Origin of the sequence: Nitrogeniibacter aestuarii, assembly GCF_017309585.1 — a bacterium.
Taxonomy (GTDB): domain Bacteria; phylum Pseudomonadota; class Gammaproteobacteria; order Burkholderiales; family Rhodocyclaceae; genus Nitrogeniibacter; species Nitrogeniibacter aestuarii.
Map to the genome: position 1 here is coordinate 3740001 of NZ_CP071321.1, position 57671 is coordinate 3797671.

At 62.0% G+C, this 57671-nt stretch carries 48 protein-coding genes and 1 tRNA gene (2 of these 49 cut by a window edge); 31 read left to right on the top strand and 18 right to left on the bottom strand.

All coding sequences use genetic code 11. The annotated features are described in order from the left end of the window. Window positions 1–472: the beginning of a hypothetical protein gene (locus tag J0W34_RS17360; protein ID WP_230969614.1), read on the bottom strand. It extends 890 nt beyond the left edge of the window; only the first 472 of its 1362 coding nucleotides appear in the window; the start codon lies at window positions 470–472; its stop codon lies off the left edge, out of view. Between the two features lie 264 nt (window positions 473–736). Between J0W34_RS17360 and J0W34_RS17365 the strand changes: the two genes are divergently transcribed. Beyond that, window positions 737–1531, top strand: a complete 795-nt coding sequence (locus J0W34_RS17365) for a thymidylate synthase (RefSeq protein ID WP_227816516.1) — start codon at window positions 737–739, stop codon at window positions 1529–1531. After that, complete coding sequence (locus J0W34_RS17370) at window positions 1528–2028, top strand: dihydrofolate reductase (RefSeq protein ID WP_230969615.1); 501 nt, start codon at window positions 1528–1530, stop codon at window positions 2026–2028. The genes J0W34_RS17365 and J0W34_RS17370 overlap by 4 nt, the downstream gene beginning before the upstream one ends. A 21-nt stretch (window positions 2029–2049) precedes the next feature. Here J0W34_RS17370 and J0W34_RS17375 read toward each other — a convergent pair whose 3' ends face one another. The 3 genes from J0W34_RS17375 to apbC form a co-directional block, all read right to left on the bottom strand. After that, window positions 2050–4302 carry an arginine/lysine/ornithine decarboxylase gene (locus J0W34_RS17375; RefSeq protein ID WP_227816518.1) on the bottom strand — a complete coding sequence of 751 codons (2253 nt, stop codon included), beginning with the start codon at window positions 4300–4302 and terminating at the stop codon, window positions 2050–2052. 115 nt (window positions 4303–4417) lie between these two features. Further along, window positions 4418–4984: a dCTP deaminase gene (dcd, locus tag J0W34_RS17380; protein ID WP_227816519.1), complete on the bottom strand. Its 567-nt coding sequence runs from the start codon at window positions 4982–4984 to the stop codon at window positions 4418–4420. 165 nt (window positions 4985–5149) lie between these two features. Beyond that, window positions 5150–6241 carry an iron-sulfur cluster carrier protein ApbC gene (gene apbC, locus J0W34_RS17385; RefSeq protein WP_227816520.1) on the bottom strand — a complete coding sequence of 364 codons (1092 nt, stop codon included), beginning with the start codon at window positions 6239–6241 and terminating at the stop codon, window positions 5150–5152. A gap of 123 nt (window positions 6242–6364) precedes the next feature. Here apbC and J0W34_RS17390 point away from each other — a divergent pair, with 123 nt between their 5' ends. From J0W34_RS17390 to J0W34_RS17415, 6 genes are all read left to right on the top strand, one after another. Further along, complete coding sequence (locus tag J0W34_RS17390; protein ID WP_230969616.1) at window positions 6365–6916, top strand: OmpA family protein; 552 nt, start codon at window positions 6365–6367, stop codon at window positions 6914–6916. A gap of 68 nt (window positions 6917–6984) precedes the next feature. Then, on the top strand, window positions 6985–9105 hold the full coding sequence (gene metG / locus J0W34_RS17395; protein WP_230969617.1) for a methionine--tRNA ligase: 2121 nt from the start codon (window positions 6985–6987) through the stop codon (window positions 9103–9105). 2 nt (window positions 9106–9107) lie between these two features. After that, on the top strand, window positions 9108–9359 hold the full coding sequence (locus tag J0W34_RS17400; RefSeq protein ID WP_227816523.1) for a hypothetical protein: 252 nt from the start codon (window positions 9108–9110) through the stop codon (window positions 9357–9359). After that, window positions 9356–9643, top strand: a complete 288-nt coding sequence (locus tag J0W34_RS17405; protein WP_230969618.1) for an acylphosphatase — start codon at window positions 9356–9358, stop codon at window positions 9641–9643. The genes J0W34_RS17400 and J0W34_RS17405 overlap by 4 nt, the downstream gene beginning before the upstream one ends. Further along, window positions 9640–11325 carry a SulP family inorganic anion transporter gene (locus J0W34_RS17410; RefSeq protein ID WP_230969619.1) on the top strand — a complete coding sequence of 562 codons (1686 nt, stop codon included), beginning with the start codon at window positions 9640–9642 and terminating at the stop codon, window positions 11323–11325. Before J0W34_RS17405 ends, J0W34_RS17410 begins: the two co-directional genes overlap by 4 nt. A 183-nt stretch (window positions 11326–11508) precedes the next feature. After that, window positions 11509–14544, top strand: a complete 3036-nt coding sequence (locus J0W34_RS17415) for a sensor domain-containing protein (RefSeq protein WP_230969620.1) — start codon at window positions 11509–11511, stop codon at window positions 14542–14544. Window positions 14545–14553: 9 nt separating this feature from the next. On the opposite strand, the gene dnaE is transcribed toward J0W34_RS17415, so the two are convergent. From dnaE to J0W34_RS17430, 3 genes are all read right to left on the bottom strand, one after another. After that, window positions 14554–18036, bottom strand: a complete 3483-nt coding sequence (dnaE, locus tag J0W34_RS17420; protein ID WP_230969621.1) for a DNA polymerase III subunit alpha — start codon at window positions 18034–18036, stop codon at window positions 14554–14556. A gap of 73 nt (window positions 18037–18109) precedes the next feature. Next, window positions 18110–19060: an AEC family transporter gene (locus J0W34_RS17425; protein ID WP_230969622.1), complete on the bottom strand. Its 951-nt coding sequence runs from the start codon at window positions 19058–19060 to the stop codon at window positions 18110–18112. A gap of 89 nt (window positions 19061–19149) precedes the next feature. Beyond that, window positions 19150–20280 carry a rhomboid family intramembrane serine protease gene (locus J0W34_RS17430; protein WP_230969623.1) on the bottom strand — a complete coding sequence of 377 codons (1131 nt, stop codon included), beginning with the start codon at window positions 20278–20280 and terminating at the stop codon, window positions 19150–19152. 280 nt (window positions 20281–20560) lie between these two features. Between J0W34_RS17430 and J0W34_RS17435 the strand changes: the two genes are divergently transcribed. Continuing rightward, a complete protein-coding gene (locus J0W34_RS17435; protein WP_230969624.1) occupies window positions 20561–21736 on the top strand; it encodes a GGDEF domain-containing protein in 1176 nt (391 codons plus the stop codon). A gap of 27 nt (window positions 21737–21763) precedes the next feature. Here J0W34_RS17435 and J0W34_RS17440 read toward each other — a convergent pair whose 3' ends face one another. The 4 genes from J0W34_RS17440 to J0W34_RS17455 form a co-directional block, all read right to left on the bottom strand. Then, entirely contained in the window at window positions 21764–22111 is a 348-nt protein-coding gene (locus J0W34_RS17440; protein WP_227816531.1) for a hypothetical protein, read from the bottom strand. Next, a complete protein-coding gene (locus J0W34_RS17445) occupies window positions 22108–23085 on the bottom strand; it encodes a quinone oxidoreductase family protein (protein ID WP_230969625.1) in 978 nt (325 codons plus the stop codon). The genes J0W34_RS17440 and J0W34_RS17445 overlap by 4 nt, the downstream gene beginning before the upstream one ends. An 18-nt stretch (window positions 23086–23103) precedes the next feature. Beyond that, window positions 23104–24237: a phospholipase A gene (locus J0W34_RS17450; protein ID WP_230969626.1), complete on the bottom strand. Its 1134-nt coding sequence runs from the start codon at window positions 24235–24237 to the stop codon at window positions 23104–23106. A 101-nt stretch (window positions 24238–24338) separates the two neighbouring features. Next, a complete protein-coding gene (locus tag J0W34_RS17455) occupies window positions 24339–26627 on the bottom strand; it encodes an NADP-dependent malic enzyme (RefSeq protein WP_230969627.1) in 2289 nt (762 codons plus the stop codon). A 301-nt stretch (window positions 26628–26928) separates the two neighbouring features. On the opposite strand from J0W34_RS17455, the gene J0W34_RS17460 reads away from it, so the two are divergent. Both J0W34_RS17460 and J0W34_RS17465 read left to right on the top strand, forming a co-directional pair. Beyond that, a complete protein-coding gene (locus J0W34_RS17460) occupies window positions 26929–27708 on the top strand; it encodes a ParA family protein (RefSeq protein ID WP_230969628.1) in 780 nt (259 codons plus the stop codon). Between the two features lie 79 nt (window positions 27709–27787). Next, a complete protein-coding gene (locus J0W34_RS17465; RefSeq protein ID WP_230969629.1) occupies window positions 27788–28489 on the top strand; it encodes a cytochrome b/b6 domain-containing protein in 702 nt (233 codons plus the stop codon). A 70-nt stretch (window positions 28490–28559) separates the two neighbouring features. On the opposite strand, the gene J0W34_RS17470 is transcribed toward J0W34_RS17465, so the two are convergent. Next, window positions 28560–29033 (bottom strand): c-type cytochrome, encoded by a 474-nt coding sequence (locus tag J0W34_RS17470; protein WP_227816537.1) that lies wholly within the window; start codon window positions 29031–29033, stop codon window positions 28560–28562. 217 nt (window positions 29034–29250) lie between these two features. On the opposite strand from J0W34_RS17470, the gene J0W34_RS17475 reads away from it, so the two are divergent. Beyond that, window positions 29251–30042: a response regulator transcription factor gene (locus J0W34_RS17475; protein ID WP_227816538.1), complete on the top strand. Its 792-nt coding sequence runs from the start codon at window positions 29251–29253 to the stop codon at window positions 30040–30042. A gap of 15 nt (window positions 30043–30057) precedes the next feature. On the opposite strand, the gene J0W34_RS17480 is transcribed toward J0W34_RS17475, so the two are convergent. Further along, window positions 30058–32253 (bottom strand): UvrD-helicase domain-containing protein, encoded by a 2196-nt coding sequence (locus tag J0W34_RS17480; RefSeq protein ID WP_230969630.1) that lies wholly within the window; start codon window positions 32251–32253, stop codon window positions 30058–30060. Between the two features lie 262 nt (window positions 32254–32515). Between J0W34_RS17480 and J0W34_RS17485 the strand changes: the two genes are divergently transcribed. From J0W34_RS17485 to J0W34_RS17530, 10 genes are all read left to right on the top strand, one after another. Beyond that, entirely contained in the window at window positions 32516–32842 is a 327-nt protein-coding gene (locus J0W34_RS17485) for a hypothetical protein (RefSeq protein ID WP_230969631.1), read from the top strand. Between the two features lie 182 nt (window positions 32843–33024). Further along, entirely contained in the window at window positions 33025–35736 is a 2712-nt protein-coding gene (gene leuS / locus J0W34_RS17490; RefSeq protein WP_230969632.1) for a leucine--tRNA ligase, read from the top strand. A 36-nt stretch (window positions 35737–35772) separates the two neighbouring features. Further along, a complete protein-coding gene (locus J0W34_RS17495) occupies window positions 35773–36279 on the top strand; it encodes an LPS-assembly lipoprotein LptE (protein WP_227816541.1) in 507 nt (168 codons plus the stop codon). After that, window positions 36276–37298, top strand: a complete 1023-nt coding sequence (holA, locus tag J0W34_RS17500) for a DNA polymerase III subunit delta (RefSeq protein ID WP_230969633.1) — start codon at window positions 36276–36278, stop codon at window positions 37296–37298. The genes J0W34_RS17495 and holA overlap by 4 nt, the downstream gene beginning before the upstream one ends. A gap of 73 nt (window positions 37299–37371) precedes the next feature. After that, window positions 37372–38649 (top strand): glutamate-5-semialdehyde dehydrogenase, encoded by a 1278-nt coding sequence (locus J0W34_RS17505; RefSeq protein ID WP_230969634.1) that lies wholly within the window; start codon window positions 37372–37374, stop codon window positions 38647–38649. A gap of 83 nt (window positions 38650–38732) precedes the next feature. Further along, on the top strand, window positions 38733–39302 hold the full coding sequence (locus tag J0W34_RS17510) for a chalcone isomerase family protein (protein WP_230969635.1): 570 nt from the start codon (window positions 38733–38735) through the stop codon (window positions 39300–39302). Between the two features lie 169 nt (window positions 39303–39471). Beyond that, a complete protein-coding gene (locus J0W34_RS17515; protein ID WP_230969636.1) occupies window positions 39472–39945 on the top strand; it encodes a methylated-DNA--[protein]-cysteine S-methyltransferase in 474 nt (157 codons plus the stop codon). Beyond that, on the top strand, window positions 39906–40841 hold the full coding sequence (gene xerD / locus J0W34_RS17520; protein WP_230969637.1) for a site-specific tyrosine recombinase XerD: 936 nt from the start codon (window positions 39906–39908) through the stop codon (window positions 40839–40841). The genes J0W34_RS17515 and xerD overlap by 40 nt, the downstream gene beginning before the upstream one ends. A gap of 11 nt (window positions 40842–40852) precedes the next feature. Further along, entirely contained in the window at window positions 40853–41344 is a 492-nt protein-coding gene (locus tag J0W34_RS17525) for an aminoacyl-tRNA deacylase (protein ID WP_230969638.1), read from the top strand. A 201-nt stretch (window positions 41345–41545) separates the two neighbouring features. Then, entirely contained in the window at window positions 41546–41902 is a 357-nt protein-coding gene (locus tag J0W34_RS17530) for an H-NS histone family protein (RefSeq protein ID WP_265332749.1), read from the top strand. A gap of 71 nt (window positions 41903–41973) precedes the next feature. On the opposite strand, the gene J0W34_RS17535 is transcribed toward J0W34_RS17530, so the two are convergent. After that, on the bottom strand, window positions 41974–42348 hold the full coding sequence (locus tag J0W34_RS17535; protein WP_230969639.1) for a dihydroneopterin aldolase: 375 nt from the start codon (window positions 42346–42348) through the stop codon (window positions 41974–41976). Window positions 42349–42418: 70 nt separating this feature from the next. On the opposite strand from J0W34_RS17535, the gene plsY reads away from it, so the two are divergent. Next, window positions 42419–43015 carry a glycerol-3-phosphate 1-O-acyltransferase PlsY gene (gene plsY / locus J0W34_RS17540; protein WP_230969640.1) on the top strand — a complete coding sequence of 199 codons (597 nt, stop codon included), beginning with the start codon at window positions 42419–42421 and terminating at the stop codon, window positions 43013–43015. 12 nt (window positions 43016–43027) lie between these two features. Here plsY and tsaD read toward each other — a convergent pair whose 3' ends face one another. Continuing rightward, a complete protein-coding gene (gene tsaD / locus J0W34_RS17545; RefSeq protein WP_230969641.1) occupies window positions 43028–44044 on the bottom strand; it encodes a tRNA (adenosine(37)-N6)-threonylcarbamoyltransferase complex transferase subunit TsaD in 1017 nt (338 codons plus the stop codon). A gap of 140 nt (window positions 44045–44184) precedes the next feature. Here tsaD and rpsU point away from each other — a divergent pair, with 140 nt between their 5' ends. The 8 genes from rpsU (at window position 44185) to J0W34_RS17585 (ending at window position 56112) form a co-directional block, all read left to right on the top strand. Further along, window positions 44185–44397 carry a 30S ribosomal protein S21 gene (gene rpsU / locus J0W34_RS17550; protein ID WP_173767094.1) on the top strand — a complete coding sequence of 71 codons (213 nt, stop codon included), beginning with the start codon at window positions 44185–44187 and terminating at the stop codon, window positions 44395–44397. 90 nt (window positions 44398–44487) lie between these two features. Next, window positions 44488–44934 (top strand): GatB/YqeY domain-containing protein, encoded by a 447-nt coding sequence (locus J0W34_RS17555; protein WP_230969642.1) that lies wholly within the window; start codon window positions 44488–44490, stop codon window positions 44932–44934. Window positions 44935–44950: 16 nt separating this feature from the next. Continuing rightward, complete coding sequence (gene dnaG, locus J0W34_RS17560; protein WP_230969643.1) at window positions 44951–46735, top strand: DNA primase; 1785 nt, start codon at window positions 44951–44953, stop codon at window positions 46733–46735. A gap of 48 nt (window positions 46736–46783) precedes the next feature. Continuing rightward, window positions 46784–48802 (top strand): RNA polymerase sigma factor RpoD, encoded by a 2019-nt coding sequence (gene rpoD / locus J0W34_RS17565; RefSeq protein WP_227816553.1) that lies wholly within the window; start codon window positions 46784–46786, stop codon window positions 48800–48802. Between the two features lie 38 nt (window positions 48803–48840). Further along, window positions 48841–48917, top strand: a tRNA-Ile gene (locus tag J0W34_RS17570). A 197-nt stretch (window positions 48918–49114) separates the two neighbouring features. Next, window positions 49115–51508 (top strand): putative bifunctional diguanylate cyclase/phosphodiesterase, encoded by a 2394-nt coding sequence (locus J0W34_RS17575; protein WP_230969644.1) that lies wholly within the window; start codon window positions 49115–49117, stop codon window positions 51506–51508. A gap of 95 nt (window positions 51509–51603) precedes the next feature. Beyond that, window positions 51604–52647, top strand: coding sequence for an HD domain-containing phosphohydrolase (locus J0W34_RS17580; protein ID WP_227816555.1), 1044 nt, complete (start codon window positions 51604–51606; stop codon window positions 52645–52647). 3 nt (window positions 52648–52650) lie between these two features. Further along, entirely contained in the window at window positions 52651–56112 is a 3462-nt protein-coding gene (locus J0W34_RS17585; protein ID WP_230969645.1) for a PAS domain S-box protein, read from the top strand. 7 nt (window positions 56113–56119) lie between these two features. On the opposite strand, the gene gloA is transcribed toward J0W34_RS17585, so the two are convergent. The 3 genes in view from gloA to J0W34_RS17600 are tightly spaced (at most 24 nt apart) and all read right to left on the bottom strand, a layout consistent with a single transcriptional unit that may run on beyond the window. Beyond that, window positions 56120–56503, bottom strand: coding sequence for a lactoylglutathione lyase (gloA, locus tag J0W34_RS17590; RefSeq protein WP_230969646.1), 384 nt, complete (start codon window positions 56501–56503; stop codon window positions 56120–56122). 24 nt (window positions 56504–56527) lie between these two features. Continuing rightward, a complete protein-coding gene (locus tag J0W34_RS17595; RefSeq protein WP_230969647.1) occupies window positions 56528–57265 on the bottom strand; it encodes a M48 family metallopeptidase in 738 nt (245 codons plus the stop codon). After that, a protein-coding gene (locus tag J0W34_RS17600) for a competence/damage-inducible protein A (RefSeq protein WP_227816559.1) crosses the window boundary here: on the bottom strand, window positions 57265–57671 show its 3' portion. 340 nt of this gene lie beyond the right edge of the window; the window shows 407 of its 747 coding nt (coding positions 341–747); its start codon lies off the right edge, out of view; its stop codon occupies window positions 57265–57267. The genes J0W34_RS17595 and J0W34_RS17600 overlap by 1 nt, the downstream gene beginning before the upstream one ends.

Genomic DNA, 57671 nt, shown 5'->3' on the forward strand with positions numbered 1-57671 from the left:
CCTTGACGACCGAGGTCGCGGTTTCCCGCCCGAAGCGCAGGGTCACGGGGACCTGATACCGGGCCTCCTCGACACTCTCCAGAAAAACGCGGCCGGTGCGCAACCAAAGGCCTTCGTCAAACGGCCCGTAAACCATATGCTGCCATTTCAGCCGGTTCGTTTCCGCCCGGATGAGTCGAGCCGCGATCTCCGCCAACGTTTCCGGCTGGCTTTTCATCGCATATCGGCCACGATCCAGCACCAGTTGGCAGGCAGATGAGATTTCGGAGAAGTGGCCGGTGGCCGCAGTACGCAGCACATCTCCGCGGGGCGAACGCAAGGCGACTGCCTGCAAGAACCCTTTGAAGATTCCGCGCAAAGGCGCCTGGGCAGCTTCGTCGAGTTCAGCCACCGCGCGCGCCTGAGTCTGCAAAGCCATATCCTTGGCCAGCACGATGGCATCGAGTGCTTCACGCACTGCGGACAGCGCCATGAGCGGATCATTGGCCGGAACGCCTTTGAGGTGCTCTCGCATTTCGCGAAGCACCGCGGGCAGGTTGCCAGCGTTCTCGGTTGAAGTCAGCAGCATGGGCGAACCGTCGACAAACTCGTTCCTGTCCATTTTGTTTCTGGATTATTCCATACAATCGGGCGAACACGAATCGCCGCCGCCAGAGGCGCCGCCGCCAGAGGTGCCGCCGCCTGACGTGCCGGGTACAATCGCCTCATCCATTCTTTCAATCATGCGAACTTGATCATGCATCAGTATCTCGACCTCATGCGCCATGTGCTTGAGCACGGAAACGTCAAATCCGACCGCACCGGCACGGGAACCCGTTCCGTGTTCGGTCATCAGATGCGCTTCAATCTCGCAGACGGTTTCCCGCTGGTCACCACCAAGAAGCTTCATACCCGCTCCATCATCCATGAGTTGCTGTGGTTCATCTCCGGCGACACGAACATTCGTTACCTGCAGGAAAACGGCGTTTCGATCTGGAATGAGTGGGCGGACGAGAACGGTAACCTCGGCCCGGTTTATGGGCACCAGTGGCGGCACTGGCCGGCTCGAGACGGTGCGGAGATCGATCAGATCAAACAGCTGGTCGCGGGACTGAAGAGCAATCCGGATTCACGACGACATCTGGTGTCGGCCTGGAACCCGACAGACGTTGATCGCATGGCGCTGCCACCGTGCCACGCCCTGTTCCAGTTCTACGTCGCCGACAACAAGCTGTCTTGCCAGCTCTACCAACGCAGTGCCGATATTTTCCTCGGCGTACCTTTCAACATCGCCTCGTACGCCCTGTTCACCATGATGGTCGCCCAGGTGTGCGGCTACGAACCGGGCGACTTCGTGTGGACCGGCGGTGACTGCCACCTGTATTCAAACCATCTCGATCAGACGCGAGAGCAGCTCAGTCGCGCGCCTCGGCCCCTGCCCACAATGAAGCTAAATCCGGACGTGAAGGATCTATTTGCGTTCCGTTTCGAGGATTTCACGCTGGAAGGCTACGACCCGCACCCTCACATCTCGGCGCCGGTGGCGGTATGAGCCGCCCCGAACTGATCCTGATCGCCGCTGTGGCGAAAAACGGAGTGATTGGTCGTGAAAACACCCTACCCTGGCGATTGAAGGGCGACCTTCAGCACTTCAAACGGACAACGCTCGGGTGCCCGGTGATCATGGGGCGCAAAACCTGGGAGTCACTGGGCCGCCCGCTGCCGGGGCGACAAAACATTGTCATTACCCGCAATGCTGAATATCAAGCAGAAGGCGCCACCGTGGTCGACGGCATTGCCAGCGCAATGACCGCAGCGGGAAACGCAGACAAAGTCTTTCTGATTGGCGGCGCGCAGCTCTATGAACAGGCCATCAATGCCGCCGATCGCCTCATCCTCACCGAGGTCCAGGCGGAGGTGGACGGCGATGCCTGGTTTCCGCCCGTGGACGCTGCCTTGTTCAGGGAAGTCAGCCGTGAACATGCGCCGGCGGATGAAGATAACGATCACCCGGTCGACTTCGTCGAGTACAGGCGCGCCGGCACCTGAATGGCGCCGGCGACTTTTTCATCACCCCTGTTTCACGCAGTCCACGTGATAAACGGCGCTGCCGTCTACATCCTGTTTCACGAGACCGTGGATATCGGTCTCGAACCCCGGAAATGCCGCGTTGAACTCGCGCGCGAATCGTAGATAGCGCACGATGGTCTTGTTGAAACGCTCACCCGGGATCAGGAGCGGAATCCCCGGAGGGTAGGGCGTGAGCAACACGCTGGTCACACGCCCTTCGAGTTCATCGATGGGCACGCGCTCGATCTCGCGGTGCGCCATCTTGGCGAAGGCATCTGCGGGACGCATCGCCGGCACCATGTCCGACAGGTACATTTCCGTGGTCAGGCGCGCGACATCGTATTCACGATAGAAGTCGTGGATACGCGAACACAGATCCTTGAGCCCAACACGCTCATAGCGCGGAAACTTGGCCACGAATTCCGGCATGACTCGCCACAACGGGCGGTTGCGATCGAAGTCGTCCTTGAACTGCTGGAGTTCGGTCACCAGCGTATTCCAGCGGCCCTTGGTGATGCCGATGGTGAACATGATGAAGAAGGAATACAGACCGGTCTTCTCCACCACGATGCCGTGCTCGGCCAGATAACGCGTCAGCACGCCCGCCGGGATACCCCAGTCGGAGAACTCGCCCTCGACATCCAGCCCCGGCGTGATCACCGTTGCCTTGATGGGATCGAGCATGTTGAAGTTTTCAGCCAGATCCCCGAAGCCATGCCAACGCTCGCCAGCCTTGAGCATCCAGTCGTCACGCTCGGCAATGCCGTCGTCTGACAGGTAATCCGGCCCCCAGACCTTGAACCACCATTCGTCGCTCCCGAATTCCTCATCGACCTTGCGCATGGCCCGACGAAAATCGAGCGCTTCGGCAATCGACTCTTCGACCAGCGCCGTTCCGCCCGGCGGCTCCATCATGGCGGCTGCCACGTCGCAAGACGCGATGATGGAGTACTGCGGCGAGGTCGAGGTGTGCATCAGGTAGGCCTCATTGAAGATATCCCGATCCAGCTTGCGGGTCTGGGAATCCTGAACAAGGATCTGCGAGGCTTGTGAAAGCCCGGCCAGCAACTTGTGCGTCGACTGGGTCGAGAACACCATGGACGATTCGCAACGCGGACGCTCGTCGCCGATGGCGTGGTAGTCGCCATAAAAATCATGGAATGCCGCATGGGGCAGCCAGGCTTCGTCGAAATGCAGGGTGTCGATCTCGCCGTCCAGCATCTCCTTGATGGCTTCCACGTTGTAGAGCACGCCATCATAGGTGGACTGGGTAATGGTCAGGATGCGCGGTTTCTTGCCCTTGCCATCCTTGGCAAACGGGTTGGCCTCGATCTTTTTGCGGATGTTCTCGATCTTGAACTCTTCGAGCGGAATCGGCCCGATGATGCCGTAGTGATTGCGCGTGGGCGTCAGAAAGACGGGCACGGCCCCAGTCATGATGATCGAGTGCAGTATCGATTTGTGGCAGTTGCGATCTACCACCACGACATCGCCGGGCGCCACCGTGGTATGCCACACCATCTTGTTGGAAGTGGACGTACCGTTGGTAACGAAATACAGGTGGTCGCAGTGAAAGATACGTGCTGCATTGCGCTCGGACGCCGCAACCGGCCCCGTATGATCGAGCAGCTGACCGAGTTCCTCGACGGCATTGCACACATCGGCACGGAGCATGTTCTCGCCGAAGAACTGATGGAACATCTGGCCGACCGGGCTCTTCAGGAACGCGACGCCCCCGGAGTGCCCCGGGCAATGCCAGGAAAACGATCCATCGGCCGCGTAGTGCGTCAAGGCGCGGAAGAACGGTGGGGCCAGGCTTTCGAGATAGACCCGCGCTTCGCGGACGACGTAACGCGCGATGAACTCCGGCGTGTCTTCAAACATGTGAATGAAGCCGTGCATCTCGCGCAGGACATCGTTCGGCACATGGCGCGAGGTGCGCGTCTCGCCATACAGAAAGATGGGGATGTCGGCATTCCGATTTCGAATCTCGGCCACGAAGGCGCGCAGGTCGTTGATGACCTTGGTCGCCGCCTCGGGCGAATCGAACTCTTCATCGTCGATCGACACGATGAAGGTGGACGCCCGACTCTGCTGCTGCGCGAACGAAGACAGGTCACCATAACTGGTAACCCCCAACACTTCCATGTTCTCGCCCTCGATGGCCTTGGCGAGCGCCCGGATACCAAAGCCGCTGGTATTCTCGGAACGGAAGTCTTCGTCGATGATGATGATCGGAAACTGGAAACGCATGTCGTATCCTGGAAATCAAAAAGCCCGCAGGGCGAAGCGCCCCCGGGCATCAGCGTAACGCGGCTGCGTTACGATTGTTGCGCGTGATCCGCAGACAGCGGCCCGCGAATTGCGTTCAGATCTTGGGCAGCGTGACGCCACGTTGTCCCTGGTATTTTCCACCGCGATCTCCGTATGAGGTCTCACAGATCTCGTCCGACTCGAAGAACAGCATCTGCGCGACGCCTTCGTTGGCATAAATACGTGCCGGCAGCGGCGTGGTGTTGGAAAACTCCAGCGTCACATGCCCTTCCCACTCGGGTTCAAGCGGGGTCACGTTCACGATGATGCCGCAACGCGCATAGGTGCTCTTGCCCAGGCAGACGGTCAGCACACTACGCGGAATACGGAAGTATTCGACCGTGCGTGCCAGTGCAAAGCTGTTCGGCGGGATGATGCAGACGTCACCGACAAAGTCGACAAAATTACCCGAATCAAATTCCTTCGGATCAACGATCGTCGAGTTGATGTTGGTGAAGATCTTGAATTCGTTGGCGCAACGCACGTCGTAGCCATAGCTCGAGGTGCCATAGGAAACGATCTTACCGCTATCGTTCTCGCGCACCAGCTCGGGCGCGAAGGGCTCGATCATGCCTTCGTTTTCCGCCATGCGGCGAATCCATTTGTCCGCTTTGATGGACATCCTCACACTCCGTTCGGGCCGGCAACGCCAGCGCCTGCGCTATAAAATCCGCCCATTCTAGCGAGGAACCCGCGCAATTGAAACGCGCCAGGGCCCCCGCCTGCACTCGCACCGCCCGCCCCACGAAAGCCTGGCGAGCGCGACGAGTGCCGGCACATCAAATCATCAGGTGTTCTGCACCACAATGCTCGGGAACTTGTGGCTCATGTCCTTGGCGCGACTGGCCACCTTGCCTGCCACTTTCATGGCGATATCCATGTACAGCGCGGCCTCCTTGCTTTCCGGATCGGCCACGACGGTCGGCCGGCCGGCATCGGCCTCCTCACGGATGCGCAACTCAAGCGGCAGGGCCCCGAGGTACTCCACGCCGAAGTCTTGACACATTTTCTGGCCGCCACCGGCGCCAAAGATGTGGGACTCATGGCCGCAGTTCGGACAGACGTGGATGCTCATGTTCTCCACCACGCCGAGGATGGGCACCCCCACCTTCTCGAACATCTTCACGCCCTTGCGCGCGTCGAGCAACGCGATGTCCTGGGGGGTGGTGACGATCACCGAACCGGTGAGCGGCACAGTCTGCGACAGGGTCAGCTGGATGTCGCCGGTACCCGGCGGCATATCGATCAACAAGTAATCGAGCTCGGCCCAGTTGGTTTCGGTCAGCAGCTGCTTGAGCGCCTGCGTCGCCATCGGACCACGCCACACCATCGGGGTGTCGGCATCGATCATGAAACCGATGGACATCACCTGAATGCCGAAGGACTCCAGCGGGTCCATGGTCTTGCCGTCGGGAGAGGTCGGATTGCGACCTTCCAGACCCAGCATCTGCGGTTGGGACGGGCCGTAGATATCGGCGTCGAGCACGCCCACCTTGGCACCGGCAGCAGCCAGCGCGAGTGCCAGATTGGCCGTCGTCGTGCTCTTGCCGACACCGCCTTTGCCCGAGGCCACGGCAATGATGTTCTTCACCCCTTCGAGCAACTTGACACCCTGCTGCACGGCATGCGCCACCACCCGGCCGGACACGGCAACGCTCACCGAACCGACACCCGCCACTTTGGATACGGCATCGGCCACCTGGGTGCGCAGGGCGGCCTCACAGGTATTGACGGGGTAACCGACTTCGATCGCCACCGCCACCTTGTCGCCATCGATTTCAATCTTCTTGATACAGCGCGCGCTGACGAAGTCCTTGCCCGTCAACGGGTCGACGACATCCTTGAGTGCGGCCTGAATCTGTTCCTGAGCAAGTTCCATCCTGACTCCAAATAAGACAATCGGCACGAGCAGGTCGTGCCACCGGGCCAAATCATACCGAAGCCCGGCCCGGGATTCTCCCCTCACGAGATGAGGGTCAATCATTCACTGTAAAATGCTTCGATGCAAAAAACACTCCAGTTTGCCACCTGCATGATCGCCGTGCTCGTACTGAGCGCGTGCGCAGTCACGCCCAAGACTGAACAGGTCCCGACACCGAAACCAGTGGCTGAAGCCCCGCAAGGGCCTGACTGGCAAGCGATCGCGCGCGATTTCCAGCAACCGGGCAACACCCGCATCACTGTGGAAACCCTGCCCGGGGGCGGGCTCAAGCTGGTCATACCGGCCGCCGACGGCTTCGACACCGCCCAGGCAGATCTTCAACCGGACCTGCAACGCAGCCTCGACGCACTGGTCGCGCCGATCAACGCGCACCCGGAGTTACTGGCGCACGTGCTTGGCCACACCGACAGCATCGGTCGGGAAGGCTACAACATGGTGCTTTCCCGTCAGCGTGCCCGCGCGGTTCAAGACTACCTGATGGCTGCCGGTGTGGCGCCGTTGCGCCTGAGTTCGGAAGGACGAGGCGAAATGGAGCCGGTTGCCGACAACGACACGCCCGAAGGTCGAAGCCAGAACCGGCGGGTCGAAATCCTGCTTCACCTCGCCAAGTAATCGCAAAGGCTGCCGCGGCGCGCGGGGCCTTTGATAAACTTGCCTTTTTGCCTGTCCGCGGAACCCCCATGTCGCGCAAGATTCTCGTTACCAACGCCCTGCCCTACGCCAATGGCGATATTCACCTCGGCCATCTGGTCGGCTACATCCAGGCCGATGTCTGGGTCCGCTACCAGCGCATGCAGGGCCACGAAGTCCACTACGTCTGCGCCGACGACACCCACGGCACGCCGGTCATGCTGCGGGCAGAGAAAGAGGGCGTCACGCCCGAGCAACTCATCGGCCGGGTCCACGGCGAGCACCTGCGTGACTTCACCGACTTTTCGGTGGCTTTCGACAACTATCACTCCACGCACTCGGACGAAAACCGCTGGTTCGCCGAAGACATCTACGGCAAGCTCAAGGCCGCCGGTCTGATCGAGACCCGCTCCATTGAGCAGTTCTACGATCCGGTCAAGAACATGTTCCTGCCGGACCGCTTCATCAAGGGCGAATGCCCGAAGTGCGGCGCGGCAGATCAGTATGGCGACAACTGCGAAGTGTGCGGCGCCGCCTACGCCCCCACCGATCTCAAGAATCCGTTCTCGGCGGTCTCCGGTGCCAAACCGGAGATGCGCTCGTCCGAACACTACTTCTTCAAGCTCTCCGACCCGCGCGCGGTCGAGTTCCTGCGCGAATGGACCCAGGGCAGTAATGCCAACGGCGCACGACGCCTGCAGGCCGAGGCGGCCAACAAGATGAAGGAGTGGCTGGGCGAACCGGGCGAGAACAAGCTCTCCGACTGGGACATCTCCCGTGACGCGCCCTATTTCGGCTTCGAGATCCCGGGGGCGCCAGGCAAGTATTTCTACGTGTGGCTGGACGCGCCGATCGGCTATTTCGCCAGCTTCAAGAATCTCGCCAGCAAGGTTGGCAACATCGATGTGGATGGTTTCATCGACGGCGCCAAAGCCGGCGACACGGAAATGGTTCACTTCATCGGCAAGGACATCCTCTATTTCCACGCCCTGTTCTGGCCCGCCATGCTCAACTTCGCGGGCTACCGCACCCCGACGCAGCTGGCCGTCAACGGCTTCCTGACGGTCGATGGCGCCAAGATGTCGAAGAGCCGCGGCACCTTCATCACCGCCCGCTCCTACACCGAGCAGAAACTCAATCCGGAATGGCTACGCTACTACTTTGCTGCCAAGTCCAACGGCACCATGGAAGACGTGGACCTGTCGCTCGACGACATGATTGCGAAGGTCAATTCCGACCTGGTGGGCAAGTTCATCAACATTGCCAGCCGTTGCGCCGGGTTCATCACCAAGCGCTTTGACGGCAAGCTGGGCGAGCCGGATCTGGAGGCGCTCGCGCCCTACCGCGCCAGCCTGGAGGCCGGCGAGGTCGCCAAGGCCTACGACAACCGCGACTTCAGCCGCGCCCTGCGCGAGATCATGCGCCTGGCGGATGTGGCCAACGCGTATGTGAATGACAACAAGCCTTGGGAGCTGGCCAAGCAGGAAGGGCAGGACGCACTGATGCTCACCGTGTGCTCGACAGCCATCAACCAGTTCCGCATCCTGGCCGGCCTGCTCAAGCCGATCCTGCCGACCGTGGCGGCACAGGTGGAAGACTTCCTCAACATTGCACCGCTGACATGGGGTCAGCTGACCGATACGCTGCCGGCCGGTCACGCCATCAACAAGTACCAGCACATGATGACCCGCATCGAGCGCGCCCAGATCGACAAGCTGATCGAAGCCAACAAGGCCTCCCTCGCCCCGGCAGCGCCCGCCGCCGAGGCCAGCAGCCAGCAACGTCATGCCGAAAGTCAGCAGAAAGCGGCCGAGGCCCAGAGCACGGCTGACGACTTCATCAAGATCGACGACTTCACCAAGGTGGATCTGCGCATCGCGAAAATCATCTCCGCCGAGCATGTGGAAGGCGCCGACAAGCTGCTGCGCCTGCAACTGGACATCGGTGAAGAGCAACCCCGGCAGGTCTTCGCCGGTATCAAGTCCGCCTACGATCCGGCCACGCTGGTGGGCCGCATGACGGTCATGGTGGCCAACCTCGCCCCGCGCAAGATGAAGTTCGGCATGAGCGAGGGCATGGTGCTGGCCGCCTCCGACGAAGACGGCAAGACCCCCGGCCTGTTCATCCTTTCCCCCGACGCCGGCGCCACGCCGGGCATGCGAGTGAAGTAATCATGAGTGAAGAGATCGAAACCCTGGCCAACCAGGCCATCGGCAAGTGGGTTGTCGTGCACATCATCGGCTCGATCATCGCCGTGCTCGGTGCGCTCTACCTGCTCACCGGCATGCAGTTGCTGCCCAACACCCCGGCCTCGACCTTCCAGGCTGCACTCATGCTCGGCGGTGGCCTCATCATGGATTTCTTCGGCGTCATCAAGCTCACCAAGGTCCTGCGCGCACGCAAGGCCGCCAAGAAACAACCATGAGCATGCGCGCCAAACGATTGCGTATTACCGGCACGGTGCAAGGTGTGTGGTACCGCGCCTCGACGGTCGAACAGGCTCTGTCCCTCGGTCTGTCGGGGTGGGCGCGCAACTGCGCCGACGGGTCGGTCGAGGTGCTGGCCGTGGGCGATGCGGCCGCCATTGAGGCCCTGATCGAATGGGCGCACAAGGGCCCGCCCAAGGCCGTGGTCGATGCGGTGGTTGCCACCGAGATCCCACTCCCGAATCCGGCCCCCATCGACTTCACCGTCGAAGCCGACGCATGATGCGCTTTCGCCCGCGCCTGCTGGACTCGCTTTCAGGCTACGACCGCGCTCAGTTTGCCCACGATGCGGGCGCAGGTGTCACCGTAGGCGTTCTGGCACTTCCCTTGGCCATGGCCTTCGCCATCGCCTCGGGTATGTCACCCACTGCAGGCATCTGGACCGCCATCGTCGCCGGTCTGCTCATATCGCTGCTGGGTGGCTCGCGGGTTCAGATCGGGGGGCCGACCGGCGCATTCATCCCGATCATTTTCGGCATCGTTGCCGACTATGGTGTCGCCAACCTGCTGGTGGCCACCCTGCTCGCGGGCATCATGCTGTTCGCCATGGGTGCGCTGCGCTTGGGCGGCATGATCCGCTTCATCCCGGTATCGGTCGTGACCGGCTTCACCAATGGCATTGCCGTGGTGATCTTCATCTCGCAGATCAAGGACTTTCTCGGGCTCACCATCGATCAACTGCCGGGTGATTTTTTCGGCAAGATGGGCACGCTCTTCAATCATCTGCATACGATTCACCTACCCACTGTAGCGGTGGCGGTGGCCTCGCTGGTGGTGCTGGTGCTGTGGAACATGCTGGCGCGACGCGTGAAGGTGATGGCGCGGCTGCCCGGCCCGCTGGCAGTGCTGATCATTGCCACGGCGGTCAACCTCGTCATCGGCCTGCCCGTCGAGACCATCGGTTCACGCTTTGGCGGCATCCCCCAGGCGGTGCCGGATCTGGGCCTGCCGGCCTTCGATCTGACCACGCTGGGCAAGCTGATCGCACCAGCCCTGACCATCGCCATGCTCGGGGCCATCGAATCGCTGCTATCGGCACGCGTTGCGGACAACCAGATCGACGACCGTCATGACCCCAATCAGGAGCTGATGGCCCAGGGCATTGCCAACATGGTCGCCCCGATCTTCGGCGGTTTTGCCGCCACCGGCGCCATCGCCCGCACCGCCACCAACATCCGCAGTGGCGGCCGCACGCCCGTGGCCGGCATCATTCACGCGCTCGTCCTGTTGGCGGTCGTGCTGGCGCTGGCCCCCCTGGCCGGCGACATTCCGCTCGCCACCCTGTCGGCCATCGTGGTCATGGTGTCGATTCACATGGGTGAATGGGAAGCCTTTGCCCATCTCAAACGTTTCTCGCTGGCCTATCGCACGACCCTGGTCGGCACCTTCCTCATCACGGTGGTGTTCGACCTCACCCTGGCGGTCGAAATCGGCATGGTCATGGCCAGCCTGTTCTTCATCCGCCGCGTCTCGGACCTGACCCGGATCGAGCCCATCGCGATCGAGGGCGACATGTGCGGCGGACAGCCAGACCGCATCCTCGCCTTCCGGCTCTTCGGCAGCCTGTTCTTCGGGGCCGCCAACAAGCTCGAATATCTGCTCACCGAGGTCGATCGCGACCCGCACGTACTGATTCTGGCCATGGACAAGGTGATCAGCATCGACACCAGTGGCCTCGATATCCTGCGCACCCTCAGGCGCAACATGGCCAAGCGTGGCGCCACCCTGATCGTGTGCGAGCTCAATCCTCAACCGCGCTCGATACTGGTACGATCCGGCTTCGTTGACGAAATCGGTGCCCAGAACCTCACCGACACCTTGCCTCAAGCGCTGGCACGCGGTCACAAACTGTGTGCAGCCTCCAACGAGGCCGTGGAGGCGCCAGCACCGCAACTCGGCCGCTGACCCCGTCAGCAATCCAGACACACGAATCACACATAACGATAATGAGACCCCCGTGCGCTCCACCGGAGCGTGCGGCATCCACACCGCCCCCTGCGCGCCCGCGGCATCGCGAAAAATTGAGTATTCGCAATGTTTCAGGCACGGCCACGATCCAGAATAGGATCGGGAGGGTGGAGTCTAACGATGCAGAGAAACAGAGACATCCACACATCGAACACCGCCTGCGTTGCAGGGGGTCTGCTTGCCGGCGCTGCGAGTGCGCTTGGCGCTCAATCACTGATTGCCAGTGCCATGGGTTGGCCACAATGGTCGCACCCGCTTGCCTTGACCGGCGGCGGGGTGGCCGGCCTTGCCGTGGCCGCGAGCCTGACCCTTTGCCTGCGCCGCCTGATGCGCCGCACCGACCGTCTCATCGCAGAACAACGTGCCTACCAGACGGTCACCAGCGCGACGCTCGCAGGCGCGCATGCGGTGGCCTGGGGCCGGGTTGTCGGCGCCCACCAGGTCAGCGAGATTTCGCCCAGTGTCGAGCAACTGCTGGGGTATCCCAGCGAGGCCTGGCTTGCCCCCGGTGCATGGCATCGCTTCGTCCTGCCCGAGGACGCCCAGAGCGCCCGACAGGCCTACCGCGACGGCACGCGAGGCGAGCGTCCGTTCGAAGTCACCTACCGGATGCGTCATCAGCAAGGCCATGTCGTTCACGTCCGTGATCGTGCTGCCGTCGTCAATACAGCGGATGGCCGGCGCGAGCTCCGTGGCTTGCTCCAAGACATCACCCAAGAAAATGAAGCGCTGGCCCGTGTGCGCTCCAGCGAAACCAATTTTCGCGGCATTTTCGAACAGGCCGCGATCGGTATTGCCTTGTGCGACGCGGAGGGACGCATCGAGCGAGCCAACGAGCGCCTTGCCGACATCGTCGGCATCGACAAGGCAGACTTGCCGGGGCGGGCCTTCGACGCGTTGCTCGCCCCGATGAAGAAAGTACCGCGCAGCGCCAGCGCCGTTGCCGGTGAAACGCGCCGATGCACCCGCCCGGACGGTCGTGAGCTCTGGGTTCACGTGGCCCGGTCGAGCCGCTCGGGACAGCCCGGCGCTCAAGGCACGTCGATCGTTACCGTACAGGACATGACCGCCACGGTACTCACCGCGCGGGCGCTCGAGTCCGAGGAGCAACGCCTGCGTACCGTGTTGTCCACCCTCGGCGAAGGCGTCATCATGCGCGGCGCCGACGGCCAGATGCTCATGCACAACACGGCGGCAGCGCAGATCCTCGGGCTCAGCGACGAACAGATGCGGGGTTTTCACCCGGGCTCGCAGATGGTGCATTTTCTGCGCGAAGACGGTGAAGCCTACGACACCGGTGACCTGCCGCCCATGCAGAGCCTGACCGACGGCGAGGGGCACAGTGGCCTGATTGGCATTCAACGCCCCGATGGCCGCACACGCTGGCTGTGGGCCCATTCGAAAGCCATCGCCAACGATGAGGGCACCCCCACGGCCGTCGTCACCTCCATGGCCGACATCACCCGTTTGCGCGAGGCCGAAACCCGGCTGCGCCTGGCCGACCGGGCCATTGATCACAGTGCCGACGCGATCATGATCACCTCCGCCGAGGGGCTCATCCTGCGCGTCAATCCGGCATTCACCCGGGTCACTGGCTACACCTCGGACGAAGTCATCGGTCACACCCCGGCCCTGCTGCGTTCGGGTCGCCACGACGCCGCCTTCTACGCCACCATGTGGGAAAGCATCCGACGCACCGGCAGCTGGCAAGGCGACATCTGGAACCGTCACAAGGACGGCAGCCTGTTTGCCGAGCGCCTCTCAATCAGCGCCGTGCGCGACGGGTCCGGCCGCCTGTCGCATTACGTCGCCGTGTTCTCGGACGTCACCGAGGCGCGCGAGAAGGAACAGCGCTTTGCACACATGGCGCAGCATGACGCGCTGACCGGACTCCCCAACCGCAGCCTCATGGCTGACCGGCTGGAGCGCGCACTGAGCCGGGCCGCGCGCGACGAACGCGCCGTGGCCCTGATGTATCTTGACCTGGATGGTTTCAAGGCCATCAACGACGCCATGGGGCATGCGGTGGGTGACCAGTTGCTGCAACAGGTCGCCAAACGCCTGCGTCAATGTGTACGCGATTCCGATAGCGTCGGCCGGCAGGCCGGAGACGAATTCCTGGTCGTGATACCGGATCTGGAAGATGGTCGTCAGGCCAGTCAGGTAGCGCACAAGATCATCCAGACCCTGGCGTCGCCCCTCAAGCTTGGCGAGCGCCATGTCGAAACATCAGCCAGCATCGGCATTGCGATCTACCCGACCGACGCCGACAACGCCGAGACGCTCCTTAACCGGGCAGACACGGCGCTGTACCATGCCAAGGATGCAGGCAAGAACACCTTCCGCTATTTCACCGAATCCATGAATGCCGAATCGGAGCAGCGTATGCGTGTAGAACATCTGGTGCGTCGGGCATTGCAGACCGACGCCCTGTCGATCCGATTTCAGCCCAGACAGCATCTGGTCAGCGGCGACATTTCGGCGATGCAGGCCAGCTGCCTGTGGCACGACACCTTGCTGGGCGATATCGAGCCGGCCCGCTTCATCGGGTCGACGGGTGATCTGGAGCTGATTCGCGCTGTCGATGAATGGACGCTCGACCGGGCATGCGAACAGGCGGCCCAGTGGCGGGCGGCGGGCGCTCAATGCCCGGTCGCCGTGCGCATCGGCAATCGCCACTTCCGGCTGGAGTCGTTCGCCCCCGCCGTGGCCGACACCCTGAGTCGCCACGGACTGCCGGGTGCGCTGCTGGAGATCGAATTCCCCGAACGCGTTCTGCACGATACCGACACGGTGGTGACCGCAGCGCTGTCGCGCTTCACGGAGCTGGGTATCCGCCTCGCCGTCGCCGAGTTCGGGACTGGCTACAACACGCTGACCCGCCTCAAACAGTTCGGCATTCAGCGACTGAAGATGGACCGGTCACTCCTGACCGCCCTGAACGAGTCAGACGACCAGATGGCCATCCTGCGCGCCATCATCGATGTCGGCCGGCACCTGAAGATCGATGTCATGGCCGAAGGGCTGGAATCCGATGCCCAGCGGGAGCGGCTGGTCGCGGCCGGCTGCACCCATGGACAGGGCGGTCTGCTGGGGCCGCCGATGGCCGCCGACCAAGCGCGCGCGCTGCTGGAAGGGCGGTCGGTATCGGACTGACCCCGTCGCTCAGCGGTAGATGATATTGACTGATTCGTCCTCTGGCAGCCACTCGCGCAGGCCTTCGATCAGCGCATCATCGAGACGCACGCGCCACTGGTCACCCAGCGGAAATTCGCCCTCGGCATTGCCATTACGGTAACGCACCCGGACCGGGCAGCCCTCAGCCCGGAAGGGCGATAGCAGATCCTGCAGGCGCTGGGCAGCGGCAGAGGCCCCACCCGCTTCAGCCACCTCTCCGTTGAGCCGAATCTCCAGGGCTCGCGCATTCCTGACCCTGGCATCGGCCAGGGTGTGGAGCTTGTCGGCCACGATGCGCAGGCCGCCGGAGAAATCGTCGTTGCTGACTTTTCCTTCAATGACCAGCACCTCGTCCACCACGATCTTGTTGCGGTTGGCGTCAAAGACCTCCGAATAGGCGGTCACCTCGCGTACCGCCGTACCGTCATCGAGCACGATGATGGCCATCTTGCCGCGTGCCGTCATCTTGGTCCGCACCTCCATGACGACCCCCGCCATCTGGGTCAGATCCCGTGACGGTTCGACCTGCGACAGGGGGCGGCGGACGAAACGGCGCACCTCGGCCTTGAAGCTGTTGAACGGGTGGCCGGAGAGGAAAAAGCCGATGGCCGTCTTCTCTTCCTTGAGCAACTCACGTTCGGTCCACGGACGTACCTTGGCGTATTCGACCATCGGGCCCACATCTGGCAGCGCATCGAACAGTCCGCCCTGCAAGGCATTGGCGGCAATCTGCTCGGCTGCTTCCATGGCCGAAGGCACGGTGGCGATGAGTTTGGCGCGGTCGTTGTCGAGGGTGTCGAAGGCGCCGGCACGGATCAAGGCCTCGACCACACGGCGATTGACCGCGCGGCGGTCCACACGCTCACAGAAATCGAACAGATCCTTGAAGGGACCACTCTCGCGACATTTCAGGATCGCCCGCACCGCCGGCTCGCCCACGCCCTTGACCGCGCCCAGCCCGTAGCGGATCGTCTTGCGGTCGGTGGGCACGAAGCGGTAGTCGGAAGCGTTCACGTCCGGCGGCAAGACCGTGAGGCCATTGACCGGCGAGATCGCGTCCTCGTAGAAGATCTTGATGGTGTCGGTGTTGTCCAGGTCGGACGACATGGTGGCAGCCATGAAGGCCGCGCAGTGATGCGCCTTGAGCCACGCCGTATGGTAGGTGACCACCGCGTAGGCAGCGGTGTGCGACTTGTTGAAGCCATACTCCGCAAACTTGGTCATCAGGTCGAAGAGCTGCTCGGCCAGCGCCGGGTCGTAGCCCTGCTTCTTGGCACCGTCGGCAATCGTCGAGCGGTGCTTGGCCATCTCCTCGGCCTTTTTCTTGCCCATCGCCCGGCGCAGCATGTCGGCGCCACCGAGCGTGTAGCCACCGATGATCTGCGAGATCTGCATCACCTGTTCCTGATACACGATCACGCCGTAGGTCGGCTCGAGACAGGCTTTGAGGTCCGGGTGGAAGTAATCGATCTCCTGCTTGCCGGCCTTACGCAGGATGAAGTCATCCACCATGCCCGAACCCAGCGGACCCGGTCGGTAGAGGGCCAGCACAGCAATGATGTCTTCGAAACGGTCGGGGCCGAGCTTCTTGAGCAGCTTCTTCATCCCGTCCGATTCCACCTGGAAGATGGCCGTGGTGTTGGCCTCTTTCAGGATCTGGTAGGCGGCGGGGTCATCGAAGGTGAGCGCAGCCAGATCAGGCGGCGTGCCTTCGAGGCGGCCGACATAGTCGACGGCCAGATCGATAATGGTGAGGTTTCGCAGGCCCAGAAAATCGAACTTCACCAGGCCGACGGCTTCGACGTCGTCCTTGTCGAACTGGGAGACCGGCGTCGCGTCGTCGCCATCGGCAATGTACAGCGGACAGAAGTCGGTGAGCTTGCCCGGGGCGATCAGCACGCCCCCGGCGTGCATGCCCACGTTCCGTGACAGGCCTTCGAGCGGCTCGGCCAGGCTCCACAGTTCCTGGATGGATTCACCATCGCCAGGATCGGACATCATCTCGTCGATCTGGGGTTCCTGGTCGCGCGCATCATTGAGCGACAGGGGCTTGTTCTGCACCACCGGGATCAGTTTCGACAGGCGGTCACACAGGCCATAGGGCAGATCGAGCACACGGCCCACGTCGCGCACCACGGCCTTGGAGGCCATCGTACCGAAGGTGGCGATCTGGCTCACAGCATCGGCGCCGTAACGCTCGCGCACGTATTCGATGACGCGGTAGCGGTTGTCCTGACAGAAGTCGATATCGAAGTCGGGCATGGAGACCCGCTCGGGGTTGAGGAAGCGCTCGAACAGCAGCGCATATTCGAGTGGGTCCAGATCGGTAATGCGCAGCGAATAGGCCACCAGCGAACCGGCACCCGAACCCCGGCCCGGCCCCACCGGCACGCCGTTTTCCTTGGCCCAGTTGATGAAGTCTGCCACGATCAGGAAGTAGCCCGGAAAGCCCATCTGCACGATGGTGTCGGTCTCGATCTTGAGGCGGGCCTCGTACTCGGGCCGCTTCTGCTCGCGTTCGACTTCGTTCGGATACAGCTCCTTGAGGCGCACTTCGAGGCCATCCTTGGCCTCCTGCACCAGGAAATCATCCAGCGTCATGCCGTCGGGCGTCGGGAACAGGGGCAGGAAGTTCTTGCCCAGCTGCACCGTCAGCGAGCAGCGCCGGGCAATCTCCACCGAGTTTTCCAGCGCCTCGGGCAAATCCTCGAACAGGGCAATCATCTCGTCCTGGGACTTCATGTACTGCTCTTCGGTGAAGTCCTTCGGGCGGCGCTTGTCGGCCAGCACATAGCCCTGGGCGATACACACCCGGGCCTCGTGGGCCTTGAAGTCGTCCTTGTTGAGGAATTGCACCGGATGGGTCGCCACTACCGGCAGTTCCAGATCGCTGGCCAGCTGGACGGCCGCACGGATGTAGGCCTCCGTGCCGGCATGGCCTGCCCGCTGCACTTCGATGTAGAAGTTGCCGGGAAAACGCTTCATCCACTGTCGGGCCAGGGCCTCGGCCAGCGCCGTGTTGCCATTCATGATCGCCTGTCCCACGTCGCCGCTCATGGCGCCGGACAGGCAGATCAGGTCACTCGCGGCACCATCGTCGAACCATTCGGCGCGCATCTCGGCACGGCCACGGTATTTGTTTGACAGATAGGCCTGCGTCAACAACTCGCACAACTGACCGTAGCCCTTGCGGTTCTTGCACACCAGCATCACCCGCGAGGGCTTGTCGCGATCGCCGTCGTTGGTGATCCACGCATCGACCGACACGATGGGCTTGATGCCCTTGCCCCGGCAGCCCTTGTAGAACTTGACCATCCCGAACAGGTTGGCCAGATCGGAAATACCGAGCGCCGGCATGTTGTCAGCGGCAGCACGGGAAATGGCCTGCCCCACCTTCACGATCCCGTCGGAGATCGAATATTCGGTGTGCAGCCTGAGATGAATGAAGCGGGGGTCGGTGGCAGTCGTCATGGGGCGAAATTCTACCCCGTCAGCGCCGCTCGACGAACCCTTGACACACCCTGATGCGACACACGGAGATGACTTACATCAGCCCCGCAGCACGCAAGGCCATGATGCCCAGGCTGGTGGTGAAAATGGAGGCCACCGTCGTCAAGGCGATGATGTTGGCCGCCAGCACGGCATTGCCGCCCATGGCGCGCACCATCACATAGCTGGCCGCGGCCGTCGGGGTCGAGGACAGCAGCAGGAGCACCCCCAGGTCGATGTCCCGAAACCCCGCCAGATAACCCCCGAGCACGAACACCAGCGGCACGAAAACGAGCTTGGCGATACTGGCCAGCAAGGTGCTGTGGCGCTCGAGTTTGAGTCGCGCGAAATTGAGCGAGGCACCGGTGCACAACAGCGCCAGCGGCAACGTGAGATTGGCGAAATACTGGCCCGACTGAATCACCAGCGCCGGCAATTGCCACTCCATGGCCGACACGGGCAGTGCAGCGACAATACCGATGATCAGCGGATTGGTCACGATCCCCTTGAGCAGCCCCTTCATGCTGCGGTCGGTGTGCAGCGAGCGGCTGAGGGTAATCACCGCCAGAATGTTGAAGAGAATGGTGATCAGCCCCAGGTACAGTGACGCCGCCACCAGCCCTTTTTCGCCGTAGGCATTGATGCAATAGGCCAGCCCGACGATGCCCATGTTGGAGCGAAAGCCCCCTTGCACAACCACCCCCCGATCAGAAGCCTCGTCCACCCAGCGCGAGGCAATCCATTCGAGAATCAGAAAGGTGAACAGGGTGGCCACGGCACCGAAAGCCACCAGCGAAAAATTCGCCGCCGCCTCGAAATGCGTCTTGCTGATGCTGATGAACAGCAGCGCCGGCAGCGCGACATTGAACACCAGACGCGAACCGGCCTCCACGAAGGCATCGGTGAGCATGCCTCGGCGGCGCAACCACACCCCGAGCACGAGGATCACGAAGATCGGCCCGGTCACGGAGAAGGAAAACTCAAGGATGCGCAGAAACTCGGTCATGGCCACTGGCACAAAGGGGGAAACGCTGACCCTACGCGCCGGTACGGCGGCGCACCATACGCACTTTCCGCGATGCCTCCACAGGATTGTCAGGGGCTGGCCGGCGCGCCTTCGTCCACCAGCATGCGGTATTCGAGCAGGAACTCGTCTGCTTTTGCCTGCAGCGCGTTGGCGAGGTTCAGCCAACGCACTTCGTGCGTGCGCAAGGCAATGACCAGCACCTGAAGTGCGTCGCGGCGTTTGGCCAGATACCTGAGCAAGGAGGCGGTGCGCCAGTCCCCCTGCCCCGCCGCCGCCACCTCATTCTCGAGCTGCTTCCATGCCGGGATCAATTCCTGTTCGATCAACTCGATGGCCTTGTTGTCGGTCATTCGCCCATGGCGCAGCGCATCCATCAGCAGGTTGTAACGCTGCACCAGCGCTTCTTCCTGCTGCGCCAATCCGGCAGTCATCGCGTCAACAGCCGGATGCTGGGCGCGATGGACGAGCGGCACCGGCGCCGGCACCGACAGCCACAATCCGCCCGCCAGCACCAGACTTGCCGCCAGACCGGCCACGATCCGGCCCACCGCCACGCTTTCTCGCCCCGGCGGGAAGGCCAGCGCCGCCCCCAGCACCATACCTGCGACCAGTCCGCCCACGTGCGCGGCATTATCGACACCCGGGATCAGAAACCCGGCCGCCAGCGAGTAGCCGATGAACATCAGCAGGGCTCGACGCAGCCGCCGATACAGGTTCTCTGGGAGCACGTGGCGCGTGACCAGCACCGAGGTCAGCAAACCCCCGAAAACGCCGAAGATCGCACCCGATGCACCGACACTCAAGCCGTTTGGTTGCCACCACACGCTGGCCACACTCGCCACCAGCCCGGCAAGAAAATACAGGAGGATGAAACGCCGCAGACCGAACAGCCGCTCGGCCAGCGCACCCGCCTGGTACAGGGCCAGCATGTTCAGGGTAATGTGAAGAATGCCGCCATGCAGAAACAGGGAGGTCAACAGGCGCCAGTACTCGCCGTGGCGTGTCTGCACCGCATAGTTGCCGCCGAAATCGGCGAGTGTGGCCCCCGGAATGCGCCAGATCGCACCCGAGTGCCAGGCCATGAAGATGAAAACCAGCACGTTGACGAACACGAGCGCCTGAGTGAATCTCACTTCAGGCACCCGGGCATAAAGCAAATCAAGGAAAGCTTCGGTCGAAGGGTCACGCTGGTCGGCCATGCGCCTGTTATACACGAGGCATGCGTCGCGCGCTTACTCGTACAGTGCCGCCCCAATGAACCGCCACAGCGGCCGCATGGCCGCCCAAATCGCGGCGCAATGCTGCGTCGCCACACGACAGCGCGGCCGCCTCATGCGTCGATGCCATCGGCCCCGACCGGATGTCGCTCTCGGCACCTGTCAGATTCGACCTGACGCGCCGGTCATCGGTACCATCGAACGATCCGGGTGCAGAAAAGAGGCGGACTACCCTTCTGCGACAGGCCTTGCGACGTCCCTCATGACACGCCCTGTTACGCGCCACGAAGGGCGTAAACCGCCTCAGGGGCGCCCCAGTGCATTTCAGGACGGGCGAAAACAACCGTATAATCCTCAGGAAATCACGCTGGAGAGCCTGCGCGACAAGATGGTCCACCTCCTCAAGCACGTCGAAACGATCACTCAGCATCGCGACCGCACCTTGCTCGAGGTGGGGGTTGCGACAGCGCTTTTCGAAATCCTCAAACCCGAAGCCGTCAACATCTTCAAGGTTCAGGACTCGGGCCACCAGACCCTGCTCCATCGACTCGCCCACGCCGGTAGCGATGGCGTCAGCTACTGCGATACCGACTTCGAAAGCTCCGACGTGGTCATTGCCCTCAACTCCCGGGAAGACTTCCGCACCTGCGTCAGTGAAGAGCGCAACGTCGCCGATGACGTCGATGGCGCTGACCGGTTCAACTATTGTCTGCCGGTGGCCTACGACGGCAAGATCGGCGGCATTGTCGAGCTGCGGGGCGCTGCACCGATGACCGACGAGCGCTGGGAGCTGGCACTGGGTTTCGTCAGCCTCTACCGCAATTACCTGAGCCTGCTGGATTACAGCGAGCGCGACACGCTGACCGGGCTGCTGAACCGGCGTACGTTCGACGAGAATCTGAGCAAGATCCTCGGCTCGATTCGCCCGATGCATGTCGATGAATCATTGATGCCGGGCGATGATCGGCGCCATCGTCGCAACCTGGAGCATCCGCACTGGCTGGCGGTGATGGACGCGGACCACTTCAAGCGCATCAATGACCAGTTCGGTCATCTGTACGGTGACGAGGTGCTGATCCTGCTGTCGAACCTCATGCGCGAGAGCTTCCGCTTCGAAGACAAACTGTTCCGGTTCGGGGGCGAAGAGTTCGTGGCCGTGTTGCGGCCGACCGAGGCGGCCGATGTGGCCATGGTGCTCGACCGCTTTCGCGAGAAGGTCGAAAAGCACCACTTTCCGCAGGTCGGCCAGGTCACCATCAGCATCGGCTATGTGGCCCTGCGTGCCGGAGATACCGCCGCCGTGGCCCTGGGCGCTGCCGACGAGGCGCTTTACTACGCGAAGAATCACGGCCGGAACCAGGTGTGCTCGTATCAGCAACTGCTGGACGAAGGCAAGATCCAGCCGCGCGCGTACAAGGACGATCTGGAGCTTTTCTGAGCGCGCAGAGCGGCGCACCCGAGAGCACTACCGGCGCTCGGCCTCCTCGCGCGCTCGGCTGATGGCGGACTTGCGTTCGTCATCCGCAACCTGAATCTGTTCGCGCTGTGCGTCGCTCAAGGCCTTCCCCGTATGCTGCTCGATGGCCTGAATCACCCGGCGGCCGGTGTCGGTAATGCGTGGACCTTGCGGCATGCCCTTGTGAACTACTGATTCCGGCACCCCGGCCACCTGTGCGGCACGGGTCGCGAACTGGCGGTCAATGCGGTTCTGCTCGGCTTTCATGTAGGCAATCCCGGCCGGCGACAACAATGGCGCAGCCGCCGCGGAGAAGACCGTCAGGCACAGCGCCAAGCCCATCATCAATGCCTTCATGACACCACCAGCACGGTCGAACCGGTCGTGTTGCGGGCTTCCAGATCGCGATGCGCCTGCGCTGCGTCTACCAGCGGGTAGCGTTGATTGATCTGCACCTTGACCGCGCCCTTGGCGATCACGTTGAACAGATCTGCCGCCATGGCGTCCAGTCGCTCACGATCAGCGATGTAGCTGAACAACGTCGGGCGGGTCAGGAACAGGGAGCCCATCTTGGCCAGAATACCGATGTCGATCGGCGGCACGGCGCCAGAGGCATTGCCGAAAGAGACCATCGTGCCCATGGGTTGCAGGCAGGCGAGCGAATCCATGAACGTGTCCTTGCCGACGGCGTCGTACACGACCGGCACACCTTCCCCGCCCGTGATGTCCTTGACGGCGTCCAGGAAAGAATCCTGCCGATAGAGAATCGTGTGGTCGCACCCGTTGGCTTTGGCCAGCGCCGCCTTTTCGGGCGACCCGACGGTGCCGATCACGGTCACGCCGAGGTGTTTTGCCCACTGGCACATCAACAGTCCCACGCCGCCCGCGGCCGCATGAACCAGAATGGTTTCACCCGCTTCCACCGGATAGGTCTGGCGCAGCAGATACTGCGCGGTCAGCCCCTGCAGCATGACGGCTGCGGCAACTTCGTCGGATATGGCATCCGGCAGACGGACGAGGACACTGGCCGGGAGGGTACGCGCTTCAGCGTACGCACCCAGCGGCCCGCTGGCATAGGCCACCCGGTCCCCCACGGAAAAACCGTCCACGCCATCACCCAAGGCGGTGATCACGCCCGCAGCCTCGCAACCGAGACCGGACGGCATCGGGACCGGATACAGACCGCTCCGATGGTAGGTGTCGATGTAATTGAGCCCCACCGCGGTATGCGTCAGGCTGACCTCCCCCGGCCCCGGCGGCGGCACCTCGAGCGGCACCCACTGGAGGACGTCCGGTCCGCCCGTCTGATCGAAACGGATGGCGTGGCTCATGCGATTTCTCCTGTCACCTCAACGAACGATGGAAACACCAATGCGGAACTGCGGCGACCGCGACTGGTTGTATTCGAGCAGTGTATCGCCTTCGCCATCGAAATACTGCATATGGAAGTACCCGCCGCCAGCCATGGAGAAGACCCCCTTGAGCGGATACGACACATCGACCTGGGTGGCGCCGTTGCCGGCTTTCCCGCGGCGCATGAGGACTGCGGCTTTCCAGTCTCCGTGCCACCAGCTCGTCTCCAGCTGCGCGTAGCCTCGGTAGTCGTTGATGTCAGGGTTGTCACCCTTCTCGATGTAGTACCAGACCTTGGGCTTGAGGCCGAGCGTGTCGTCCTCGGTGAGGCGATACCGCCAATCGAGCTGCGCGAAGGCGATGTTCATGCTGCGCGACAACTTGCCGTCGCGACCGTTGGATTCATGTTCGAAGCCACCACGCAGGACCGCTTCCTGCCGGCTCTCGCGCCCGAAGGTCAGGGGCCAGTCGTAGAACAGGGACGGACGGTAGCTGGTATCACGGAACGGTGCCGACGGCTCGCCCAGATCCCAGATCGAGGTCTGGGTGTAGCCGAAATGGAGCCCCCCGAGAATCGGGATCAGACTGCCGAAACCGCTGTCACGCTCAAACAGCCGGTACTTGAAACTGAGCTGAAAGCGCGCCGACAGATCGGAATCCGGGCTGACCAGAAAATACATGGGCTCATTGGTCGTCAGCGCCGGCGTATCGGACTGACGCACCACATCGTCCGCGGCCGCCGTCACGGGCTCGGCGACCTTGGCGGTTTCGGTCCCCAGCGTACCCGCGCCCTTGACCTGAACCAGCACTTCATTGCGCGCAACGTCCCGCAGGCCCACCCGGGCGAAACCGCTGAGGGTCTCCGGCCAGACGAATACGTACCGGCGGCTCGGCCCCTCCTGAGCGCCGTCCGCCTTGAGCGTCACCGGCACCAGCGTTTCTTCGATCTGGGCCGTGGCCAGCAACTCATCCGGCAGACGGGCGTCCAGGAGCGTATCGACCACGGTCGCACGCCCGCTGCGTCCCGGCTCCACCAGGGTTTCATCGAGCACCAGCAGGCGCTCGGCCGATGCCTGTATTGCCAGCAACGACAGCATGGAGAGTACAGCCCATCGGAATCGATCTTTCATGACAGAAGCCTCTTGAACAGTTGTTCGGATTCTACCAAGCCGCACCGCAAACAATGAAAAGGGCGCCCGCAGGCGCCCCCTTCGACAGGCAGTTGCTCAGCTTATCCCTGCTTGGGGTCTGATGCGTCGACAACGGCAAGGGCCGTAATGTTCACCAGCCGTCGCACGGTCGCCGTCGCGGTGAGGATATGCACCGACTTGGCGGGGCCCAACAGGATCGGCCCCACGGTCACACCGTCGCTGTTGGCCTGCTTGCACAGGTTGAAGCTGATGTTGGCGGCATCGAGGTTGGGCATGACCAGCAGATTGGCTTCACCCTCAAGCGTGGTCTCCGGTACGGCTTCTGCGCGCAGTTCCGGATCAAGCGCCGAATCGGGATGCATCTCGCCATCGACCTGAAGATCCGGGCGCTTGGCGACCAGAATGTCGCGCGCGGCGCGCATCTTCCGTGCCGAGGCAGAGTTGGACGAACCGAAATTCGAGTGCGACAGCAGGGCCACGCGCGGCACGATACCGAAGCGTTGCAACTCGTCCGCGGCCATGCAGGCGATCTCGGCCACTTCTTCAGCGGTCGGATTCTCGTTCACGTAGGTGTCGGCAATCGCCAGCACGCGCTTGGGCAGCAACAGGATGCTCATCGCCGCAAAACGCTTCGCCTCAGGCGCCAGGCCGATGACGTCGCGCACCTGCTTGAGGTGGTAATCGTAGGTGCCGTAAGTGCCGCATACCAGCGCGTCGGCGTCGCCGCGGCGCAGCAGCATTGCGCCGATCAAGGTGGTATCGCGACGCAGCTTGGCCCGGGACATCTCCACCGTGTTGCCCTCGCGGGACATCATCCGGTGGTATTCCTGCCACAACTCGCGGTAACGCGGGTCGTCTTCGGTGTTCACCACTTCGAAGTCGCGGCCAATGACCAGGTTCAGGCCCGCTTGCGCGATACGACGTTCGATGACCGCCGGACGACCAATCAGGATGGGCTGGGCCAGGCCTTCGTCGATGACCACACGCACCGCATGCAGCACGCGCACATCCTCACCTTCGGCGTAGAGCACCCGCTTTTTCTCCATCGGCAGGGCTTTGGCCTTGGAGAACACCGGCTTCATGATGATGCCGGACTGGTAAACGAAGTTGGTCAGTTCGTGCTCGTAAGCCTTGAAGTCCTCGATCGGCCGCGTGGCCACCCCTGAATCCATGGCTGCCTTGGCGACGGCCGGGGCGATCTTGACGATCAGGCGCGGGTCGAAGGGCTTCGGGATGATGTAGTCGGGGCCGAAACGCAGGTCCGCCCCCGAATAGGCTGCCGCCACGGCATGGCTCTGCTCGGCCTGCGCCAGCTCGGCAATGGCCTTCACGCAGGCCAGCTTCATCTCCTCGGTGATGGTGGTGGCACCGACGTCGAGCGCCCCCCTGAAGATGAAGGGGAAGCACAGGACGTTGTTGACCTGGTTCGGGTAGTCGGAACGCCCCGTGGCGATGATGCAGTCCGGGCGCACCTCCTTGGCCTCCTCGGGCATGATCTCTGGCGTGGGGTTGGCCAGCGCAAAGATCAGCGGCTTGTCGGCCATGCTGGCCACCATCTCGGGCTTGAGCACACCGGCGGTCGACAGCCCCAGGAAGATGTCCGCCCCCTTGATCACATCACCCAGGGTGGTGGCGTCGGTCTGCTGCGCATAGCGGGCCTTGTTGGCTTCCATGTTCTCGTCACGACCGACGCGAATCACGCCACGCGAATCGCACACGTACACGTTCTCGCGCTTGAGCCCGAGGCCGACCATGAGGTCCAGACACGCAATGGCGGCTGCGCCGGCACCGGAACACACCAGCTTGACTGCGCCGATGTCCTTGCCGACCACCTTCAGGCCGTTGATCAGGCCCGCTGCAGAGATGATGGCGGTGCCATGCTGATCGTCATGGAAGACCGGAATGTTCATACGCTCGCGCAGCTTCTTCTCGATGTAGAAGCATTCGGGCGCCTTGATGTCTTCCAGATTGATGCCACCGAGCGTCGGCTCGAGGGCCGCAATGATGTCGATGAGCTTGTCCGGGTCGTTTTCCGCCAGTTCGATGTCGAAGACGTCGATGTTGGCGAACTTCTTGAACAGGCAACCCTTGCCCTCCATCACCGGCTTGGACGCCAGCGGGCCGATGTTGCCCAGGCCGAGCACGGCCGTGCCGTTGGTGACCACACCGACGAGGTTGCCCCGCGAGGTCAGCTCGCTGGCCTGGGCCGCGTCATCAACAATGGCGTTGCACGCGGCGGCCACACCGGGTGAATACGCCAGCGCAAGATCGCGCTGGTTGGTCAGCCCTTTGGTCGGCACAACCGAAATTTTTCCGCGGGTGGGCGCGCGGTGATACTCCAGCGCGGCGGCGATGAAATCCTGATCCATGAGTTCCCCTCTCCAAGGTCTCTCGAACAAAAAGAAAAGCCGCCGCCAGAGGCGACGGACCGCTCACCGTGTCATCCTCTCGCGTTGCTTGGATTTGTAATGGGTACCGATGGCTTGTGTCCGTCGGTTGCAACTCAGTGTCGCGCCGGCCGGGGAGAGACCGGATCGCGCACAGGGCACGGGAAGCACGCATTATCTCATGAGCGCCTCAAACAAGCGAGTTGCCTACTTATCGCATCGCAACAATGCTGGCAAAATGCACCAAAAGCGGATTACGCACATCACGGGGAGGAGCAACACCATGCGACGAGTGGTTTTCAACCAGAAAGGGGGCGTCGGAAAATCCACCATCACCTGCAACCTCGCGGCCATCAGCGCCAGCCAGGGCAAGCGGACGCTGGTGGTGGATCTCGACCCTCAAGGCAACTCCACCCGCTATCTGCTGGGCGATGGCGCCGACACCCTCGAGGCATCGCTGGCGGACTTTTTCGACCAGACGCTCAACTTCCGCCTGAACCCGAAGCCGCTTGACGACTTTCTCGTCGAGAGTCCGTTCGAGGGGCTCTACGTGATGCCGTCGCATCCGGAGCTGGAAGAACTCCAGAGCAAGCTCGAATCGCGCTACAAGATCTTCAAGCTGCGCGAAGCACTGGATGAACTGGCCGAAGAATTCGATGCCATCTACATCGACACGCCGCCTGCGCTGAACTTCTATACCCGCTCGGCCATGATTGCCGCCAACGCCTGCCTCATTCCCTTCGATTGCGACGACTTCTCGCGCCGCGCCCTGTACTCGCTGATGGACAATGTGGCGGAGATTCGCGCGGACCACAACGAGGATCTGCAAGTCGAAGGCATCGTGGTGAATCAGTACCAGCCACGCGCCAGCCTCCCCAAAAAGGTGGTGCAGGAGCTCATCGACGAAGGCCTTCCGATCGTCGAGCCCTATCTTTCTGCCTCGGTGAAGATCAAGGAGTCTCACGAGAAAGCCAAACCCATGATTCATCTGGATCCGAAGCACAAGCTCACCGGACAGTTCGTGGAACTCCACGACAGTCTGGCGCGCAAATACGGCGTTTGAGACATTTCTTCACGCGTAACGGGAAGCTTTTGCCGAGTCGAACTGTCTATCAGCCAGTCAATCGTCATCCGGAGCCATCATGAGTCGCACCATCCGCCTGTGGGACCTGCCCACCCGCCTGTTCCACTGGCTGCTCGTTCTCGCCGTCATCGGCGCCTTCGTCACGGTCAAGATCGGTGGCAACCTCATGGTCTGGCATGGCCGCCTTGGCCTGCTCATGATCGGGCTGCTGGTATTCCGGCTCGTGTGGGGCGTGATCGGCTCGACCTACGCGCGGTTCAGCCAGTTCGTTCGCGGTCCGGCCGCCATCAAGGCCTATCTGGCCGGCACCTGGCAAGGGGTGGGACACAATCCACTGGGTGCGCTTTCGGTGCTTGCACTGCTTGCCCTGATGATTGCCCAGGCCGCGACCGGCCTGTTCTCCAACGACGACATTGCCTTCAACGGCCCCCTGTATCCACTGGTCAGCAAAGACACTTCAGATGCCATCACCGGGTGGCATCACTGGGGAGAGAATGGCATTTTCCTGCTTGTCGGGCTGCACCTCGCCGCGATCGTGTTCTACGCGATCAAGAAGCAAGAGCGGCTTGTCCCGCCCATGGTCACCGGCAAGAAAGCGGTCGAGTCTCCAAAGATCAAAGACGCCACGGGCGGCGGCCCCATTGCGTTCGGAGTCGCCGTCGTGATCGCGGCACTGGCCACCTGGGCAGCTTCCGGTGCTTTCAATCCGCCGCCACCGGCACCCCCGGAGCCGGCAAATTACGAAACGCCGGCCTGGTAGGGCATGAAAAAGCCGCCTCGAGGGCGGCTTTTTCATGACCGTCGAGGCCACATTCCGGGCCGAAACGGCATCACTCCTCTTCGCGGAACTTCTCGTGACAGGCCTTGCAGGCCTTACCGGTTTCGCCAAACTGCGCTTTGATGGCAGCCTCATCCCCGGTTGCAGCGACTTCAGCCAGTTTGTTGGCCTGTTTGACGAAGTTACCGCCCACTTCCTTGACCTCATCCATCTTCTGGAAGAACTCGGGCTTCAGACGGGTTTCCTTCCACCCCTTGCCCTCGTCGGTGCCCGGGGCGTACAGGGCACCCATGCCCGAGTTGGCCACGGCCGCAATCAGGTTGGCGGCCGCCTGCACTTGCGCCTTATCGAAGGGCACCGTTCCGTCGACTACCTGAGCCTTGATCTTGCCCATGTTCCAGGACATGAAGGTGTAACCGGACTGGCGGTACTTGATCATGTCTTCCGGCTTCATCTGGGCCGAGGCTCCGGCGGCGATACCAAGGGCGGCCAGGCCGACAAGGCTGCGAATCATCATTTTCTTCATGAGCAAACATCTCCCGGGTTGCTGAAAAGTGAGTAATAGCCTCGCCATATGGCGTGGCACAGGGACAAAACAGGGCAAAGCGCTGAACTATTCCATTAGGCATGCGGAATATTATCGGTTCGTGATACTCCGACGACTGCGATGAGTCAAAGTTTCCGGAAAGTTGGTCGTTACATCCAGAACCGACATCTTTTCGATCTGAACCATGACTGCTTCCATGAACGTCACAGCGCTCAATGCGCTGATCGTCGAACCCTCCGCCATGCAGGCCAAGGTAATTGCCCAGGCATGCCTGGCGCTGGGGCTTCCCGAACCGCGTCATGCAAAATCCGCAGCAGAAGCCATGGAGGCGATGTACGTCACACGCCCCGACGTCGTCATCAGCGCGCTCTACCTGCCCGACAGCTCGGGCACGGATCTGGTTCGGCAGATGCGCGCGCACCCGCTCCTGGAGCAGGTGGCGTTCATCCTGGTGTCCAGCGAAACCAACCCGCAGGCCCTCGACCCGGTCCGTCAGTCAGGCATTTGCGGCATCGTGCCCAAACCGTTCACCAACGAGCAACTGGGTCGCGCCCTGGACAACACCCTTGATCTGCTGTCGGCCGAAGCCCTCACGGGCACGGAAGTACCGCTAGAAGAGCTCAAGGTACTTGTCGTGGACGACAGCCCCAATGCGCGAAAATTCATCAAACGGGTGCTCGGCAACCTCGGCGTAGAGCAATTCATCGAAGCGGGCAACGGCGCTGAAGCGGTCGCCATCCTCAACGACACCATGGTCGATCTGGTGGTCACCGACTACAACATGCCCGAAATGGATGGCCAGCAACTGGTGGAGCACATTCGCCATCAGAGCTGGCAACGATCGGTTCCGGTCATGATGGTCACCAGTGAATCCGATGCGGGGCGCCTGGCCGCCGTGCAGGATGCCGGCGTCTCCGGCATTTGCGACAAACCGTTCGAACCCGACATGGTTCGCCGCCTGCTCTCGCGAATGTTGAAGGCGAACTGAGCCGGGACCGGCCAATCACACCGGCTCGAGCTTGGCGACGCCCAGCAAGAGCCACTTCATGCCGTTCGGGCCGAAGTTGATCTGTATGCGCGCATCTGCCCCGCTCCCCTCGGCCGACACGATGGTGCCCACACCGAAGCGGGCGTGCTGCACGGCCTGACCGATCTTCAAGCCGTTCAGATCCCGAGACGCCTGAACCGGGGTACTGGCTGCACGCCGCTGTCCACTGCCATATCCAGCACTGGGCGAGTGGAGTTTCGAGGCGCTTTGCTGAGGCGTCAGCCATTTGGTGAGCCCCACCGGAATCTCATCGAGAAAACGGGAACGCATGCAGTAGCGTGTCTGGCCATGGAGCATCCGGCTCTGGGCCAGTGACACATACAAGCGCTGGCGCGCCCGGGTCACCGCCACGTACATCAGGCGACGCTCTTCTTCGAGACCGTCGATCTCACGCACGCTGTTGTCGTGCGGGAACAGGCCCTCCTCGAGCCCGGTGAGGAACACCACGTCGAACTCCAGACCCTTGGCGGCATGCACGGTCATGAGCTGCACCGCGTCCTCGCCGGCATCAGCCTGATGATCGCCGGCCTCAAGCGAGGCATGAGCCAGAAAATCCGCCAGCAGCGGGTGTTCGATGGCACCGTCCTGCACCTGAGCTTCGGCCACGAAGTTGGCCGCCGCGCTGATCAGTTCGTCCAGGTTCTCGAGTCGCTCGGAGCCCTCCTTGGCTTTCTGGCTTTCATAGTGCTCGCGCAAACCCGATTGGTGCAGCACGTGATCGACCGCTTCGGGCAACGAAAGCGAGGCCGTGTCCATGCGCATTTTTTCGATCATTGCGATGAACGGCTCGATCGCCTTGCGCGGCTTGCCACCGAGATGCGACACCGTGCCATACAGGCTTCCGTTGTAGGTCCGGGCCGCGTCCTGAAGGGACTCGAGCGAGCGAGCGCCGATACCACGCGTGGGAAAATTGACCACCCGGGCAAACGCGGTATCGTCGTCCGGGTTGGCAATCAGCCGCAGATAGGCCAGCGCATGCTTCACCTCCTGGCGCTCGAAGAAGCGCAACCCGCCGTACACCCGGTAGGACACCCCGGCTGAAAACAGCTGATGCTCGACGACCCGTGACTGTGCGTTCGACCGATACAGCACCGCGATGTCTCCCCGGCGGTGGCCGTCGCGCACGAGTGACTGGATCTCCTCGACCATCCAGCGCGCTTCGTCCATGTCGGTGAAGGCTTCGTACACTCTAATCGGCTCGCCCTCCCCCTGATCCGTCCAAAGTTCCTTGCCCAGCCGCTGGGTGTTGTTGGCGATGATCGCGTTGGCGGCATCGAGAATGTTGCCGCAGGAACGGTAGTTCTGCTCCAGCCGGATGACGTTCGGCACCTGGAATTCGCGCTCGAAGGCGAGCATGTTGCCCACCTCCGCCCCCCGGAAACGATAGATGGACTGGTCGTCGTCACCGACGCAGAACAGGCTGGCACATTGCTCGGCGCTGTCAGCGCCCGCCAGCAACTTCAGCCAGCGATATTGCAGCTTGTTCGTATCCTGGAACTCATCGACCAGGATGTGGCGAAAACGCCGCTGGTAATGCTTGCGAATGGGCTCGTTGTTTTTCAGCAACTCGTAGGTACGCAAAAGCAACTCCGCGAAATCCACAACAGACTCGCGCTGGCATTGGGCCTCATACTCGGCGAACAGCTCGACTCGCCGACGGGTGAAGTCGTCCCAGGCATCCACGTCTCTGGGCCGGTTGCCCTGCTCCTTCTGACCATTGATGAAATGCATCAGGTCCTTGGGCGGGTATTTCTCATCGTCGACATTGAGCGCCTTGAGCAGACGCTTGATGGCGGCCAGCTGGTCGGCCGAGTCGAGGATCTGGAAGAGCTGAGGGAGATTTGCCTCTCGGTGGTGGGCGCGCAGCAACCGGTTGCACAAGCCGTGAAAGGTTCCGATCCACATGCCGCGGGTGTTGATGGGCAGCATGGCGGACAGGCGCGCAATCATCTCCTTGGCCGCCTTGTTGGTAAACGTGACCGCCAGAATGCCCTGTGGCGTGACCTGTTCGGTCTGAATCAGCCACGCAATTCGCGTGGTCAGGACACGGGTCTTGCCCGACCCGGCGCCCGCGAGAATCAGCGCATGCTGGGGCGGGAGCGTAACGGCCTGAGCCTGTTCCGGATTGAGCGATGAGAGCAAATCAGCCATGGGATCTCCTTTGGGCGCCCATTTTAACCCGCTCGTCAAATCGGGCCGATTACACCACTTGCATATACCTGACGAAAAGACTAAGGTTTGATTGTGCACAGCAACAATTTATGGCAATTTTTCACGGATATCGGCCTCAAACTGGCGTAGAATTCAAACTGTCGTTTGATTTGCAATGCACCAACCCCAAGCTCCGGAGCCGCTCACGAGGCGGCGACCGGTGAAAGATATGAACCGGTTACCGGTCGAAGGAGTAACAGAGATGAAGTCACCGAAACTGCTGCCGTGGTACGCGCGCAAGGCCGGCGTCTCCACCGAACGCGCCGAAGTTCTGTGGCGCAAAGCCGTGCGCAAAGCCACCGCTGAAACCGGCTGGGTTGGCAACGCTGAATACTGGGGCGCTGCGATGGAAAATTTCCGCGAACTGCTCGACCAGGAAAACTCCAGCCTGTGCACGCCCAACATGGCCGACGTGATGCGCATGCAGCATCGCGCCATGCGTCTGCCACTCACGATTTTTGAAGATTTGTCTGCCGCCACTGCGGCCAACTGGCAACGCTTCTGTAACACCTGGCATCGCGCCGCCTGAGGCGGCGAGCGGCCTACCGTCTCCCTCCCTCTCCTCGATGGAGTTCGGCATCCGGTTCCCCAACCGGGTGCCGCTTTTTCGTTTACAGCTGAAATTTCCTGAGAGATCAGCCGCCTGAGCCCCCCGTCGCAGCTCGGCTTCGCGGTATACTTGCGCGTTTTGATCCGCAGCCCGACACCATCATGCTGGACAAGTATCACGCCTCCGCCATAGAAACCGCCGCCCAGCAGCACTGGGCCGAGCAGAAAAGCTTCGAGGTCGGCGAAGACGCCAGCCGTCCCAAGTTCTACTGCCTGTCCATGTTCCCGTACCCATCGGGCAAGCTGCATATGGGCCATGTACGCAACTACACGATTGGCGATGTGATCAGTCGCGTGCAGCGCATGCGCGGTTACAACGTGATGCAACCCATGGGCTGGGACGCCTTCGGCATGCCGGCCGAAAACGCCGCCATCCAGAACCAGGTGCCGCCTGCCAAGTGGACCTACGCCAACATCGACTACATGAAGAACCAGCTCAAGCGGCTGGGCTTCGGGGTCGACTGGTCGCGCGAACTGGCCACCTGCACGCCTCAGTACTACCGTTGGGAACAATGGCTGTTCACCCGCCTGTTCCAGAAGGGCCTGATCTACAAGAAGCTCGGCACGGTCAATTGGGACCCGGTCGATGAAACCGTGCTGGCCAACGAACAGGTCATCGACGGTCGTGGCTGGCGCTCCGGCGCCCTCGTCGAAAAGCGCGAGATCCCCATGTACTACATGAAGATCACCGCCTACGCCGACGAATTGCTCCAGGGCCTTGACCGCCTTGAGGGCTGGCCGGAACAGGTCAAGCTGATGCAGAAGAACTGGATCGGACGCTCCGAGGGGCTGGAAGTCCACTTCCCCTACGATCTGGAAACCATCGGCGAAGCCGGCGTGCTGAAGGTGTTCACCACCCGCGGCGATACGCTCATGGGTGCCACCTACGTCGCGGTCGCTGCCGAACATCCACTCGCCCTCAAGGCATCAGAGAACAATCCGGAACTGGCTGCCTTCGTGGCCGAGTGCCAGCAAGGCGGCGTGGCCGAAGCCGATCTAGCCACCATGGAAAAGAAAGGCATGCCCACCGGGCTGCGCGTGGTGCACCCGATCACCGGGGAATTTCTGCCGGTCTGGGTCGCCAACTACGTACTCATGGGTTATGGCGAGGGCGCCGTGATGGCAGTACCCGCGCACGACGAACGCGACTTCGCCTTTGCCACCAAATATCAACTGCCCATCATCCCCGTGATTGCTCCGGGCGAATGGGGCCAGCAGGTGGCCTCCAATTCCGGCGTTTTCGCCGACGCGAGCGCCAAACTGGTCGATCACACGCCGACTCTGACCGGAGAAACCGACGAAGAACACCTGGCCTGGTCTCACTGGCAGGATGTTTTCGCCGAGCATGGCCGGCTGGTCAATTCAGACAAGTACGATGGCCTGCGTTCGGCAGAGGCCGTCGATGCCATTGCGGTCGATCTGGGCGAGAAAGGCCTGGGCGAAAAGCGGGTGCAGTACCGTCTGCGTGACTGGGGCATTTCGCGCCAGCGCTACTGGGGTTGCCCGATCCCCATGATCCACTGCGATCACTGCGGCGACGTACCGGTTCCCGACGACCAGTTGCCGGTGGTGCTGCCGGAAAATGTCGAGATCACGGGCGCAGGCTCTCCGCTCGCCCGCATGCCGGAATTTTACGAATGCACCTGCCCGACCTGTGGCAAGCCGGCCCGACGCGAAACCGACACCATGGACACCTTCGTGGAGTCGTCCTGGTACTTCCTGCGCTACGCCTGCGCCGATAGCACAGAGGGCATGGTCGACGACCGGGTCAACTACTGGGCGCCGGTCGATCAGTATGTGGGTGGCATCGAGCACGCCATCCTCCATCTGCTGTATTCCCGCTTTTTCACGCGGGCGATGCGCGATGAAGGCCTGGTGACGGTGGACGAGCCTTTCACCCGCTTGCTCACCCAGGGCATGGTGGTTGCCGACACCTACTACCGGGAACTGCCTGACGGCAAGAAGCAGTGGATCAACCCGGCCGACGTGGACGTCGAACGTGACGACAAAGGCCGTATCACCAGCGCTGTTCTGCGCGAAGACGGGCAACCGGTCGTCATCGGCGGTACCGAGAAGATGTCCAAGTCGAAGAACAACGGCGTGGACCCGCAAGCCCTGGTGGACCAGTACGGGGCCGACACTGCTCGCTTCTTCATCATCTTCACGTCCCCCCCCGACCAGCAACTGGAATGGTCAGACTCGGGCGTCGAGGGTGCCTACCGTTTCCTGCGCCGGGTGTGGGCGCTGGGCCATCGCTTTGCCAGCGATCTGAAAGCGCAGCTGCCCGACACGCGCACCCTGACCGCAGGCAAGCTGCCCGAGCCGCTCGCCGAAGTCCGCCGTGAATTGCACACACTGCTCAAGCAGGCTGACTACGACCTGGGCAAGCATCAGTTCAACACCGTGGCCTCGGCCACGATGAAAATGCTCAACGCCCTTGAAAAGGCGCCGGCGGAACATGCCGCCGCCCATGCCGAAGTCATCGAGGAAGGCCTGTCGATGCTGATCCGGGTACTCGCGCCCATCACCCCTCACATCTGCCACGCACTATGGCGTGAGTGCGGTTTCGGCGACGACATCATCGACGCGCCGTGGCCGACTGTTGACGAAGGCGCACTGGTACAGGACGAAATCGAACTCATGCTGCAGATCAACGGCAAACTGCGCGGCCGCATCAAGGTCGCTGCCGACGCCACGCGTGACGTCATCGAGAACACGGCGCTATCGAGCGAACCGGCCGAGCGGTTCATGGAAGGCAAACCGCCCCGCAAGGTCATCGTCGTGCCGGGCCGCCTGGTCAACATCGTTTGCTGATCTTCCCGTCACGGGGAATCACCACTGGAGACATAGATGAGACGGATGCATCGGCGCACTTTTCTTGGCGCAGCGCTTGGCGCAGGTCTGCTGACAGGATGCGGGTTCCACCTGCGCGGGGAAATGCAGATGGCGTTCAGATCGGCCTATATTGCAGGCTATGAGCACCATCGAATCGTCTCGGATCTTCGTCGTCAGTTGCGTCTCAACAACGTCGAAGTGGTCGACACTCCCCAGGCGGCCGATCTGGTGATCCGAATGTCGAAGTTGAGCCCGACGCGTGACATCCTGAGCCTCGATGCCTCCGGCAAGGCGCGAGAGTATCGGCTGAGTTACACGCTCAACTACTCACTGGACAAGCCCACGGGCGAGACCGTACGCATCCCGGCCAGGATCACGGCCCGCCGGGAATACACCTTCGACACCCGCCAGTTGCTCGCCAAGGCACAGGAAGAAGACATTCTCTACAACGACATGGAAGACGATCTGGTGCGCCAGTTGATGCGCCGTCTGTCGACCGTAACGCCTGAAGAACTCAAGTGAAGCTCAGCCCCGACCGACTTGCCTCGCAACTCGGACAGTCACTCGGGGCGCTTTATGTCGTACACGGTGACGAGCCCCTGCTCGTGTCCGAGGCCGGAGACACCATCCGTCAGGCCGCGCGCCAGCAAGGCTTCGACGAGCGTGAAATTCTCGTGAGCGGCCAGGGCTTCGACTGGGGCGCCGTCTTCGAATCCACCGGCACCATGTCCCTGTTCGGCACACGCAAGGTCGTCGACCTTCGCGTCCCGAACGGCAAGCCCGGCAAGGAAGGCGGCGACGCGCTCAAGCAACTGGCAGGAACCGCGCCAGCTCAGGCCGACGACGTCATCACACTCATCACCCTGCCCGAAGTGGACTGGGCGACCCGGAAAACCGCCTGGTTCGCCGCACTGGAAAAGCAGGGCGTTGTCGTCGAATGCAATGCGCCCCCGCGGGAACACCTGCCCCGCTGGATCGCCATGCGTCTGGCTGCACAGCAACAGGATGCAGCCGAAGAAGCCCTTGCGTTCATCGCCGATCACGTCGAGGGCAATCTGCTGGCCGCGCATCAGGAACTACAGAAACTCGCGCTGCTGTATCCGCCCGGATCGCTGACGCTCGACCAGATTCGCGATGCAGTCCTCGATGTCGCCCGCTACAGCGTGGAACACCTGCGCATGGCGCTGCTGGAGGGCAACGCGGCCCGCTGCGCACGCCTGCTCGAAGGGCTTGAAGGCGAAGGCACCGCAGCGCCGCTTGTTCTGTGGACGCTGGCAAACGAAGTTCGCACGCTCGCGCGCATTCAATCAGCACAACACCAGGGGCAGCCCGTCTCTGCCGCCATGAAGGCGGAACGCGTCTTCGACGACCGACGCCGCAACGCTGTGCAAAAAGCGCTCCAGCGCTTACAACCGGGCGCCGTGCGTGCGGCCCTGGCACATGCCGCCAGAATTGACCGAATCATCAAGGGACTGGCCCCTGGCGATGTCTGGGACGAATGTCTGCGATTGAGCCTGCGGCTCTGCCCCAAGGCTGGCTGAGCACGGTTTTTTGCTGCCGTGCGTGCGCATGGGTTAATCTGGTGGGCTTCCAACCGGATTGACTGGCAGCATCATGGATATCGAAAGCTACATGGCACGCGTCGGCCAACAGGCCCGTGACGCCTCCCGCACGCTGGCTTCAGCCTCGACTGAGGCCAAGAACACAGCCTTGCTCGCAATAGCCCGACGCCTGCGCAACGCCAAGGACGCCCTGCTCTCGGCCAACGCGGCCGACCTGGCCCAGGCCCGCGAGGACGGACTCGAGCCCGCCCTGGTCGACCGGCTCACCCTCACCGAAAAAGGCATCGATTCGATGGCGGAAGGGCTTGAGCAGATCGCCGCCCTGCCGGACCCCGTCGGCGAAATGACCGACTTGAAAAGACGGCCGAGTGGCATCCAGGTGGGGAAGATGCGCGTCCCGCTGGGGGTTGTCGGCATCATCTATGAAGCACGCCCCAATGTCACCGCTGACGCGGCAGCCTTGTGCCTCAAATCTGGCAATGCCGCCATCCTGCGCGGCGGCAAGGAAGCCATCAACGCAAACCAGGCCATTGCCGCCTGCGTCCGCGCCGGCCTGGCCGATGTCGGCCTGCCTGAAACCGCCGTACAAGTCATCGAAACCACAGACCGGGCGGCCGTCGGCCAGCTCATCACCATGCCACAATTCGTGGACGTGATCGTGCCACGCGGCGGCAAAGGCCTGATCGAACGCATTTCGAGCGAGGCCCGAGTGCCGGTGATCAAGCATCTGGATGGTAACTGCCACGTCTATGTGCACGAGGCGGCAGACCCGAGCAAGGCGGTCGCCATCATCGAGAATGCAAAAACCCAGCGATATGGCACCTGCAACACCGCTGAATCCCTGCTGATAGACGCCGAAGTGGCCGACATGCTTCTGCCGGCCATCGGGCGGATGCTCGCTGACAAGGGCGTTACCATGCGCGCCTGTCCGCGTGCGCTCGAAACACTGACATCTGCCAACATCGATGGGCGTCATCTCGAGGCAGCTCAGGAAAGCGACTGGTCGGAGGAATACCTCGCACCGATCATTGCCGTGCGTGTGGTCGACGGGCTCGACCAGGCCATCGAGCACATCAATCGCTACAGCTCGGGTCACACCGAGAGCATCGTCAGCGAAAACTACACGGCGGCGATGCGTTTCCTGCGCGAAGTCGATTCAGCATCAGTCATGATCAACGCGTCCACGCGATTTGCCGACGGCTTTGAGTACGGCCTTGGGGCCGAGATCGGCATCTCGACCGACAAGATCCATGCCCGGGGGCCCGTCGGTCTGGAAGGCTTGACCAGTCAGAAGTGGATCGTTTTCGGAAATGGCGAGGTTCGCCGCTAGAAGTCGCACGACCGTTCGACCACTGCTAGGATAGGCGGGTGTCGCGCAGGGGCGGCACCCGCTTTTTCATTTCAGGAGACATCATGAAGAGAATCCTCATTGCCTTCCTCTGCGCACTGACCACATTGGGCTCACATGCCGCCACTAGCGTCGCAGGGATCACATTCGCCGACACAAGCACCGTGAGCGGAAATCCGCTTGTGCTCAATGGCGCGGGCCTGCGCAAAAAATTCTTTTTCGATGTCTACGCGGCAGGCCTCTACCTGCCGGCCAAGGCATCCGACAGCCGCCGAATCATTAGTGCCGACGTGACCAAACGGATCGACATCACCCTGCTGCGCAACGTTTCCGCTGAAAAATTTGTCGCCTCGCTCCAGGAGGGCCTGAAAAACAACCAGGATGCCGCGACGCTGGCCGCCCTGAAACCGAGGATGGACGCCTTCTCGGCCATACTGCTGAGCCTCAAGGAAGCCCGCGAAGGGCAGCGCTACCAAATGGATTATGTGCCTGGCAAAGGGACGCAGTTGCTTGTTGACGGCAATCCGGTCGGCGACCCGATCGCCGGCGCCGACTTTTACGCCGCACTCCTGAGTGTCTGGATCGGTGAGCATCCCGCCCAGACCGATCTCAAGGCAGCTCTGCTCGGCCAGTAGCATTTCGCGTCTGCGCGTGACTGTGGCATAATCTGACGCATTCTGGCGCTCATAGGGCGCCTTTGCCGTTTTTGCTCTGGGGTAGAGCAATCGGGTCGGCGTGGCCTTCGGGCCGCGCCGCACCCACCTCCAGTTGCCCCGCAGGCGCATCCCCGCGCACAATACTCCCATGGATTTTCAGGCCGTTATCCCGACACCGTTTGGTGCGCTCGGCATCAGGTGCGACCTGCAGCACATCGACGAGATCCGATTCCTGCCTCACGGCAGCCCCTATGTGCCGGCACAGAATGCACTGGCCGAACGCGCCGTCGCGCAGCTTCGCGACTGGCTGCAATCGCCATGCACTGAATTCGACTTGCCATTGCGCGCCAGCGGGACTGCCTTTCAGCAGCGTGTGTGGCAGGCCATCTCGGGTATCGGTATCGGCAAGGTACTGACGTATGGTGAAATCGCCCGGCAGTTGAACAGCGCTGCGCAAGCCGTCGGGCAGGCCTGCGGTGCCAACCCCTACCCGATTCTCGTCCCGTGTCATCGCGTCGTTGCCCGACAGGCGCTCGGAGGCTTTGCAGGACACCGTGCGGGCTATCTCATCGAGACCAAGCAATGGCTCCTGCAGCACGAAGCGATACACGCCCTGCGCTGACGCAGGAGAATCAGATCGAACTGGATGCATTCTGCGACAGCCTCTGGCTGGAGGACGGCCTGGCGCGCAATTCCATCGAGGCCTACCGCCGCGATCTGACGCAGTTTGCGCATTGGCTACAGCAGGAACAACGCGCACCGCTGCTGAGCGCATCGACCGAATCACTCCAACGCTACCTGGCTGAATTCGCACAGCGCTCCAAACCCGCGAGCCAACGCCGCCTGCTGTCGGCATGGCGGCGCTTCTTTCAACGCCAGCTTCGCGACGGACGGGTAACCCACGACCCGAGTGCGCCGATCGATTCCCCGCTGCCCGGGCATCGCTTCCCAAAAACCCTCTCCGAGTCAGCCGTCGACGCGCTCCTCAATGCACCGGACACCGGGAGCGCGCTCGGCATGCGGGATCGCACCATGCTCGAGTTGCTCTACGCCACCGGCTTGCGCGTCAGCGAATTGGTCGGTCTCAGCACATTCCAGGTCAGCCTGAACGACGGGGCGCTCCGCGTCATGGGTAAGGGTTCGAAAGAGCGGCTGGTCCCGATCGGGCAGCAGGCCTGCGACTGGCTTGATGATTACACCCGGGGCGCGCGCTTGCAGATACTTGAGCACCGCCAAAGCGAAGCACTTTTCGTGACCCGACAGGGCGGCCCGATGAGCCGTCAGATGTTCTGGCGTCTGATCAAACGATACGGCGTACAGGCGGGCATTGCCGAAAACCAGCTGTCCCCGCACACCTTGCGCCATGCCTTTGCCACTCACCTGCTCAACCACGGTGCCGATCTGCGCGTGGTTCAACTGTTACTCGGCCATGCCGACATTTCGACAACACAGATATACACACACGTCGCCCGCGCACGACTCAAGCAATTACATGCGATTCATCACCCGCGCGGCTGAGGAATATACCCATGAACGAGAAATACCCTGACACGCCGGCCACCCGTTTTTTAAAACAGCACAAGATCGCATTTGCGCCCTTTTTATACGCTTACGAGGATCACGGCGGCACCCGAGTCGCGGCGGAGTCACTCAATCTCCCCGAGCATGCCGTCATCAAGACACTGGTCATGGAAAACGAACTGGGCAAACCCCTGGTGGTGCTCATGCACGGAGACCGGGACGTGAACGTAAAAACACTGGCAACCGAGATCAACGCCCGCAGCGTGCATCCATGCAAACCCGATGTTGCCCAGAAACACACCGGCTATCAGGTCGGCGGAACATCCCCTTTCGGGCTGCGAAAACCAATGCCCGTCTTCCTTGAACGCAGCATCCTCGATCTGCCGCTCATCTATATTAATGGCGGAAAGCGTGGCTTTCTTGTCGGCATTCACGCACACGACCTGATGCAGTCCATTTCGCCGACAACGATCAATGCCGCGAAAACGCCGCACGCCTGACTTATGCAAATGCATTATTTTACAAATGATATGTTTTAAATCCTGTTGATAATCCAAAAGTATTAATGCAGAATCAAGGCGCTCTCTCGTTCAATTGACTGCGTCCGTTTTTTTAAATGATGCTTTCGAGATCGAGCATCGAGCGTCGTCACGGGAATCCAACCGCTCGAATCGAGCGACATCAAACAACAAAGGCCTGACATGGATATCAAGCTGAACAAAATGAGCGTTGCGGAGTTGCGCCGCCTTCAGAGCAAGGTCGAAGCCGAGCTGAAGCGACGCGACGACACCGCCAAGAAAGAAGCGCTCAAAGCAATGAAGAAAATCGCCGCGGAGCACGGCGTTGCACTGAGCGATGTGCTGGCAGAAGCCAAGCCCGAGGGTGCGAAGCCCAAGCGCACGCGCAAGGTATCACCGGCCAAGGGCAAGCGCGTTCCGGTGAAATACCGCAATCCGGCAGATCCGACGCAGGGCTGGACGGGTCGCGGTCGCAAGCCGCGCTGGGTTGACGCATGGCTGGCCGACGGCAAATCCCTGGACGAATTGCTCGTCAAGTAAGCCGCCATTCGCTGCTGAAAACAGAAAAGCCGCGTCACAGCGGCTTTTCTGTTTTTTGCGAGAACGACGAGTCAGTCCGTATCGAAAATGGCACGGCCATCGCGGCCGCGCTGAATGAACACGCCAACACGCCGCACATCCTTCATGATGCCGATCTTCGCGATGCGCAATTTCACCCATGGCGCGCCGAACTCGTCAAAAAGCATGGCAACCACGTGCTCTCCAAGCGTTTCGATCAGATTGAAATGGCGCTCGGCCAGGTCCTCGCGAATGCGCTTGATCACCTCGGCATAATCGATCGTGTCGTCGATATCATCACGCTCGGCCGCTGCATCGGGCACACCGAACGTCAGATTCAGTTCAAGCACTTGCGGTGCGACGCGCTCCCGCGGATAAATGCCGACCCGGGCCTTGACGCGCAACTCTTCGATGAAGATGAAATCCATACAGACTTCCGACTAGAATTGCGAGCATTCTAGCTGAACGGGGCAATCAGAGCCGCCCTGCTATTTTCTGATGACCACACTCACCCTTGTCTTCGTCGTTTTGGCCTACCTGATCGGCTCGGTGCCATTTGCCGTGCTCAGCAGCAAGATGTTCGGACTCGCCGACCCCAGGAGCTACGGATCGGGCAACCCGGGCGCAACCAACGTGTTGCGCTCAGGGAAGAAATCCGCCGCCATCCTGACACTGGTCGGTGATGCCCTCAAAGGCACGCTGGCCGTCTGGATCATGGCGCATTTCGGCTCATCCGCGCCGCTGGCCATTGCCCTGGCGGGACTGGCTGCATTCCTCGGCCACGTCTATCCGGTCACGCTCGGTTTCAAGGGTGGCAAAGGCGTTGCAACGGCGATCGGCGTATTGGGAGCGTTCAGCGGATGGCTGGCCTTGGCGTGCGCGGCCGTGTGGGCACTGGTCGCGCTGATCTTCAAATATTCGTCACTTGCGGCCTTGATGGCATCACTGGCCGCTCCGCTGATGGCCCACTTCCTGATCGGCGAACCCGCCATCACTGCAGCGTGCGTCATCATGGCGGCCCTGTTGATCTACCGCCATCTGACGAACATCAAACGCCTGATGGCGGGGACAGAACCCCGGATCGGAAAGAAATAGGCAATCGGCGACTCAGCCCGCAGGCGCTGCGAGCGTATCGAGGGGCCAACGCGGCTTGACGGTGACAGCACCGTCCGTCTGGCCGCTCGCGCCCGCGGCAAACCGCATCGCCCCGGCAAACGCAATCATGGCACCGTTGTCCGTGCACAGCTCGGGTTCAGGGTAGAAAACCCGCCACTGGCGCCGCCGCGCCATTTCGTCGAGCGCCGCGCGCAGGGCTCGGTTGGCCCCGACGCCGCCGGCCACCACCAGCCGGGACATGCCGGTGTTTTTCAAGGCCTGGCGCGCCTTGCGGGACAACACGTCAATCACGGCCGACTGAAACTCCGCCGCCACATCTTCCGACGCATGACGACCGTCTCTGAGCGCCGTCATCACCGCCGTCTTCAATCCGCTGAAACTGAAGTTCAGGTCACCCGAGTGGATCATCGGTCGCGGCAGATTGACCCGCCCTGCCACGCCTTTGTCAGCCAGCGCAGCCAGTGCAGGGCCGCCGGGGTACGGCAGCCCCATGAGCTTTGCGGTTTTATCGAAAGCCTCACCCGCGGCATCGTCGACCGATTCACCCAGCAAGGTGTATTCGCCCACACCGGTCACAGCCATCAGCTGGGTATGTCCGCCCGACACCAGTAGGGCGACAAACGGGAACGCGGGCGGTTCGGCAGAAAGCAAAGGGGAGAGCAAATGCCCTTCCAGATGGTGTATTGGCAGTGAGGGTACGCCAAGGGCCGCCGCCATCGCCTCGGCGGTACCGGCCGCCACCAGGAGGGCCCCTGCCAGCCCCGGCCCGGCGGTGTAGGCGATACCATCCAAGTCCGCCAGCGCAAGACCGGCATCATCAAGCACCTGCCGGACCAGCGCCGGCAAGCGGCGCACATGATCTCGGGACGCCAACTCGGGCACCACGCCACCATAGGCGGCATGCAGGTCAATTTGTGAATGCACCCGGTGCGCCCGCAACCCTGCTTGGGTGTCGTACACCGCAACCCCGGTTTCGTCGCAAGAACTCTCCAGCCCCAAAACAATCATGACGACCTCACTGAATGACGCGCCATTTTAACGCGGCAGACAAACGGCCTCGAAAAAACCCGCATGTGGACTTGGCATTTGCTGCGTACACGAATATAATGCACGGCTTTCAGTCCAAATTTCAGGCGAAGGAACAGGCAATGCCGGGCATCCGCGTTAAAGAAAACGAGCCGTTTGAGGTCGCAATCCGTCGCTTCAAGCGCACCATCGAAAAGGCAGGCACGCTGACTGAGCTGCGTTCCCGCGAGTTCTACGAAAAGCCGACCGCTGAGCGCAAGCGCAAGCTGGCCGCCGCAGTGAAGCGCCATCACAAGCGCCTGCGCAGCCAGATGCTGCCGCCGAAGATGTACTGAGCCTTAACAGGCCAGTCATCCCGCCACGACCGGCGCAGCCAACGCTGCGCTCGTCGTGGTTTTTGCGTTTAACGGTCAGGAGTTTTTGCCATGTCCCTCAAAGTACAGATCCAGGACGACATGAAGGCAGCCATGCGCGCGCGCGACAGCGAGCGCCTATCGGCCCTGCGCTTCCTGCTTGCCAATATCAAGCAGAAGGAAGTGGACAGCCAGGCCGAGCTGGACGATGCCGGCGTCACGGCCGTGATTGAAAAGCAACTCAAACAGCGCAAGGATTCGGCCAAGCAGTACGCCGACGCCGGCCGCACCGATCTGGCCGACAAGGAAAACTTCGAGATCACCGTTCTTGAGGCCTACATGCCCGAGCAGATGTCCGAAGCCGATATCGACGCTGCCATCGCACGGGCCATGGCCGAGACAGGCGCAAAAGCCCCCGCCGACATGGGCAAATTGATGGGCAAGCTCAAAGGCGATCTGGCGGGCAAGGCCGACATGGGCGCCGTCTCCGCACGCGTCAAGCAAGCACTGGCCGGTTGAATCCGGCCGATCTGCCGTGATTCCACAGTCCTTCATCCAGGACCTGCTCGCTCGCGTCGACATCGTCGACGTGATCGAGCGCCATGTACCGCTCAAGAAAAAGGGCGCGAACTATTTCGCCTGCTGCCCCTTCCACGGTGAAAAATCGGCATCGTTTTCCGTGAGCCCCTCGAAACAGTTCTACCACTGCTTCGGTTGCGGCGCCCACGGCAGCGCCATTGGCTTCTTGATGGAATACGCAGGCCTGGGCTACGTGGAAGCCATTCATGAGCTTGCTCGGCAACTGGGCGTTGAAGTCCCTGAAGAGAAACGATACGGCCAGCGGGAGCATGCGCCGGCCAACCGCTCACTGACAGATCTGATGAGCCAGGCGGCGCGCTTCTATCGGGAACAACTAAAGAACGCACCCAGGGCCATTGACTATCTCAAGGCCCGCGGACTGACCGGCCAGGTTGCCGCACGTTTCGGCATCGGTTATGCGCCGGACGGCTGGCAGTCGCTCGAAAAGGTCGTGTCTCAGTACAGCGATCCGGCACTGCTCGAGGCCGGCCTCGTCATCGAGAATGACCAAGGTCGCCGCTACGACCGTTTTCGCGATCGAATCATGTTCCCCATCCTCGATTCGCGTGGCAACGTCATTGGATTTGGCGGCCGGGTGCTGGACAAGGGCGAGCCGAAATACATGAATTCGCCGGAAACACCCTTGTTCGAAAAAGGCCGCGAGCTCTACGGCCTGTACCAGGCACGCCAGTCGATTCGGGCCGAGAATACCGCCATCGTGGTCGAGGGCTACATGGACGTGGTGGCACTGGCGCAGCATGGCGTGCAGAACGCCGTTGCCACACTCGGCACCGCAACCACGGCAACTCACATCCAGAAGCTGTTCCGGCTGGTCGATCGCGTGACCTTCTGCTTCGACGGTGACGCAGCCGGCAGAAAGGCGGCCTGGCGGGCCCTCGAAAATGCGCTCGAAGCATTGAGCGACAACAAACAGATCGGCTTCCTGTTCCTGCCCGAGGAACACGATCCGGATTCGTTCGTTCGTGAAGCCGGCGCAGACACGTTCCGGGCGCTCGCGGACAAGGCGGCACCGCTGACTGAATTCCTGCTCGACGGACTGGCGGGCGATCTCGACATGCGCACAGCCGAGGGCCGCGCCCAGTTCGCCCATGCCGCGCAACCCCTTGTGATGCGGGTCGGCGCCCCCATGTTGAGATTACAGCTGGTCAAATCCGTGGCGCAGCGATGCGCCCTGGGCGAAGCCGAGCTGATGCAGGCATGGGGCATCACTCCACCACCAACCCAATTCAAGTCACGCAAAGGTGCACCGCCACAGAGACCACGCGGACCGCGTCGCCCACCGTCTCCGCTGGAGACAACGCTGCTGCGTATTGTCGTCAGACACCCTGCGTGGGCGGCTCGATTGCCGGCAGAGCTGATTCCGGATGCGTCCGATGAAGGCCGCGCCCTGGTGGGCATCATCGATGCCATCAGCGTGGGCGACCTGGGGAACGACACCCGGCTGGGCACTTTGCTGGAGCACTTCCGCAACACCCCCCACGAGCCCGTGCTCACCCGCTTCTGTGTCGAGGAGGCGGATGAAGTGATCGCGGATGACGTGGTTGAAACCCTGTTTCTCGACACGATTGAAAAAATGCATGCCCAAGTCCTGCAGGAAGAGTTCGCCTCCCTGCAGGCCCGCGCCGCGAGTCTGAGTCCGGAGGAGCAAAAGCGATACGCCCAGCTCATCCAGCAACGACGAGGGAACCCACACGGGCAACCCAAAGTCTCAGATTCGTAATATAATTTTCTGTTTTTCCGACTTCGCTCGAAGACTCCGAGGAGCACCATGGCCGAGGAAAAAGCCAAGAAGCCCCGCAAGAATGCCGCCACTGGCCGCGCGCCCAAATCGCGGGCCAAGAAGAAGGGCAATATCGCCGATGTACTGGCCGCAGCCAGTTCGCCGGCGACGCCGGCAGATGCCGAGGTGCGTCGCACGCAGCTCAAAACCCTGATTGCCCTGGGCAAGGAGCGCGGCTACCTGACGTACGCCGAGATCAATGACCATCTGCCGGACGACGTCGTCGACGCCGAGCAGATCGAATCGATCATCGCCACCTTCAACAACATGAACATCAAGGTCTACGATGAAGCACCGTCGGCCGAAGATCTGCTCATGTCCGACAGTGTCGCCACCTCCGGCGACGACGACGCGGAAGAGGAAGCCGAGCAGGCACTGTCTTCCGTTGACTCCGAGTTCGGTCGCACCACCGACCCCGTGCGCATGTACATGCGCGAGATGGGCACGGTCGAGCTGCTGACCCGCGAAGGCGAGATCGAAATCGCCAAGCGGATCGAAGACGGCCTCAAGCACATGGTTCAGGCCATCTCCGCCTGCCCGACCACCATCGCCGAAATGCTCGAACTGGCCGACAAGGTCGCGCGCGAAGAGATGCGCATCGATGAAATCATCGACGGTCTGCTAAACCCCGAAGACGGCGAAGATGAAATTCCCGCCGGCGCGAAATCGAGTGCCGATGACGACGACACCGCCAGCGACAGCGATGACGGCGACAGCGATGGCGACGACGACAGCGACGATGACGACGACGAATCGTCGGGTGGCGACGATGACGGCGCAGCCTCCCTGAAACTGTTGCGCGAAGAAGGACTCAAGCACTTCGCCATCCTTCAGGAACTGTTCCATGAACAGATGAAGGTGCTGGACAAGAAGGGCTCGCAGGATCCGAAGTACAAGGAATTGCAGAAGCAGATCTCTGATCGCCTGCTGCACCTGCGCTTCAATGCCCGCATGATTGAAAACCTGTGTGACTCCGTGCGCCACATGGTTGAACAGGTGCGTAGCCACGAACGCGACATTCTGCGCCTGTGCGTGGACCGTGCCGGCATGCCGCGCACCCACTTCATCAAACGCTTCCCGGGCCACGAGACCAATCTTGACTGGCTCAAGGAAGAAATCGCCCTGGGCAAGAACTTCACCGAAGGCCTGATGCGGGTGCATCCGGCGGTAATGGAATCCCAGCAGAAGCTGATTGAACTTGAAGAGCGCCTGGGCATTTCGCTCAAAGAACTCAAGGACATCAACAAGCGCATGTCGACGGGCGAAGCCAAGGCTCGCCGCGCCAAGCGCGAGATGACCGAGGCCAACCTGCGTCTGGTGATCTCCATCGCCAAGAAGTACACCAACCGTGGTCTGCAGTTCCTGGATCTGATCCAGGAGGGCAACATCGGTCTGATGAAGGCGGTGGATAAATTCGAATACCGCCGTGGTTACAAGTTCTCCACCTACGCCACCTGGTGGATTCGTCAGGCCATCACCCGCTCGATTGCCGACCAGGCCCGTACGATCCGGATTCCGGTGCACATGATCGAGACCATCAACAAGATGAATCGCATCAGCCGCCAGATCCTCCAGGAAACCGGTCTCGAACCCGATCCGGCGACCCTTGCCAAGAAGATGGACATGCCCGAGGAGAAGATCCGCAAGATCATGAAGATCTCCAAGGAGCCCATCTCCATGGAAACACCGATCGGCGACGACGACGACTCGCACCTGGGCGATTTCATCGAGGACACCTCGACGCTCGCCCCGAACGAGGCTGCGCTGTACTCCAATCTGCGTGACGCCACGTCTGACGTTCTCGACTCGCTCACCAGCCGTGAGGCCAAGGTGCTGCGCATGCGTTTCGGTATCGAAATGAACACCGACCACACCCTTGAGGAAGTCGGCAAGCAGTTCGATGTGACTCGCGAGCGCATCCGCCAGATCGAAGCCAAGGCATTGCGCAAACTGCGCCACCCATCCCGGTCAGAGCGCCTGCGAAGCTTCCTCGACAGCGACTCCTGATCCATGACCCAGATGCGGACCGCCCGGTCCGCATCTTCGGGCCTTTAGCTCAATTGGTTAGAGCAGAGGACTCATAATCCTTTGGTTGCGGGTTCGAGTCCCGCAGGGCCCACCAATCTCGCCTGCGCGCTTCAGACAATCGTCTGAATCCTCATCTCGCGCCCGGGCGCACCCGACATGGATTCTTGCCGCGTTCGCGCGGTATCCTTGCCCGTCGGGCGCCTCAATTCCCCAAAATGCATGCGCTTGGCGTAAAGTGCTAACCCATTCGGCTGTTGTTTTCAGCGGTCGGTCAGTCCACGGGAGCAAGGCATGTTGCGGTACATCCGGCAGTCGCTCGACAGCGTACGCCAGACGCTGGCGCCATTCGACGGCGACGCGGCGCTGGCCGGACGTTTTCGAGCACGCCAGATCCAGGCCGTATTGCGGCTGACGCCGCTGACCATGCTGGCCAATTTCTTCAACGCCTGTGTGGTCGTCTATACCTTCTGGCATCAGGTCAATCCCCTGCTATTGGGGGGCTGGGCCCTGTGTGTGGTTTACGCTGCCGGGGTGGGCATGGAGTCGTGGCTGGCCTGGCAACGCGGCAAGGTGCCTGAAACCGCCTCTGTACGTGCGCTCACCAAAGCGTCCAAGCACGCGGCACTGCTCGCCCTGCTGTGGACCACCCTGCCCATGCTGCTCCTGCCCATGGCACCGCCCGAGTCGAGACTCATGCTGTCCTCTGTCGCCGTCGGCATGCTGTGTGCGGGCGGCTTTGCCCTGGCGACCATCCCTCAGGCCGCGCTGACCTATGTGGGTGTGATGGCCCTTGGCACATTCATCGGTCTTGTGCGGCTGGATCACAGCCTGGCGGTGGAACTCACCATCCTGTTGGTGATGTACACCTTCATCGTGATGGGCAGCGTGCTGTCCAATGCACGCACCTTCCGGGGGCGTCTGCAGGCGGAGGCCGAAGGCGAGCAGCAAAAGCAGTTGATCGGTCTGCTCCTGCGCGATTTCGAAGAAAATGCCAGCGACTGGCTGTGGGAAGTGAGCGCCGCCGGACGTCTCACCCACGTATCGAAGCGCATGGCATCGGTTTTCGGGCGCAGCGAGGATGCGCTGCGCGGAGAACATCTGCTCAATCTGATCGAGGCCACGCTTGACCGCGCGGCGCACGAAGAGCGCCAGGCACTCGATGGCCTCAAACGCTGCTTCGCCGGCACACAGCCCTTCCGGGACGTGCTCGCCCCGGTCATCCTGGGCGGGGAGACCCGATGGTGGTCATTGACCGCCAAGCCGCTCATGGACGCCGACGGCAAACCCAACGGATGGCGTGGCGTTGGCACCGATGTGACGGCATCACTCAATGCCCAGCGCGAGGTCGCCCGTCTGGCCCATTTCGACGGACTGACCGGGCTGGCCAACCGCAACCGGTTTCAGGAGGTCCTCGACGGTATCGAAGATGGAGGGCCGTTGGGCCCCAGCGAAGCCTTGCTGCTTTGCCTGGACCTGGACAACTTCAAGACGGTGAACGACTCGCTGGGACATTCCTTCGGCGATGGTCTGCTGCGGGTGGTGGCGCAGCGCCTGCTCGGGCGAACCCGTCGCAGCGACCTGGTCGCCCGGCTGGGGGGTGACGAGTTCGCGATCATCCGCCTGGGGCCGGTGACCCCCGAAGATGCGGAAGAACTCGCAGAGCGCCTCATCCAGTCCCTCAGCGACCCGTGCGAGATTGACGGCGTGCGCGTGCGCGTGGGCGCCAGCATCGGGATCGCCCTCGCCCCCAAGGATGGCCAAAGCGGTGATCAGCTGCTCAAGAATGCCGACATCGCCCTGTATGCGGCCAAATACGAGGGCAAGGGGCGCTTTCGTTTCTTCGATTACGAGATGGACACTCGCGCCCGCCGCCGTCTGTTTCTGGAGCACGAGTTGCGTGGCGCACTCAACCGCAGCGAGTTCCACTTGGTGTACCAGCCGCAGTTTTCACTCGCAAATGGTGCTATCACGGGTTGTGAAGCCTTGCTGCGCTGGAAGCACCCTCGCCTCGGCTACATCGACACGCAGGAATGCATTACGGTGGCCGAAGAGTCTGGCCAGATCGAGGCAATCGGTAACTGGGTCATCGACGAAGCGATCTCGGAGGCGGCCAATTGGCCGGACGACATCCGCATCGCCATCAATCTGTCGCTTGCTCAGTTCATGGACCCTGGCCTGTGCGACCGCATCCTGCACAAGCTCTATCTGGTGGGCATGCCGGCCTCGCGAGTCGAGCTGGAACTGACCGAATCCATCTTCCTCACCGATCCGAAAATGGCTGAGCACCAGTTGCTCACACTCAAGCGGGCCGGCATCCGCATTGCGCTCGACGATTTCGGCACGGGCTATTCGTCACTCGCCTACCTGCGCAGCTATCCCTTCGACTGCCTGAAGATCGATCGCTCATTCGTCGCTGAAATCCCTCACGTCCCGGAAGCCACCGCCATCGTGCGAGCGGTGATATCCATGGCCAACTCCCTGCACATGGACACCTGCGCCGAAGGCGTGGAAAACGCCAGCCAGCTCGAACATCTGCGTCAGGAAAAGTGCCATACGGTTCAGGGGTATCTGATGGCAGAGCCCATGAGCGCCGAGATGTTTGCAGGTTTCCTGAAGCGCCCGACCGGCGAGCGCGACGCCCCTCAGGCGACGGCGACGGTCACCCCCATCAAAGTGGTGAAATGAGCTTTCCCCAAGGAGCGCGGCTCACCCAAGCGTAATACTCAACTCACCGCCATCCCGGCCGTTAAGCTTGAAAGATACCGCTTCAAGAGTTGTTTATGAAAATCGCCATCGTTGACGACACGCCGCTGAACCTGACCCTGATGCAGGCGCTCGTCAGCAAGCTGCACGATTGCGAACCGATCCCGTTTGTCGATCCGGTCGAGGGCCTGGCCTGGTGCCAGGCCAATGAGCCCGATCTGATCATTGTCGACTACATGATGCCGGGCATCGACGGTGTCGAATTCATCCGCCAGTTCCGCGCGCGTGCCGAGCACGACGACGTGCCGATTCTCATGGTGACCGCTGATCATGAGCGCCAGACGCGATACAACGCACTGCAATCAGGGGCAACGGATTTCCTCAACAAACCGGTCGACCGCAACGAGTTTCAGCCACGCGTTCACAACATGCTGGCCCTGCGACGCGCCCATCTGTCCACCCGCCTTCGTGCCGCCGAGCTTGAAGGAGAGGTTCGCAAGGCGACGGCCACCATTCACCAGCGCGAAGAGGAAACGGTCACCCGTCTGGCCCGCGCTGCCGAATTCCGTGACCCCGAGACGGGTGCCCACATTCAGCGCATGGCCCACTACTCGGCGCTGATCGCCCGCCAACTTGAGCAGGCAGCGGATTTCTGCACCAAGATCCTGCTCGCGGCCCCCATGCACGATGTGGGCAAGCTCGGCATTCCCGATCACATCCTCATGAAGCCCGGGCGGCTCACGACCGAGGAATTCGAGCAAATGAAGCGACACCCGCTGATCGGCTACGACATTCTCAAGGATTCCAGTTCGCCCGTGATCGGCATGGCGGCCGTCATTGCCCTGACACACCATGAAAAGTTCGATGGCAGCGGCTACCCCCATGGCGCGCGGGGCGAAGACATCCCGCTTGAAGGCCGCATCGTGGCGGTTGCCGATGTGTTCGACGCCCTGACATCCTCGCGCCCTTACAAACCGGCCTGGTCACTCGAAGCCGCCGAACACTTCCTGCGCGAGGGGCGCGGCTCCCATTTCGACCCCATGTGTGTGGATGCCCTGCTGTCCGACTGGAATGGCGTCTTGCAGATCCGCAACCGCTTCCGCGACGCAGCAGACGCCTGATCCATGAAGTCGCTGTTCGACACATTGCGTCCTGACTCGCTGGAACGACGCATCATCGCGTGGTTCATGGCCTGGGGCCTGGCCCTCGTCCTGCTCGCCACGCTCTATCTTTCAGTCACCTTTCCCCGCGCCGCTGTCGAAGCACATGAGGCCCATGCGCGCGCGCTCGCCGCTCATGCCGCCGCGATGACGGAACAGGCTGCAGCGACCACCAATCAGGCGCTGCTTGAACAGCAGCTGGCCCAGTTTGCCAACCAACCGCACCTCATGTCGCTGACGGTCCTCGATCGGCAGGGGCAAGCGCTGGCAGCGGTGGCGCCACCGGCACTCGCCCCAGCGCCGTCGGCCGACGCGCACGGCATGCCGGCTCAACCCGTGAGCGCCGGTGAAATCACGGACGGGGATCGATTCACGGTGTGGACGCCCATCGGCCCCATTGCCCCGCTGGGCTGGATCCGTCTCACGGTCGATACGTCTGACCACGGCAGTTCGCTCGCCCTTGTGCTCCCGGTCATGGCAGGGGGTGCGCTGCTGGTACTGCTCGGCGCGGCAATGCTCAAGCGCGTGCTCGCCACCCCGTTCGTCGATCTGGCCGAGGCCGGTCGCTTTTCGGAGCGGATGGGCACGGACGCCGCGGACTTTCTGCACATCACGAGCACCAGCCGCGAGCTGCGCTCCTTGGCGGACACGCTGAACTGGACGGCCATCCGACTGTGGGACGAACGCGCAGCACTCAAGGAAAGCGAGGCGCGCAAGAGTGTCATTACCGAGGCGGCGCTCGATTGCATCATCACCATCGACGAACAGGGCATGGTGGTCGAGTTCAATCCGGCTGCGGAACGCACCTTCGGCTTCAGTCGCGCCGATGTTCAACAAGCCCCCCTGTCCAGGTTCATCATCCCGCCCGAACTGCGTGAAGCGCACGATCAGGGGATGGAGCGCTACCTGGCCGGTGGCGAGTCCAAGGTCCTCAATCGACTCATCGAAGTTCGGGCCATGCACAAGGACGGCACTGAATTCCCCGTCGAACTCACGGTTCTGCCGGTCGAAGTCGATGGCAAACGCCTGTTCACGGCCTATGTACGAGACATCAGCGAACGCAAGGCGGCAGCCGCTGCGCTCGAGGCCAAGGAGGCGCGCATTCGCGGCATCCTGGAAAACCTGAGCGAGCTGGTATTCGAAACCGATGCATCGCTCAACTGGCGTTACCTCAACCCGACCTGGGTGCAGCTGACCAACGCCCCTATCGACAATGCGATCGGTCGTCACGCCCTTGCCTGGCTGCCGGCCTCGGAGCGCGCGCGCTTGCGCCATGCCCTCGCGCCATTGGCGGCCGGACGCACGGAACGGGTACGTACCGACATTCGCGTGACAGGCTCCGCCGGAGAGCCTGCCTGGTTCGAAATCTTCATCCGCCCATTGCGTAGCGAAGACGGCGCACTGACCGGCTTTGCCGGCACCGCCAGCGATATCACCCGTCGAAAGGAAGTTGAACAGACCCTCCGTGAATCAAAGGAAATCGCCGAGCATGCCAACCGCGCAAAGAGCGATTTCCTCGCCAACATGAGCCACGAGATCCGCACCCCCATGAACGCCGTCATCGGCATGACCGACCTGGCCCTCGAAACCCAGCTGGACGACGAGCAACGTGAATACCTCTCGACCGTCAAACGCTCAGCCGACGCCCTGTTGAGTGTCCTGAACGACATTCTGGATTTTTCGAAGATCGAAGCGGGCAAGCTCGACTTCGAACACATTGCCTTCGGCCTGCGCGACTGTGTTTCGCTGGCCAACAAGACACTCAAGGATCAGGCCGAGCGGAAGGGGCTCACGCTCACGCAGAACGTTGACCCCACCGTGCCGGATCAACTCCTCGGCGACCCCCACCGGCTGCGCCAGGTCTTGCTCAATCTCATTTCGAACGCCATCAAGTTCACCGAAGAGGGGCACATCAGCGTCCGCGTCGGGCTCTCCCAGAGCCGGGCCAGTGAAGCCGAATTGCTGTTCACGGTCGAGGACAGCGGTATCGGCATCGCCGAGGACAAGCAAAAGATCATCTTCGAAGCATTTTCCCAGGCGGACACAACCTCAACCCGCCGCTATGGGGGCACCGGGCTTGGCCTCGCCATCTGCGCGCAGTTGGTCAGCGGCATGCAAGGCCGGATCTGGGTGGAGAGCACGCCGGACAAGGGCAGCATCTTCCGCTTCACAGCCCGCTTCGACCGCGCACAATCACAGCAACACAGCCGCGCCCGCGACATCGATCTGCGCAAAATGCGTGTTCTGGTGGCCGCGGGCAGTGAAGCGGCACGCCAGCATCTGACGACCATGGTCGAGAGCTGGCACATGCACGCCATGGCGTTCGACAGTGGCAGGAGCGCGCTGGCGGCCGTGCTGGAAGCGACGGAAGAAGAGACGGCCAAGGCACTCGTCATTGACGCCGATCTCGGCGACATGAACGCCTTCGAGTTCTATCGTCGATTGAACGAGAGTGGCCATGCGTTGCCCCCCGTGCGTCTGCTGACGGCCAATACCGGCCAGCGTGGCGATGCCGCACGTTGCCGTGAGCTTGGCATCCAGGCCTACCTCACCCGGCCGGTGGAACCCTCGGATCTGCTCGACGCCATTTTGCAGAGTCTGGGCGCCGATGGCATCACCCCTTTAATCACACGCCACAGCCTGCGTGAGCAGCGCCGGAGGATGAACCTCCTGCTGGTCGAAGACAACAAGGTCAATCAGACACTCGCCCTGAGACTGCTCGAGAAACTCGGCCATGTCACACACGTAGCGAACAACGGCCTGGAGGCACTCCAGGCCTGCGAGAATGCTCGCTTCGACGCCATTCTGATGGACTTGCAGATGCCCGAGATGGGTGGCTTTGAAGCCACTGCGATCATCCGCGAGCGGGAGCGGACACGGGGCGAATACACCCCGATCATCGCCATGACCGCTCACGCCATGCAAGGCGACCGGGAACGATGCCTGGCCGCCGGCATGGACGACTACGTACCCAAACCCGTCCAGCCGGCCGCACTGGCTGCGGCGCTGGCGACCCTGGCCGATCGGGGGGCCGGCGTTGAACCGGAGGCTTTGCCCATGACTGATCAGGACGACGACCAACCCGCTTTCGATCTGCGGGCAGTGCTGACCAATCTCGGTGACGACCGGGAATTGCTCGACCAGCTCGCCGAGCTCTATCTGGAAGACGAGGAAGACATGCGCGCGCAACTGAGCGCGGCACAGGACAGCGGCGACCTGGCCAAGCTGCACACGGCCGCCCATGCCATCAAAGGCGCGATCGCCAACTTCTCGGCCGAACCCGCCATGCGCGCGGCAAATCACGTCGAAGCCCTGTGCCGAGCCGGCGACGTGGATGCCCTGCCCGACGCCCTGGCGCGATTCAGCGCCAGACTCGACGGATTCGCAGAAGCGCTGCGTCAGCTTGGCAAGCGCGCCGACGCCTGAGGTTTTTTCAGCTGCGCTGGATCAATTCGATCTTGTAACCGTCGGGGTCTTCGACAAAGGCAATGACGGTGCTGCCGTGCTTCATCGGCCCGGCCTCCCTCACCACGTTCCCGCCGCGCTCGCGGATCGCGTCACAGGCTGCGTAGGCATCCGGAACGGCCAGCGCAATATGGCCATAGCCATTGCCCAGGTCGTAGCTGTTGGTATCCCAGTTGTGGGTCAGTTCCAGTACGGCGGTCTCGTCCTCGGGGCCGTAGCCGACAAAAGCCAGGGTGAACTTGCCCTCGGGATAGTCTTGCCGGCGCAGCAACTGCATGCCCAGCACCTCGGTGTAGAACGCCAGCGATTTATCCAGATCGCCGACACGCAGCATGGTGTGCAAAAGACGCATGAATTTCTCCTTCGAATGAGCCGGTCAGACCGCCTCCGGGTCCATCAGTTCAGGCAGCGTGCGCCCGACGGTTTTGAGCCGGACACGCGCCTGGCGTGCGCCGGGGTACACATGCTCGACCACCGCCCAGAAGGCCGGCGAATGGTCCATATGACGCAGATGCGCCACCTCGTGTGCCACCACATAGTCGATCAGATCCCGGTCCATCAGACACAGCCGCCAGTTCAGGCGAATCGCCCGGGCACTGCAACTGCCCCAGCGGGTGCGTGCGTTGGTCAGCAATACCGGGGGGGCAACGACGCCGAGCCGCTGTGCGTCACGCCGAACCCGGATGGCGAAATCCTCCAGCGCGCGTGCGCCAATGGCTTTCATGGCAGCCCGATAGACCGACTGGCCGCGCGCGCAGCGCAGCATCAGCACGGCACCGGTCTCGTCAAAACGCCATTGCGCTGCCGACCGCCCCTGTTCGACCTCGATGCGACACGGGTGGCCCAGCCAGGGGAAGGAGGCACCGTGCTCAAGCGCAATGGAGGCCGGCCGCGGGCGCTCGGCCCAGGCATCCAGGTGGCGCAACACCCAGTCGGCGTGCTCCTCCAGAAATCGCTCGATTCGTTTCAGCGACATGCGCTGGGGGGCGCTCACCCGCAGCCCACGATCATCGACACGAAGTGCCACGGTCTTGCGGCGACTGTGCGTCAGCGCATATTCGACGGGCCGGGTGCCCAGCCGGACGCGCCGTACCGGCACCACCCCGGACGGCACTACTTGTCTTCCCAGTGATACCCGCGCTCGGACAGCGTCTTGCACAGGCAGCTCATGGCTGCGGCCACTTCGTCCTTTGCGCCTTTGACGCCAAGTTCCACACTGCGCTTGCGATCACCCTCGGCAAAGCTGGGCAGCGAAAACAGGGTAACCGTGGGGTAATCGACGCAGATACGCTCCATCAGATCAATCAGACGTCCTTCGTAGGCCTCCCAGACGGTGACCGCACGCTCGACATAGTCTTCGGCGTGATGCAGATGTCTGTAATGGGTATCGAGTGCCCAGGCGACCATCGGCCAAGCCATGACCGGAAAACCCGGCACAAAGAAATGCTGGCGGATCGAGAACCCGGGAATCTGGTTGTAGGGATTCGGGATGATGTCGCTGCCCTGGGGATACACCCCCA

Coding starts and splice junctions, on each gene's coding strand:
- J0W34_RS17365 (WP_227816516.1), top strand. CDS start 737: ATGCATCAGTATCTCGACCTCATGCGCCATGTGCTTGAGCACGGAAAC.
- J0W34_RS17370 (WP_230969615.1), top strand. CDS start 1,528: ATGAGCCGCCCCGAACTGATCCTGATCGCCGCTGTGGCGAAAAACGGA.
- J0W34_RS17375 (WP_227816518.1), bottom strand. CDS start 4,302: ATGCGTTTCCAGTTTCCGATCATCATCATCGACGAAGACTTCCGTTCC.
- dcd (WP_227816519.1), bottom strand. CDS start 4,984: ATGTCCATCAAAGCGGACAAATGGATTCGCCGCATGGCGGAAAACGAA.
- apbC (WP_227816520.1), bottom strand. CDS start 6,241: ATGGAACTTGCTCAGGAACAGATTCAGGCCGCACTCAAGGATGTCGTC.
- J0W34_RS17390 (WP_230969616.1), top strand. CDS start 6,365: ATGCAAAAAACACTCCAGTTTGCCACCTGCATGATCGCCGTGCTCGTA.
- metG (WP_230969617.1), top strand. CDS start 6,985: ATGTCGCGCAAGATTCTCGTTACCAACGCCCTGCCCTACGCCAATGGC.
- J0W34_RS17400 (WP_227816523.1), top strand. CDS start 9,108: ATGAGTGAAGAGATCGAAACCCTGGCCAACCAGGCCATCGGCAAGTGG.
- J0W34_RS17405 (WP_230969618.1), top strand. CDS start 9,356: ATGAGCATGCGCGCCAAACGATTGCGTATTACCGGCACGGTGCAAGGT.
- J0W34_RS17410 (WP_230969619.1), top strand. CDS start 9,640: ATGATGCGCTTTCGCCCGCGCCTGCTGGACTCGCTTTCAGGCTACGAC.
- J0W34_RS17415 (WP_230969620.1), top strand. CDS start 11,509: ATGCAGAGAAACAGAGACATCCACACATCGAACACCGCCTGCGTTGCA.
- dnaE (WP_230969621.1), bottom strand. CDS start 18,036: ATGACGACTGCCACCGACCCCCGCTTCATTCATCTCAGGCTGCACACC.
- J0W34_RS17425 (WP_230969622.1), bottom strand. CDS start 19,060: ATGACCGAGTTTCTGCGCATCCTTGAGTTTTCCTTCTCCGTGACCGGG.
- J0W34_RS17430 (WP_230969623.1), bottom strand. CDS start 20,280: ATGGCCGACCAGCGTGACCCTTCGACCGAAGCTTTCCTTGATTTGCTT.
- J0W34_RS17435 (WP_230969624.1), top strand. CDS start 20,561: ATGACACGCCCTGTTACGCGCCACGAAGGGCGTAAACCGCCTCAGGGG.
- J0W34_RS17440 (WP_227816531.1), bottom strand. CDS start 22,111: ATGAAGGCATTGATGATGGGCTTGGCGCTGTGCCTGACGGTCTTCTCC.
- J0W34_RS17445 (WP_230969625.1), bottom strand. CDS start 23,085: ATGAGCCACGCCATCCGTTTCGATCAGACGGGCGGACCGGACGTCCTC.
- J0W34_RS17450 (WP_230969626.1), bottom strand. CDS start 24,237: ATGAAAGATCGATTCCGATGGGCTGTACTCTCCATGCTGTCGTTGCTG.
- J0W34_RS17455 (WP_230969627.1), bottom strand. CDS start 26,627: ATGGATCAGGATTTCATCGCCGCCGCGCTGGAGTATCACCGCGCGCCC.
- J0W34_RS17460 (WP_230969628.1), top strand. CDS start 26,929: ATGCGACGAGTGGTTTTCAACCAGAAAGGGGGCGTCGGAAAATCCACC.
- J0W34_RS17465 (WP_230969629.1), top strand. CDS start 27,788: ATGAGTCGCACCATCCGCCTGTGGGACCTGCCCACCCGCCTGTTCCAC.
- J0W34_RS17470 (WP_227816537.1), bottom strand. CDS start 29,033: ATGAAGAAAATGATGATTCGCAGCCTTGTCGGCCTGGCCGCCCTTGGT.
- J0W34_RS17475 (WP_227816538.1), top strand. CDS start 29,251: ATGAACGTCACAGCGCTCAATGCGCTGATCGTCGAACCCTCCGCCATG.
- J0W34_RS17480 (WP_230969630.1), bottom strand. CDS start 32,253: ATGGCTGATTTGCTCTCATCGCTCAATCCGGAACAGGCTCAGGCCGTT.
- J0W34_RS17485 (WP_230969631.1), top strand. CDS start 32,516: ATGAAGTCACCGAAACTGCTGCCGTGGTACGCGCGCAAGGCCGGCGTC.
- leuS (WP_230969632.1), top strand. CDS start 33,025: ATGCTGGACAAGTATCACGCCTCCGCCATAGAAACCGCCGCCCAGCAG.
- J0W34_RS17495 (WP_227816541.1), top strand. CDS start 35,773: ATGAGACGGATGCATCGGCGCACTTTTCTTGGCGCAGCGCTTGGCGCA.
- J0W34_RS17505 (WP_230969634.1), top strand. CDS start 37,372: ATGGATATCGAAAGCTACATGGCACGCGTCGGCCAACAGGCCCGTGAC.
- J0W34_RS17510 (WP_230969635.1), top strand. CDS start 38,733: ATGAAGAGAATCCTCATTGCCTTCCTCTGCGCACTGACCACATTGGGC.
- J0W34_RS17515 (WP_230969636.1), top strand. CDS start 39,472: ATGGATTTTCAGGCCGTTATCCCGACACCGTTTGGTGCGCTCGGCATC.
- xerD (WP_230969637.1), top strand. CDS start 39,906: ATGGCTCCTGCAGCACGAAGCGATACACGCCCTGCGCTGACGCAGGAG.
- J0W34_RS17525 (WP_230969638.1), top strand. CDS start 40,853: ATGAACGAGAAATACCCTGACACGCCGGCCACCCGTTTTTTAAAACAG.
- J0W34_RS17530 (WP_265332749.1), top strand. CDS start 41,546: ATGGATATCAAGCTGAACAAAATGAGCGTTGCGGAGTTGCGCCGCCTT.
- J0W34_RS17535 (WP_230969639.1), bottom strand. CDS start 42,348: ATGGATTTCATCTTCATCGAAGAGTTGCGCGTCAAGGCCCGGGTCGGC.
- plsY (WP_230969640.1), top strand. CDS start 42,419: ATGACCACACTCACCCTTGTCTTCGTCGTTTTGGCCTACCTGATCGGC.
- tsaD (WP_230969641.1), bottom strand. CDS start 44,044: ATGATTGTTTTGGGGCTGGAGAGTTCTTGCGACGAAACCGGGGTTGCG.
- rpsU (WP_173767094.1), top strand. CDS start 44,185: ATGCCGGGCATCCGCGTTAAAGAAAACGAGCCGTTTGAGGTCGCAATC.
- J0W34_RS17555 (WP_230969642.1), top strand. CDS start 44,488: ATGTCCCTCAAAGTACAGATCCAGGACGACATGAAGGCAGCCATGCGC.
- rpoD (WP_227816553.1), top strand. CDS start 46,784: ATGGCCGAGGAAAAAGCCAAGAAGCCCCGCAAGAATGCCGCCACTGGC.
- J0W34_RS17575 (WP_230969644.1), top strand. CDS start 49,115: ATGTTGCGGTACATCCGGCAGTCGCTCGACAGCGTACGCCAGACGCTG.
- J0W34_RS17580 (WP_227816555.1), top strand. CDS start 51,604: ATGAAAATCGCCATCGTTGACGACACGCCGCTGAACCTGACCCTGATG.
- J0W34_RS17585 (WP_230969645.1), top strand. CDS start 52,651: ATGAAGTCGCTGTTCGACACATTGCGTCCTGACTCGCTGGAACGACGC.
- gloA (WP_230969646.1), bottom strand. CDS start 56,503: ATGCGTCTTTTGCACACCATGCTGCGTGTCGGCGATCTGGATAAATCG.